Genomic DNA, 57,671 nt, shown 5'->3' with positions numbered 1-57,671 from the left:
CGAGGCGTCCTGGCCGACGTCCTGACCTGCGGGCGGCCCGGGGGCTGACGGCGCGGCGCGAGCCACGTCGTCGGGCCCCGGGCCCGCGCGTCGACCCGGGGGCGGGTCGCCCGGGCCGGACCCGGGCGGCCCGCCCTCGGGCGACCGCCCCTCGTCGTCCACCTCGTCGTCCCGGCCGCCGCCGGCCACCTCAGGAGCCTCACATGGACTGGTTGCTCGAACCCTCCGGGACGGGGGGCAAGCTCGCGGTGATGGTCGTCGCGATCCTGCTCTTCGTCGTCGTCATGGGTCTGATCCTCTTCCTCGTCGACCGGCCGAAGCGCGTGCCCGGCTGGGTCGTCGCGATCGCGTTCGCCGGGCCCGCGGTCGTCATGCTCGCGTTCGGCCTGCTGTACCCGGGGCTGCGCACGATCCGCGACTCGTTCTACAACCGCACGGGCTCCGCGTTCGTGGGGCTCGACAACTACGTCACCGCGTTCACGCGGGACGAGTTCCAGATCGTCCTGCGCAACACCGCGATCTGGGTCATCGTCGTCCCGCTCGTCTCGACGTTCCTCGGGCTGGTGTACGCGGTCGTCGTCGACCGGTCCCGCTTCGAGAAGCTCGCCAAGACCCTGATCTTCCTGCCCATGGCGATCTCCATGGTCGGCGCGGGCATCATCTGGAAGTTCATGTACGAGTACAAGCCGGCCAGCCAGCCGCAGATCGGCCTGTTCAACCAGGTCCTCGTGTGGCTCGGGCTGGAGCCGCAGCAGTTCCTGCTCAGCGCGCCGGCGAACACGTTCTTCCTCATCCTCGTGATGATCTGGATCCAGGCCGGGTTCGCCATGACGATCCTCGCCGCCGCGATCCGCGCCATCCCGGACGACATCGTCGAGGCGGCCCGGCTCGACGGCGTCGGCGGCATGCGGATGTTCCGCTACATCACGGTGCCGAGCATCCGCCCGGCCCTCGTCGTCGTCCTCACGACGATCGCCATCGGCACGCTCAAGGTCTTCGACATCGTCCGCACGATGACGGGCGGCCGGTTCGAGACGTCGGTCGTGGCGAACGAGTTCTACACGCAGGCGCTGCGCCAGGGCGAGCAGGGTCTGGGCGCCGCGCTCGCCGTCATCCTCTTCGTGCTCGTCATCCCGATCATCGTGTACAACGTGCGGCAGCTGAAGCAGGCGGAGGAGATCCGATGAGCACCCCACTGTCCGCCTCCGTGCCCGACGCCCCGCTCGTCGACGAGACCGTCGAGGAGGGCAGCGGCAAGGGCGTCGTCGCCGGCCTCGACGCGCGCGCCGACAAGGTGCGCCGCAAGGTCTCCTCGCGGCCGGCGTCGATCATCGCGATCGTGCTCGCCGTCCTGTGGACGATCCCGACGTTCGGGCTCCTCGTCACGTCGTTCCGGCCGCCGCGCGAGATCCGCCGGTCGGGGTGGTGGGAGGCGTTCGCGAACCCCGAGTTCACGGTCGACAACTACACGGACGCGCTGTTCGGCGGCTCGACGAGCTTCGCGACGTACTTCGTCAACTCCCTCGTCATCACGCTGCCCGCGGTGATCATCCCGATCACGCTCGCGTCGCTCGCCGCGTACGCGTTCGCGTGGGTGAACTTCAAGGGCCGCAACCTGCTGTTCGTCGCGGTCTTCGCGCTCCAGATCGTGCCCATCCAGGTCACGCTCGTCCCGCTGCTCACCCAGTACGTGGACTGGGGGATCGACGGCTCGTTCTGGCCCGTGTGGCTGTCGCACTCGATCTTCGCGCTGCCGCTCGCGATCTTCCTGCTGCACAACTTCATGAAGGACATCCCGCGCGAGCTCGTCGAGGCCGCCCGGGTCGACGGCGCGGGGCACGTGAAGATCTTCTTCCAGGTCCTCATGCCGCTCCTCGTCCCCGCCATCGCGGCGTTCGGCATCTTCCAGTTCCTCTGGGTGTGGAACGACCTGCTCGTCGCGCTGACGTTCGCGTCCGGCCAGGACACCGCACCCATCACGGTGCGGCTCGCCGAGCTGTCCGGCTCGCGCGGCGCGAGCTGGCACCTGCTCCCGGCGGGCGCCTTCATCTCCATGGTCGTGCCCGTGGTCGTGTTCCTGGCGCTCCAGCGGTACTTCGTGCGCGGCCTGCTCGCCGGCTCGGTCAAGGGCTGACGCCGGCCGCACCGAGCCCGAGGCGGCGGCTCGTCCCGCACGGCGGGCGGGCCGCCGTCGCACGTCCGGCGTGCGACGTCCCCGAGCGGGCGCGGTCGTAGAGTCGGTCGGTGCCCACCCGAACCGCCGCCCTCGACCGCGTCCCGGCACCGGCGCTGTTCGTCGTCTCGGGCCTCACGCAGTACCTGGGCGCGGCGATCGCCGTCGGGCTGTTCGCCGTCGCCGGGGCGGTCGAGGTGGGGTGGCTGCGCATCGCCGCGTCCGCGCTGCTCCTGCTCGCCTGGCGCCGCCCGTGGCGGCGACGGTGGACGCGGCACGACCTCGCGTGGGCCGCGGTCTTCGGGGTCGCGCTCGCGGCGATGAACCTCGCCTTCTACGTCGCGATCGACCACCTCCCGCTCGGCACCGCCGTCGCGATCGAGTTCCTCGGCCCGGTCGCGGTCGCGGCGGTCACCGGCAGCGGCTGGCGCGAGCGCGGCGCCATCGCGGTCGCGGCGGCCGGGGTCGTGCTGCTCGCCGGCGTGACGGTCGGGTCCGACCTCCCGCACGACGACGCCGTGCTCGGCCTCGCGGCGATCGCCGTCGCCGCCGCGTGCTGGGCCGCGTACATCGTGCTCGGTCGTCGGGTCGCCGTCGGGGGCTCGGGCGTCACGTCGCTCGCGCTCGGGATGACGGTGGGCGCGCTCGTGTTCGCGCCGTTCCTCGCGCCGGACGCCGTCCCGGTGCTCGGCGACTGGCGGGACGCCCTGGCCGTCGCGGGGATCGCGCTGTTCTCGTCCGTCGTGCCCTACGCGCTCGAGCAGGTGATCCTGCGCCGCGTCAGCGCGGCGACGTTCTCGGTGCTCCTCGCGCTGCTCCCGGCGACGGCGGCCGTGGTGGGCGCCGTCGTGCTCCGGCAGGTCCCGAGCCCCCTGGAGCTGGTCGGCCTCGTGCTCGTCTCCGGGGCGATCGCCATGACCGCCGCGCGCCCGGGCGCGCGCGGGCGCGGGGAGCCGGACGACGTGCTGCCGACCGACCCCCCGCCCGCCTGAGCGGGCCCGGACCTCAGAGGTACTGGCCGGGCGAGGGGCGGCCGTCGTGCTCGTCCGGGCGCGGCTGCTGCCCCGGCATCCCGCCGGGCGCACCGGGGCCCATGGGCGGCAGCGAGCCGGGCGGGAGGGCCCGGCGCATCTGCGAGAGCTGCGCCTGCGCGGCCATCTGCTGCGCGACGAGCGCCGTCTGGATGCCGTGGAACAGCCCCTCGAGCCAGCCCACGAGCTGCGCCTGCGCGACGCGGAGCTCCGCGTCCGTCGGGACGCTGTCGTCCGAGAACGGCAGCGTGATGCGGTGCAGCTCCTCGACGAGGTCCGGCGAGAGGCCCTCCTCGAGCTCCGTGAGGGACCGCTCGTGGATCTCCGCGAGCCGCGAGCGCGCCGCCTCGTCGAGCGGGGCGTCGCGCACCTCGTCGAGGAGCTTCTTGATCATGCCGCCGATGCGCATGACCTTGGCCGGCTCCTCGATGACGGTCGCCGGGTTGCGGTCGGGGTCGGTCGAGTCGTCGCTCTCGACGACGCTCACCCCCGTGCCGTCGGGCATGACCACGGTGGAACGGCCGGGCTCGTCGTCGCCCTGCGCGGTCGCCGCGGGGTCGGGAGCGGTGGGCTCGTCGGGACGGGGGTCGCGCGGTTCGTCAGCCATGGGTCCAGTCTTGCGCGTGCCACCCCCGCGCGCACCGACGGGCGCGACCCGCCGTCACGGGACGAGCAGCACCTTGCCGAACACCTCGCCCGAGTCGAGCAGCTCGTGCGCGCGCGCCGCCTCGTCGAGCGGCAGGCGCGCGTGCACGACCGGCCGCACCCGGCCGTCCTCCACCAGCGGCCAGACGTGCGTCAGCACCTCGTGCACGATGCGCGCCTTCTCCTGCGGCGGGCGGGCCCGCAGCGTCGTGCCGGCCACCGTGGCGCGGCGGGCGACGAGGAGGCCGAGGTCGAGCTCCGCGCGTCGTCCCTTCTGCATGCCGATGACGACGAGGCGCCCGCCCGTGGCGAGGACCTCGAGGTTGCGCGGCAGGTAGGCCGCGCCGACGACGTCGAGCACCACGTCCGCGCCGTGGCCGCCCGACGCGTCCCGCACCGCGGCGACGAAGTCCTCCTCGCGGTGGTCGACGGCGAGGCTCGCCCCGAGCGCGAGGCACCGGTCGGCGCGGTCGCGACCGCCCGCGGTCACCGCGACGTGCGCCCCCAGCGCCGCACCGAGCTGGACGCCCACCGTCCCGACGCCGCCCGATCCGCCGTGCACGAGCAGCCACTCGCCGGGCGCCAGGCGGCCCACGTCGACCACGTTGCTCCAGACGGTGCACACCGCCTCGGGGAGGGCGGCGGCGTCCACGAGGTCGACCCCGTCGGGGACGGGGAGCACCTGCGTCGCGCGCACCCGCACCTGCTCCGCGTACCCGCCGCCGTCGAGCAGCGCGACCACCCGGTCGCCGACCGACCAGCCCGACACCGCGTCCCCGACGCGGGCCACCGTGCCCGAGACCTCGAGGCCCGGCCAGTCGGGTGCGCCGGGCGGGGGAGGGTAGGATCCAGCGCGTTGTAGCAGGTCAGCACGGTTCACGCCAGCGGAAGCGACGTCGACCACGAGCTCGTCCGGCCCAGGGGTCTGGTCAGGGAGCGTGGAAACCGTTAGTTTCTCAGGGCCACCGGGGCCCGATATCGTGACGCCTCGCATCTCGCCGAGACTACGCGGAGGGCCCGGGAGGCGCCGGATCACCGACGGGGGCACCGCGTGACGAGGGCGATCGTTCGTGCTCCTCGCGGATTAGGTGTCCGGGGGAAGTGCACCGATAGTTAGTACGCACGACCGGGGAGCGAGCCCGGGAGGCGCCGCTGCCACGCGCGTCGACCATGCCGCCGAACGGGTGGACCAGGTGATGGAGGCAGGTTCGTATGCTCCGCAGGTTGAGCGTCCGCGGGAAGATCCTTGCGGCACTCGCGGTGCCCGTCCTCGTCCTCTTCGCCGCGGCGGCGATCATCTCGGCCCAGGCCATCGGGACCGCGCGCGACGCGAGCCAGACGAGCGCGCTCGTCGCGGCGCTCGCGGCGCAGGACGCGGCCGGGACGGAGATCGCGGCCGAGCGCACGTACTCGTTCCTCGACGCCAACAGCACGCGCGACACGGCCGAGGAGGCCGAGGCGCAGATGATGGCGCAGCGCGAGAAGACCGACCGCGCGCTCGACGCGCGCGACCGCGCGTACGAGCGGCTCAACACGTCGGCGCTCGACCCCCGCGTGCGCAAGGCCATGGCCGACACGATCGGTGACCGGTCCGAGCTCACCGGTGTCCGCCAGGCGATCGACCGGTCCGGTCTCGGCCAGCTGCAGCGCAACTCGTTGTACGGCGACCTCATCGACGCGGCGCTGGACGTGCCGCGCACGCTCGCGGACACCACTCCCGACCGCAGCCTCGCGCAGTACCTCGACACCTACGTGCTCCTCGACGAGCTGCTCGCCCAGCAGGCGCTCGAGCAGCCGCTGGCCGGAGCGGTGCTCCAGGCCGCGCAGGCGGGCCAGCAGAGCGACACCACCAACCAGCAGGCCGCCGTCCTCATCACCACCGGTAACACACTCGCCGGTCGGACACGCGCCGCGGTCCGCCAGCTGCCGGGGGAGTTCCGCCTCGAGACGCCGACCGCGACCTACAACCAGATCCGGGAGAACCTCATCGGGTCGCGCCCGGCAGCCACCCCGCCCAGCCAGGCCGCGCAGTGGCCGACCCTCTCGCAGGAGGACCGCGACCAGACCGCCCCCGTGCGCGACGCCGTGCGCACCGAGACCGCGGAGAAGGCCTCGGACCTCGCGGGGGCCGCCACGACCCGCGCCGTGATCACCATCCTCGTGACGCTCGCCGCGGTCGTCGCCTCGATCCTCGTGGCGGGCTTCATCGCGCGCGCGATCGTCAACCCGCTGCGGCGCCTCACCGACGCCGCCGAGGACGTCCGCGACCAGCTCCCGAAGCTCGTCGAGCAGGTCGCCGTCCCGGGCCAGGGCCCGGGCATCGACCTCGCGCCGATCACCGTCGAGTCCAGCGACGAGGTCGGCCAGCTCGCGACCGCGTTCAACGACGTGAACCAGACGACGATCAAGGTTGCCCGCGAGCAGGCCGCGCTGCGTGGCTCGATCGCCGAGATGTTCGTCAACGTGGCCCGCCGCGACCAGGTGCTCCTCAACCGCCAGCTCGCGTTCCTCGACGACCTCGAGCGCTCCGAGGAGGACGCGGGCACGCTGTCCAACCTCTTCCGCCTCGACCACCTCGCGACCCGGATGCGCCGCAACGCCGAGTCGCTGCTCGTGCTCGCCGGCATCGACTCGGGCCGTCGGGTGCGTCAGCCGATGCCGGCCTCCGACGTCATCCGCACCGCGTCCTCGGAGATCGAGCTGTACGACCGCGTGCGCCTCAACCTCGTCGTCGACCCGCTCATGCTGGGGCACAACGCGCTCAACGCGGCGCACCTGCTCGCCGAGCTCCTCGAGAACGCGACGATGTTCTCCGAGCCGCACACGCCCGTCGAGGTCACCACCGGCCGCGACGCGGACTTCGTGCACATCACCGTCCGGGACCACGGTCTGGGCATGACGGCCGAGGAGATCGCGGAGGCGAACCGCAAGGTCGCGACGCACGCGGCCTCGGACGTCGTCGGTGCCCAGCGCCTGGGCCTGTTCGTGGTCGGCCGCCTCTCGGAGCGGCTCGGCGCCAAGGTCCGCTTCAGCGCCGGCGGCGACGAGCAGGGCACCGAGGTCGTCGTGTCCTTCCCGGCGGTCCTCTTCGTGCCCGACTCGAACGTCCCGCTCCCGCAGCCGACGGACCCGCTGGAGACGAGCACCCAGGCCGCCGCGCAGCAGCTCACGAGCACGGGCGTGATGCCGGCGCTCCCCGCCGAACCCGCCGCCCCCGCACCCGTCCCGACGGCGTCCGTCGCGGCCGTGGAGCCCGAGGCGCCCGCCGCCGTGCCGGTCGACCTCGACGCGCTCACCGACGGGACCACGCAGACGGGCATGCCGCGCCGTCGCTCCCGCACGGTCGACCCGGCGGCGGCCGCGCCCAGCGCGTCGTTCGCGTCGGGCCCGCAGACGGGCGCGATCGTGCTCCCGCCGCTCGCGACCCCGGCCCTCCCGGACGAGCTGCCCGCCGCGGACGAGGCCTGGACCCCGCCCGCGGAGGTGGCTCCCGCCGCGTCCGCGCTCCCGAGCCGGTCCCGTGCCGCCGCGACCCCGGTCGAGCCCGTCTCGGCCGAGATCCCGGTGCTCGACGTCAGCACCCGCAGCGCGCTCTTCTCGAGCTTCCGCCCCGTGGGCGAGCGGCCGGTCACCGAGAACCCGGTTGAGCTGCCGGTCGCGCCGGACGTCACGGCGACCGACATCCCGCTGGTGAGCGACGTGCCGACCGCCGAGGCCGCCGTCCACCACGAGGTCGTCTGGACCCCGCCGGAGGTCGCGGAGCAGCCGGCCGCTCCGAGCACGGCCACGGGCACGGAGCAGGCCTGGGCGCCCGAGCAGGCCTGGACCCCGGAGCAGCCCGCCGAGCAGACGTGGACCCCGGAGCAGCCCGCCGAGCAGGCGTGGACCCCGGAGCAGCCCGCCGAGCAGGCCTGGGAGCCCGAGCCTGCGCAGGAGACCGCGTCCGCGGGCTGGGCGCCGTCGTCGTTCGCCGAGGAGCCGCTCGACGCGACCCGCGTCGTCCCGCCCGTGGCGGTGCAGCCCGAGCAGCCCGCGGCCGAGCGCGCGCCGCTCGCCGACCGGAGCCAGGCCGCGACCGAGGTCCGGCCCGTGGCGCCCTCCGCCCCGGAGCAGACGACGGACGTCCCTGTCGTGGCCGAGGGTCGTGCCGGGGACGGCGCAGAGGAGATCCCCGCCGAGCTCTCGTTCGAGGCGCTGCCGCGCTTCGAGGAGCTCATGGCCGACCTCCCGACGCGCCGATCGCTGCGCGAGAGCCAGGCGCGCAAGCGCGGTCTCTTCGGGCGTCGTCCGCGGACGACCGCCACGCCGCAGGCGACGCGACCCGCCGGCCCCTCGGCGGAGGCGCTCGCCTCGCGCCCGGCGGTCTCGACGCCGGCGCCGGCACCGGCGGCGGCCGCACCCGCGGCGTCGAACCCGGTGGCACCTGCGCCCGCGGCGCCCGCCCCGGTCCAGGGGGCCCCGGCCGCGCGGCAGGAGCCGGGCGCGCCGGCACGCACGTCCGCGTTCGCGCCGCGCGCCGACCTCCCTGCTGCGCCCACGCCGTCCTTCGCCCCCGAGGCGCCGGCGGCCCCGGTGCAGGAGACGCGGAGCCTCCCCCCGGTCCAGGACGACCCGTACCCCGCGGTCCGACCGTCCGCGCCCGAGCCGGCCCCCGCCGCCGCGTGGGACGCCGCTCCCGCCAGGGACGCGGCGTCGGGCTACGGTCCGCCGAGCCCGCTCGCCCGGCGCCCGGTCGCGGAGTCCCTCGAGCCGCTGGACGCGGGCTACGTGTCCGACTCCGTCGAGGCGCGGTCGGACTGGATGGCGTCGGCGGTGCTGTACGAGGAGATGTCCACCCTGCTGCAGGGCAGCACCGATTTCCAGGAAGCGACCTTGGCGGACCCGAACGACGGCATCTACCAGCCGCTCAAGGTCGACGCCGCGGCGTCGGGCCTCGCGCGACGCTCGCGCGGCGAGGAGCGCGACGGGTACGTCGACCGCTTCACGGCGCGGATCGACCGCGACCCGGAGCAGTTGCGGGCGCGCCTGTCGGCGTTCCAGTCGGCGACCGCCCGCGGGCGTGTCGAGGGGCAGGACGAGACGAGTTCGACGTGGAACCCCGAGGCCATGGATTATGTCCCTGATTCAGCGCCGCAGGCGCGGTGACGACATGCCGTCTGCGGCAACTGACGAGGAGGAACAGTGAACGCGCTCAGCACCGAGGCCACGAACTTCGGGTGGCTGCTCGACAACTTCGTGCGGACCGTACCGGGCAGCCGGCACACGCTCGTGGTGTCGGCGGACGGCCTGCTCATGGCGATGTCCGACCAGCTCGACCGGACGAGCGGTGACCAGCTCGCCGCGATCGTCTCGGGCATGTCGAGCCTGACCCGCGGTGCGGCCCGCCAGCTCAACGGCGGGAACGTCCGGCAGGCCATCATCGAGATGGACAACGGGTTCCTGTTCCTCATGAACGTGTCGAACGGCTCCGTCCTGGGCGTGGTGGCCGAGGCGAACTGCGACATCGGCCTCATCGGCTACGAGATGGCGCTCCTCGTCTCGCGCACGGAGGCGACCCTGACGCCGCAGCTCATCTCGGAGATGCGGGGTAGCCTTCCGGTCGACGGTGCGACCCGAACCCCGGTGGGATGAGGACTGATCGATGACGAACGTACCTTTCGGCAGCATGGGAGCCCACGACGGGTACGAGGCGGCGACCGTCCGCCCGTACGCGGTGACGGGTGGTCGCGTGCGGTCCGCCACGTCCGACCTCCCGCTCGAGGCGCTCGTCGAGGTCATGCCGGGTGCCGTGAACAGCTTCGGGCTGCCGCCCGAGAAGCGCTCGATCCTCCAGCACGCCGCGCACACGTACGTCTCGATCGCCGAGCTCTCCGCGCTCCTGCGCCTGCCGCTCGGCGTGACGAAGGTGCTCGTCGCGGACCTGCAGGAGGACAACTACATCACCGTCCACACGTCGACCCCGCTCAACGTCCACACGGGTCACGGCAGCAACCACTCGGGTCTGTCCCTGAGCGTCTTGGAGAGTGTTCTCAATGGCATTTCCACCCTCTGACGGCTCGGGGAGCGGGCCGCAGGCAGGGCAGCCGTCCGGGGCGAGCGGGGGTGCGCCCGGCGGTCAGCCGGCGCTGCGCCAGACGGCGTGGGCTCCGGTGAGCGCCCCCGTCGGCGTGCCGACCCAGGCGGCTCCGGCGACGCCCGGCCAGCCTGCGGCACCGCAGCAGCCGGCCGCGGCCCAGCCCGTCGCTCCGGCGGCGCCGCAGCCGGCGGCACCGCAGCCCGTTGCGCCGGTGGCACCGCAGCCCGCGACGGCTCCGGCCGCACCGCAGCCGGTCGCCCCTGCTCCGGCCGCCGCGCAGCCCGCCCCGGCTCCGGCCGCCGCGCAGCCCGCCCCGGCTCCGGCCGCCGCGCAGCCGTCCCCGGCCGCCGCGCAGCCTGCGTCGGCTCCCGTCGCGCAGGCCGCGGCCCAGCCACGCACCGCGCCGCAGCCCCTGGCCGCCGCGCAGCCCGTGGCTCCCGCTCAGCAGGCGCCTGCTCAGCAGGCTCCCGCTCAGCCGGTCGCCCCGGTGCAGCAGGCGGCCCCCGCGCGCCCGGTCGCGGCAGCGCCCGTGGCTCCGCCCGCCGCGGCGGCGCAGCCCGGGGGCGCGGCGGCGTCCCGGACCGCGCCGACGGTCGTGAAGATCGTCGTGGCGGGCGGTTTCGCCGTCGGCAAGACGACGTTCATCGGCTCGATCTCGGACGTGGAGCCCCTCAACACCGAGGCCGCGATGACGGAGCACTCGGTGGGCGTCGACGACGCGGGCGGCGTGTCCGACCGCAAGACGACGACGACCGTCGCGATGGACTTCGGCCGCGTCTCGCTGCCGGGCAACCTGTGGCTCTACCTGTTCGGCACGCCGGGCCAGGACCGCTTCCTCTTCATGTGGGACGACCTGGTCCGCGGCGCGATCGGCGCCGTCGTGCTCGTCGACACCGACCGCCTGGAGCAGTGCTTCCCGGCGATCGACTACTTCGAGTCGCGCAACATCCCGTTCGTCGTGGGCGTCAACTGCTTCGACGGCGTGGCCAAGCACAAGCTCGAGGACGTCCGCGAGGCGCTGCAGATCCCGCCGCACGTGCCGATGCTCTACACGGACGCGCGCTCGCGCGCGGCGACGAAGCAGACGCTCATCGCGCTCGTCCAGCTCGCGATGCGCCAGCTCCGCGGCGCGGCCTGACCGCTCCCGCACCCCGCGCCACCGCACGACGGCGGGCCGCCCTCCACGGGTCGGCCCGCCGTCGTCGTGCACGGGCGGGGCGTGCCACAATGGCTCGCCGGGAGGGCTGACAGAGCGGCCTAATGTGACGGTCTTGAAAACCGTTGTGCGGCGACGCACCGGGGGTTCGAATCCCTCGCCCTCCGCCAGTCGTGCCGTCAGGCCGGGTCGGGAGCCGTGCTCCGTCCCGGCCTGACGCGCGCCGGGCGCAGTGCTGCCGGGGCGTGCGCCGGGACCAGCGGGTGCCGCGGTGCCACCGGGTCCAGCACGGCGTACGCAGCGCCGAGCGGCGGGCGCCCGTCCTCGTCCCCCGCGTTGGGCCAGAGCGCACAGGCGCGTTCCGCGAGCGCCGTGATCGTGAGCGACGGGTTCACCCCGAGGTTCGCGCTCACCGCGGACCCGTCCATGACGTGCAGGCCGGGCTGACCGTGGACACGGTGGTACGGATCGATCACACCCGTCCGCGGCGAGGCGCCGATCGCGCACCCGCCGAGGATGTGGGCCGTCATCGGGACGTCGAAGGGCTCGCCGACGGTCCCTCCCGGCATGCCGCCCATGCGCCGGGCCATGCGGCGCGCGGCGTCGTTCCCGGCCGGGATCCAGGTCGGGTTGGGCGCGCCGTGCCCCTGGCGGGACGTGAGGACCTTGCGGCCGAGGAACCCGCGCCGCAGTGAGGTGGTGAGCGAGTTGTCGTGGCTCTGCATGACGAGCGCGATGATCGTCCGCGACGACCAGCCGCGCAGGTCGGCCATCGCCGGCAGGTCCCGACGCCGGCGCCACAGCTCCCGCATCCAGGTGCGCCACCTGCCCGGGCCACCGTCCGTGAGGACGGTCTGGAGCAGCCCCATGGCCCCCGACCCCTTCCCGTACCGCACGGGCTCGACGTGGGTCCGGGCGTCCGGGTAGAACGACGACGTGATCGCGACGCCGCGCGAGTAGTCGGGTGCGTCGGGCCGTCGCTGGTGGTCGCGACGCCGGACCGTGGCGCCGAGCAGGGCCTCGGAGTTGGTGCGCGTGAGGTGTCCCAGTCGCTCGGAGACCCCCGGCAGGCGTCCCGAGTCCCGCATGGCGTGGAGGAGTCTCTGCGTGCCCAGCGCCCCCGCGGAGAGCACGACGTGTCGTGCCGTGTAGCGCCGCCGTCCTGCCCAGGGGCGCCCCGAGCGATGGGCGAGGACCTCGTGCACGACGCCGCCCGCGCCGTCGGGCACGGGCCGCACCTCGGTGACGGTCGTGAGCGGCAGGACCTGGGCGCCGCCGCGCTCGGCGAGGTAGAGGTAGTTCTTCACGAGCGTGTTCTTCGCCCCGACCCGGCACCCCGTCATGCACGCGCCGCACTCGGTGCAGCCGCGCCGCTCGGGCCCGGCCCCGCCGAAGTAGGGGTCGGGGGCGGTGGCCCCCGGCTCCCGTGTCCCGCCTCGGCCGAAGAACACACCGACCGGAGCCTTCACGAAGGTGTCGCCCACCCCGGTCTCGCGGGCCACGTCCTCCAGGACGTCGTCCGCGGGGGTGCGCCCGGCGTAGGTGGTCACGCCGAGCATCCGGCGCGCCTGGTCGTACCAGGGCGCCAGCTCGGTCCGCCAGTCGGCGACGTCGGCCCAGGCGGGGTCCGTGAAGAAGTCGTCGAGCGGCTCGTACAGCGTGTTCGCGTACACGAGGCTGCCGCCGCCGACACCGGCGCCGGCGAGGACGAGCACGTCGCGGAGGCGGTGGATGCGCTGGATCCCGAAGCACCCGAGGGCGGGTGCCCACAGGAACGACCGGAGACGCCACGACGTGCGGGGGAGCTCCTCGTCGGTGAAGCGGCGGCCCGCCTCGAGGACGCCGACGCGATAGCCCTTCTCGGTGAGGCGCAGGGCGGCGACGCTGCCGCCGAACCCCGAGCCGACCACCAGCACGTCGAAGTCGGTCGGGACGCGCGGGCCACCGCGCCCGGGTACGTCGGCGGGGGCGGTGCGGGGGACGTCGGCGGCCATGGGCAGACGGTACGCCTCGACGGCACGGGGCTCTGGCCGGGAGGTCCGGGACCTTCGGCGAGTGCCGGTCGCGGGGCGGTACGGGATCATGGCGTCGTGACGCCTGAGCCCTCCCCGGCCGACGAAGCCGGTCTCGAGCCCGTCGACCTCATCCGCCGGTCGGGCACCGTGCTGCGGATCGGTCGGCTCGCGCTGTCCGCGGGCACCGGCAGCTACCGCGTGAAGTCGCACATGACGCGCGCGGCCCGGGCGTTGGGCCTGGACCGCATCGCGGCGCACGTGACGCTGACGGAGATCACCGCGACGTCGTACCGCGGGCCGATCTTCCGCACGGAGCTCACCGAGGTGCGCTCCATCGGGATCAACGCGGACCGGCTCGCGCAGCTCGAGCGCTTCTCGGCCACGCTGCCGGCGGGGGCCGACCTCGACGAGGTCGACGCGGAGCTCGACCGGATCGCGCGCCGACGGCCGCTCTACGGGGCGTTCCTCAACGCCCTGTGGGCGGGGATCGCGTGCGCCGCGTTCGCGTTCCTCAACCACGGCGGCCTCGTCGAGTGCGGCGCGGTGCTCGTCGCGGCGGCGCTGGGGCAGGGCGTCCGACGCGCGATGCTGCACCGCGGCATCAACCAGTTCGGCGTGACGATGCTCGCGGCCGCGGTCGCGAGCGTCGCATACCTGGGGCTCGTGCTGGGGCTCTCGGCGCTGGCCGGGGTCGAGGGCGGCCACGAGGCGGGGTACGTCTCGGCGGTGCTGTTCCTCGTGCCGGGGTTCGCGCTCGTGACGGGCGCGCTCGACCTCGCGAAGCTCGACTTCTCGGCGGGCGTCGCGCGCGTGACGTACGCGCTGATGATCCTCGCGTCGGCGGCGCTGGCGGTGTGGGGCGTCTCCGCCGCCGCGGGCCTCGCCCCGGACCCGGTGCCCGCACCGGTGCTCGCGGAGCCGCTGCTGTTCGGCCTGCGCGCGGTCGCGAGCTTCCTCGGGGTGCTCGGGTTCGCGCTGATGTTCAACAGCCCCTGGGCGATGGCGCTCGGGGCGGCCTCGATCGGCATGGTGGCGAACGTGGGGCGCCTGCTCCTCGTCGACGCCGACGTCGTCCCGCAGGCGGCCGCCGCGGCGGCGGCGCTGCTCGTGGGGCTCCTCGCGGCGACGGTCGCGCCCGCGCTGCGCGTCCCCCGCATCACGGTGTCCGTCCCGGCCGTGGTCATCATGGTCCCCGGCGTCACGGCGTACCGGGCGGTGTACGAGTTCAACACCGGGGCGACGGCGCAGGCCCTCGCCTACGCCGTGGAGGCGGGCCTGGTGATCGTCGCGCTCGCGATCGGGCTCGCCGTCGCGCGGATGCTCACCGACCGGGAGTGGACGTTCGAGCGGTAGGAGGGGACGCCGTCGGGCCGGCGGTTTGGTCTGGTGGCGACGCCCTTGTACCCTGGGCGACGCAGGCTCTCCGCTGAGTCCTGCGAGGAGACGTCGCATAGTCAGGTCTAGTGCGCCACCCTGCTAAGGTGGTAACGGGGCAACCCGTTCGAGGGTTCAAATCCCTCCGTCTCCGCTCAGGAAGGTCTCGGTGTGCACGCACCCGGGGCCTTTTCTGTTGCCCGGGATCGTGCGGCCTCCACCGCCCGACGCGCGGGCGGGGCGGCCGGGCTCGTGGCGAGCCCCAGCCGCCCCGGTGCCGTCACCGGCCCTGCGTGACGCCCCGACGTCGTCCCTGCGCCGTGGGCCGTGCCCTACGCCGTGCCGGTCGTCGCGAGCGCCGACCGCACGACGAACCGCGACGCGCCCGCCCCGGCGAGCACGAGCGCGGACGCCCCCAGGACGCACAGCAGGAACTGCAGGGCGACGCTCGCGTTCGTGAAGGCGTTGATGCCGAGGACGGGCACCATGAACAGCAGCACGGCCGCGGTCGCGACGCCCACGCTCACGACGAGCGGCACGAGCGTCTCGCGGAAGCGCGCCCGGTCGAGCGTCCGCAGGTCGGTGCCCGCGAGGACGAGCGTGCGGTACTCGCCGCGCTGGTCGATGACCCGGCCCGCCTGCATGACACCCGTCGAGACGGCGGCCAGGACGCCCGCGATGGCGAGGGTGAGGAAGCCGCCCGTCTTGATGTCGACGAGGAACTGGGCCTCCGCGGGGTCGGACGCGGTGCCCGGGTCGAAGAGCGCGAAGATGCTCGCGAGGCCCGCGATGAACGTCGCGAGCGCGACCCCGCCCACGGACCGCCACGCGGTCTTCGGGTTGTCCACGATCCGCCGTCCGGCGAGCAGCGTGGGCACGCGGCGCGCGGAGCCGGCGGTGATCCTGCCGACGACCCAGATGACGAACGGCCCGACGAGGTTGAGCGTCGCGAAGCCGATCAGCAGGATGACGACGACGACGGTGATCCCCACCGCGGCCGAGCCGAACGACAGGTTGGTCGCGACGATCATCGCGACGGCCGCGAGCCCGGTCGCGAGCAGGCGCACCGCCTTGAGGCCCGGGGGAGTGACGCGCGCGGCGACGCCGAGCGGCGTGATCGCGACGCGCCGGAGGCTGACGAGCGCCGACACGAGCGCGACCGCGACCACGAGGACGACGGCGCCCAGCAGGGCGGGCACGCCGACCCACAGCTCGGCGACGTCGAACGTGCGGCCCTGGAAGCGCAGCTGCGCGACGAGCGGCAGGAGGGCGCCGTAGCCGACCAGGCCGACGAGCGCGCCCGTGACGGCCTGGGCGGCGGCGTCGAGCACCGTGAGGGACGTGACCTGGCCGGTCGTCGCCCCTGCGAGCCGGAGCGCCGCGAGGCGCGCGTCGCGGCGCGCGACGGCGAGCCGCGCGGCCGCCCCGCCGAGCGTGACGAGCGGGATGAGCAGCAGGAGCGAGGCGATGCCGGCGAAGATCGGGTACTGCGTGTCGTAGGACGTCACGGCCGCGTCCACGCCCTCCTGCATGCCCTCGATCCCGCCCGCGCGGCCGAGGAACGCCCCGAACCCGCCCACGACGACGAGCAGGATCGCGGTGGTCGTGGCGAACGCGATGACGGCGAGCACGTTGGTCAGGCCCTGCGGGTCGCGCTCGTCGGCGCTGCGGCGGCGCAGGAGCCACCAGAGGTCGACGGTCCTCATCGGGCGCTCTCCTGACCGGGGACGGCCGGGGCGGCGACGTCGTGGCCGGGCGCGAAGAACTCGCCGGAGACGAGCCCGTCGCGCATCGTCACCGTGCGCGAGCAGTGCCGCGCGACCCCGGCGTCGTGCGTCACGACGACGAGCGCGGCACCCGAGTCGCGGGTCGCGCGGGTCAGGACGTCGAGCACCTCCGCGCCGGTCGACTGGTCGAGGGCGCCCGTCGGCTCGTCGGCGAAGACGACGCCCGGCGACCCGACGAGGGCGCGCGCGATCGCGACGCGCTGCGCCTGCCCGCCGGAGAGCTCGCCCGGCCGGCGCTGCTCCATCCCGGCGAGGCCGAGGTGGGCGAGCCAGCGGGCGGCGACCGCGGTGGCCTCCGCGCGGGCCGTGCCGGCGAGCATGAGCGGCAGCGCCGCGTTCTCGACGGCGGGCAGCTCGGGCAGGAGCTGGCCCGACTGGAAGACGAAGCCGAAGTCCTGGCGGCGCAGGATCGTGCGCCGCGCCTCCGAGAGCGTCGCGACGTCCTCGCCGCGCCACGACACCGAGCCGGACGTCGGCGTGATGATGCCCGCGAGGCAGTGCAGGAGCGTCGTCTTGCCGGACCCGGACGGGCCCATGATCGCGAGCGACTCCCCGGGGCGGACCGTGAGGCTCACCCCTGCGAGGGCGTGCGTCGCGGTCTGCGCGGAGCCGTAGACCTTGGTGAGCGCGCTCGCGACGAGTGGCGAGCCGCCGGGGACGGGAGTGGGGCCGGTGAACGTCATGCGTCGATCGTCCGCCGGGGAGCGGTGCCGCCGCGTCGGGCTGGGGACGGGACGTCGCCCGGCGCGGGTCCGACCGTGGGGGGACCGTGCGGCGCTGTCCGTGCGGCGACGGTCGGACGGCGTGGCGTCCGTCACGCCGCGGCCTCCGGGCCCGGACCCGGTTTGGGATCAGGGCGAGGACGCGGTAGTGTTCTCGACGGCCGGTGAGCGATCAACGGCCAGCACGACCAGCGCCCGTAGCTCAACGGATAGAGCATCTGACTACGGATCAGAAGGTTGGGGGTTCGAATCCCTCCGGGCGCACAGCGGAACGGCCTCACCCGACGGGTGGGGCCGTTCGTCGTTTCCCGCGCGTCGCGTGACGCCGCGGCCGGGCGACCTGCCCTCCCGGTTTCCGCACGGTCGTGCTACGTTCGCCGGGTGACCAAGGGCGACGACACGCGGCAGGCGATCCTGCACCGCGGCGTGGAGGCCGCGTACCGCGTCGGCCTCGCGGGCCTGACGATCGGTGAGCTCGCGCGTGCCACGGGCATGTCGAAGAGCGGGCTCTACGCGCACTTCCGCTCCAAGGAGTCGCTCCAGCTCGCGGTGCTCGACCAGGCGCGCGCGGAGTTCGTCGACACGGTCGTGGCGCCCGCGCTGCGCACACCTCGGGGCGAGCGCCGCCTGCGCGAGCTGTTCGAGCGCTGGCTCGTGTGCGACCTGCGGCAGCAGCCCGGCGGCTGCCTGTTCGTCAAGGCGGCGACCGAGCTCGCCGCCCAGGAAGGGCCGGTCCGCGACCAGCTCGTGCGCGACCACCAGGACCTGTACGACACCGTCGCGCAGGTCTACCGGACGTGCGTCGCGGAGAGCGGCTTCCGCGACGACGTAGACCCCCAGCAGTTCGCGTCGGAGCTGTACGGGGTGATGCTCGCGCTGCACCACGCGCACGTCTTCATGGCCGACCCGCTGGCCGAGGACCGGGCGCGTCGCGCGTTCGAGGCGCTCCTCGACGGGTCGCGCGCACCCGTGCCCGTCGCCTGAGCACCTGCCCCGCACCCGACCCATCCTGACGGAGAGGATCCTCGTGACCACCTCGCGAGCCGAGAAAAGCACGACCGTTCGCCTGGACCGACGGCGCGCCGCGCGTCGTCGGAAGGCCGCGGCTCGACTCGCGCTCGTGCGCGCCCGGTTCGCGGTGCTCCAGACGGTGTCGCCCCGGCGTGCCGCCCGGCTCGCCCTCGACCTGTGGTGCACCCCGCCCGACGGCGCAGGTCGTCGCCGCGACGACCGCGCCGTCGCCGGTGCGCTGAGCACCGTGACGACGTCGTCCGGCGCGCGGGTCGTCGTCGAGTCGTGGGACCCGCACGCCTCCGCGGACGACGCGGCCGACGGGACCGCAGGGCACGGGGCGGGGGCCGGCGTCGTCTACCTCGCGCACGGGTGGGGCGGGCGGCGCGGCCAGCTCGGAGCGTTCGTCGAGCCCTTGCGTGCCGCGGGCCACCGCGTCGTCGCGTTCGACGCGCCGAGCCACGGGGACTCCGGGCCTGGCCGCCTCGGTCCGCGGCGTAGCACGATGCCCGAGCTCGCGGACGCCCTCGCCGCGGTGGTGCGCGAGCACGGGGAGGCGACGGCCGTCGTCGGGCACTCGCTCGGCACGGCGACGACCGTGCTCGCGGTGCGCGACGGCCTGCCCGCGGGGCGCCTCGTGCTCGTCGCGGCGATCGCCGACGTCCTCGGCCAGCTCGACGGGTTCGCCGACCTGCTGGGCCTGTCGCGCCCGACGCGCGAGCTCCTCCAGAGCCGGCTCTCCGACCTGGCCGGGCGCCCGCTGCCCGAGCTCGACGTGCGCGAGACGCTGCGCACCCACCCGGTGCCGCCGGCGCTCGTCGTGCACGACCGCGCCGACAAGGAGGTCCCGTACCCCGTGGGTGCCGCGCTCGCGGCGGCCTGGCCCGAGGGCGAGCTGCTCACGACCGACGGGCTCGGGCACCACCGGCTGCTGCGCGACCCCGACGTCGTGCGGGCGGTCGTCGACTACGTGACGCCACCCGCCGCGCGGCCCGACCCGGAGCCCGTCGTCAGGCCGGCGGCCGGTAGCCGGTGACCTGCGTGAGCGCCCGTGCGCGGTTCGAGCGCGCGAGCATCACGCAGCCCGGGACGAACGCCCCGAGCAGGAGCGGCCCGACGACGAGCATCGCCGCCCACATCATCAGCGCGAGGTAGCCGGCGGCCGAGTTGTTCGACGGGTCGCTGTCCGCGTAGGCGAGCAGGCCGATGCTCAGCGCGCCCGCGACGACCATGAGGACGACCGGCACCCAGATGAGCACCCAGGCGGTGCGTCGGTACCTCGGTGTGAAGGCGGCCGCCGGCGGCGGGGGCGGCGGTGCATACCCCGGTGCCGGATACCCGAGCCCCGGGTGCCCCGCGTGCCCGGGCTGCGGCGGATACCCGGGACCCGGGTGCCCGGGGTGCGGCGGGTAGGCGGGGTGCGGCCCCGGTGGGGGGCCGCCGTACGCGGACCCGTGCCGCGGGTCGTGCGGGGGGTGGGGCGGCGGTGAGGTCACCCGTCCTGGATATCAGGCGTGCGGGCATCGTGCGCGGACCGTCCGGCGGCGCGCTCGCGTGTCGGAGGGGCCCGGTAGCGTCGGGCCATGCCGTCGGACAAGGTCGACCTCAAGGCGTCCCACCGCGAGCTCTACGCGCCGCCCCGCGGCCGGTTCGTCGAGGTGGACGTGCCGACCCTGGCCTATCTCGCCGTCGACGGCGAGGGCGACCCCAACACGGCGTCGGCCTACGCGCAGGCGGTCGAGGCGCTGTTCTCGCTGTCCTACGCCGTGAAGTTCGCGAGCAAGCGCGCGGGGCGGGACTACGTCGTCGGGCCGCTCGAGGGGCTGTGGACGGCCGACGACCCGGGCACGTTCGTGCGCCGCGAGAAGGGCGCGTGGCGGTGGACCCTCCTCGTCCTCCAGCCCGACTGGGTGGACGAGGACACGGTGGTCGCCGCCACGGAGACGCTCCGGGCGAAGAAGGAGCCGCCGGTCGCGCTCGACCTCGTGCGCCGCACGAGCCTCACGGAGGGGCGGTCGGTGCAGACGCTGCACGTCGGCCCGTACGACGACGAGGGCCCGGTGCTCGCCGAGCTGCACGACGTCTACCTGCCCGAGCACGGGCTCACGTTCGCCGGGCCGCACCACGAGATCTACCTGAGCGACGTCCGGCGCACCGACCCCGCGAAGTTGCGCACCGTGCTCCGCCAGCCGGTCCGCCCGGTCTGACGGGCGGGCCCGCGCGGCGCCGGCACGCCCGATCGGGCCGTCGCGTGCGGCCCGACCCCGCGCACCCGCGGCGCGACGTCAGGCGGCGACCCGCCGCCGCGCCCAGGCGAGGTCGGTCGCGTCGAGCACGTCGGTGAGGCGGCGGCCCGCGAGGCCGCGCGCCCAGGCGGGGGACGCGCCGTCGGGCACGGCCTCCTGGAGCACCCACTCGCGCACGCCGAGGCGGCGCAGGTGCGTGCCGAGCGCGAGGAGCTCGGTGCGCGAGTGGACGCTCGGGTCGACGGTCGTGCGCACCTCGTGGTCGACGCCCGAGCGCAGGATCACGGCCAGCGCCTCGAACGCGCGCCGACCCGACGGGATCGTGCCCGTCACGACGGGGTAGCGGGACGGCAGGTGCTTGATGTCGAGGCCGACCCAGTCGACGAACGGCAGCAGCCGAGCGAGCCGCGCCGGCCACGGGCCGGCCGTGTGGAGGCCGACGTCGAGGCCGAGGCCCCGCACGTCGTCGATCGCGCCGAGCAGCCCGGGGTGCAGGGTGGGCTCGCCGCCCGAGAACACGACGCCGTCGAGCAGGCGGCGGCGCGGCGCGAGGAACGCGACGACCTCGGACCAGGGGACCGTGTCCTGCGGCGGCGGGCCGCCGAGCGCGGCGACCGCGCACAGCCCCGGGTGGTGGCAGTAGCCGCAGCGCCACGGGCAGCCCTGGGTGAGGACGGTGGCGACCCGTCGGCCGGGCCAGTCCGTGACGGACAGCCGGTCCAGTCCGGCGACCACGAGGCCGGGGCGGGTCATCGGCGGCTCCTTCGGACCACGACGGCCCGGCGGTCCGGACCTCCTGACGGCGGTGCCGTCAGGACCTCGAACGTATCCTCGCGGGCCCCCGCGCCGGACCGGCCGAAGGTCCCGACCTGCCGGGCCCGATCCGGGCCCGGTCCAGGCCCGACGCAGCCCCACGCGGGACGCGCGCGCCGGACGCGACGGACCCGGGGCCGCGCGCCCCGGGCGGGCGCACGACCCCGGGTCCGGGGGACCGGGACGGTCAGCCGCAGGCGGGCTGGCCGTGCTCCGGAGTCGCGACGGTCTCGCGCTCGTCGGCGTCGTCGGACGGCGCGGCCGTCGCGGTCACGGGGCCGGTCGTGGCCCCGCGGACGGCGAACGACTGGTACGCGTTCTTGCCGGGTGCCACGGACGGGAAGCTCTTCGCGCCCCACGGGGTGGCGACGTCGACGTCGAGCGGGACGTCGTCGTCGTTCACGACGCGCACCGCCACGTACGCCTTGCCCGCGAGGCACCGCACCTCGGCCGTCGCGGTCACGGCGACGGCGGCCGGCGACGCCGGGTCCGCCGCGCCGGGCGCGAGCACCCGGAGGGCCGTGAGGCCCGGGTCGCCGTCCCGCCACGACGTGCTCAGCGCGACGTACCGGGCCGTGCGGTCCACGGCGAGCGTGCCGCGCGCGCCACCGGCACCGATCGTGCCGACGTCGGTGAAGGTCAGGCCGTCGTCGCTCACCGAGAGGACCGACTCCGGCGCGCCGCCGCGCTCCCACGCGGCGACGACGGTGCCGATCTCGCGCGGCGCGCCCAGGTCGGTGACCATGCGGCCGTCCGGCCCGGGGACCCACGCCGTCGCGGCGTCGCCGTCGACGGCGAGCGAGGGCGACGTCATGCCCGTGGGCAGCACGGACGCGGGGAACGTGAGCGTGCTGAGCGCGTGGTCCGCGACCGGGAACGGGGTCGAGTCCCGGAGGGTGACGCGCGTGCCCGACGGCGCCGCCCCGACCGTGCGCGTCGCGCCCGTCTCGGCGTGGCGCAGCTCGACCGGCGACCCGTCGCCGCTGACGCGGAACGAGCGGGCGTCGTCGACGGCGACCGTGACCCCGGTCGGGGTCTGCCCGGCGGGTGTGGCGACCGTCGCGCGCGGCGCGAGGACGACGGCGTCGCCCGCGGGGACCGTGACCGCGAGCGTCGAGGCGTCCGCCCCGACGGTCTGGGTGCCGGCGTAGACCGGGACGGCCCCGCCGTCGTGCGGGACGGTGAGGGTCGTCGCGACGTCGGCGCCCGTGAGGTTGAACGCGACGACGTACCCGTCGACCGCGCTCACGAGCACGCTCGCCGCGTCGGCCGCGGGCACGCGGGCCCCCGCCTGCGCGGCCGTCGCCGCGGCGTCGCCCGGGACCATCTCGACGAGCCGGGGTCCGGTCGCGCCGTCGGTGAGCCGCACGACGTGGCGCGTGTCCGTCGCGCGCGAGACGGTCACGGGGGCGTCCGAGCCGCGCACGACGAACCCGGCCTCGCCCTCGACGTTGAGCCAGTCGCCCTCGCTGCTCAGCACCTGGTCGCCCGTGTACCGGAACGACGCGGCGTCGTGCCACGTCTGCCCGTCGAGCGACGTCTGCACGCGGTACTCCTGGCCCGCGGCGACCTCCCAGCCGAGCTGGACCTGGCTCACCGCGGTGGGCACGCCGAGGTCGACCTGGACCCAGGAGTCGGGCCGCGTGCGGTCCGCGACCGCGACGGCCCAGCGGGTCGTGGCGGAGCCGTCGGTGACGGCGCTCGCAGGGTTGGACCCGTTGGCGCTCGACGCCGTGGCCGCCTTGCCCGCGGCGACGTCGGTCCCCGTGGGCGAGAACGCGCGCAGGTGGTAGAGCGAGTAGCCGTAGGCCGCGTCGCCGCGCACGCCCTGCATGCGGACGTAGCGCGTCGTGACGGGGCCGGGCTCGTCGGCGCCCGCGGGCGTGAGGTCGACGGTGTCGAGCCGCGCGACGTTCACGTCCGCCGGGGCCTTGCCGTAGGCGGTCGCGGTGGTCCAGGTCTCGCCGTCGGTCGACGTCTGGACGAGGTAGCGCGCGCCCGCGCTCGCCTCCCACGCGAACCGCACGCCGCCCACGGTGGTCTCCTCGCCGAGGTCGACCTGGATCCACGAGTCGGGGCGCGTGCGCTCGCCGACCGCGACGGCCCAGCGGGTCGACGGGTTGCCGTCGGTCACGCGCGCCGCGGTGCGGCCGCCCGCCGTGTCCTGGCTCGACGCGGTCGCGACCTTCCCGGCGGCGAGGTCGGTCGTCGACCGCTCGTCGCCGTAGGCGTGGAACGCGAACATCGAGTAGCCGTACTGCGGGTGGCCCTGCTGGCCGAGGAGCCGGACGTAGCGGGCCGTGACCGGCGCGAACGACAGGTCGTCGACGCGCGCGGCCTTCGCGTCCGCGGGGTCGGCCGGACGCGTCACCGGGAGCGTCGCGGTGGTCTCGCCCTCGGCGGTCGTGTAGGTGCGCGACCCGTCGAGGCCCGAGTAGCCGTTCATGTCGAGGTTGCGGACCGACAGGCTCGCGTCCTCCGTGCCGGCGCCGGTCGACGCGTAGACGGCGGCGCCCGTCGGGAGCGTGACCTGGCCCGCGTACCCGCCGCCCACCCGGAACACGGACGACGTGCCCTCGAAGCCGTCCCGCGGCCCGGTGTACGTCCGCACGTGCCGGTCGTCGACCGTCGCGCCCGTGGTCGGGTAGAGGAACGGGGTCGAGCCGGAGACGTGGAACAGCCACGAGTCGTGCGCCGGGACCCAGGGGAACTTGACGAAGCCCTTGCGGCTCGACGCCGCGGCCCACGCGTCCGCCGTCTGCTGGGCGGTCAGGCCGGGCCCGGCCCCGAAGTCGCGCACGCCGGAGAGACGCTCGAAGAACTCGTCCTGCGGCGTCGGCTCGACGGGACCCTCGGGCGACTCGGCGGCCTCGACGTGCAGGAGGTAGGAGATCGCGATCTCCGCGCGGGCCTCGGGCTCGTACTTGGGCTCGCCGGAGAACTTCGCGAGCCGGTAGACGGGCGCGTACGACTGGTAGTCCTCGAGCGCCGCGGCGAGGTTCGCCTCGGCGCGCGCGGCGTCGGGGTCGCGCAGGACCTGGCCGAGGAACGCCATGGGGATGGCGTCACGGCCGTAGAGGAACTCGCGGTCGGCGACCATGGGCATGAACGGCTCGCCCGCGTCGGACATGACGAGCTTGATGGACTCCCAGAGCTCGGCCGAGTTCGGCTGGTGCAGCAGGATCTCGGGGAGCGGCTCGTCGCGCAGGAGGAAGTGGATCGCGTTGCGGCCGCCCGAGCGCCAGATGTCGGACTGGTAGTGCGGCCCGAACGACCCGTGGTTCTCCACGAGGTACGTGTCGTGGATGGTCTGCATGGTGTTCGTCGACACGGGCTTGCCGGCGACGACGGCCGGGTTGTTCCGGTCGGCCGTCGGCTGGCCCGCGGCGTTGCGGCCCCAGTCGCCGAGCTGCTCGGCCCAGCGTGCGGCGTCGGCGTCGTCGGGGGCCCAGGCGAGGCCGGGCGCGAGGGCCTGCGTGTAGACGCCGACCTCCTCCTGCGCGGTGTCGCCCTCGTGCTTGCCCGTCGGCCAGTCGGCGGTCCACGACCCCGAGAGCGGGTCCTTGCCGAAGTCGAGGTCGGCGGTGTACTTCGACTGGCCCGTCGCGATGGTGGTGAGGTTGGCCTGCGTCGTCGCGTCGAGCTCGTCCCACAGCAGCGTCCCCGCCGCGAGGAAGTAGGACTGGAACGTCGAGTCCCAGAACAGCTTCTTGCCCCACGTGCCTGCGGGGTCGACGAAGCGGTTGGTCGCCGCGTAGTGCCGGATCGTCGCGAGCGTGCGGGCGCGCAGCGTCTCCTGCGGGACGCCCGCGAGCTCGGCGTCGTACTCGCCGTGGGTCAGGAGCACGGCGTTGCCCAGCACGACGGCGAAGTTGAAGTCCTTGAGCTGGTACACCCCCGCGGACTCGTCCCAGACGGTCTCGACCCAGCGGGTGTGGCGCAGCAGCGCGCCGTAGTAGTCGGCGGCGGTCGCGTCGGGGGCGCCGTACGCCGGAGGGGCGTCGACCGTGGTCGACGCCGGGGCCGCGGGCGGGGAGGCCGGCGCGCCCTGGGCGGTCGCGGGGGCCAGGAGGAGGGAGCCGGCCGTCGCGAGCGCGAGGGCGGCGGTCGTCGTGCGGCGCCGAGCGCGGCGCACGGCAGGGGGCGGGGCGGGCGATCGGGTCATGGTGCGTGTCTCTCGTCGTCGTCGTCGGGAGCGGGTCCGCCGGGGACGGCGGTGCGGCGCGGGTGGTTGCCGAGGGGCCAGGGGTGCGGAGCGCCGGTGCTCGTCATCCTGACAGCGCTGTCTGCCCGTGTCCAGGGGTTCCGGAGAACTGCTGCGGGTGATCCTCGACGGTGCGGGACGAGCGGAGGCCCGCCGGGGGACGTGGTGCGACCACGCTCCCCGACGGGCCTCCGGGCGGCTGACGACGGACGGTCGGGGCTCAGCCCTTGACCGAGCCCGACATCAGCCCCCCGACGAAGTACTTGCCCAGGACGATGTACACGAGCAGCGTCGGGAGCGACGCGAAGAGCGCGCCGGCCATGGAGACGCCGTAGTTCTGCAGCAGCGCGCCGTTCGCGAGGTTGTTCAGCGCGAGCGTCACGGGGCCGTTCTGGCTGGAGGAGAAGAACACCGCGAAGAGGAAGTCGTTCCACGCGGACGTGAACTGCCAGATGAGCACGACCACGAAGCTCGGGATCGAGATCGGCAGGATGATCGACCAGTAGGTGCGCAGCATCCCGGCGCCGTCGACGCGCGCGGCCTCGACGAGCTCGTGCGGCACGGTCATGTAGTAGTTGCGGAAGATGAGCGTCGTGATCGGGATGCCGTAGATGACGTGCAGCAGGATCAGGGACGGCACGCCGCTCGGGATGCCCAGGCCCAGCACGAGCTGGTTGAGCGGGATCATGACGGCCTGGTACGGGATGAACATCCCGAAGAGGATCAGCGTGAAGACGATGTTCGCGCCCTTGAACGACCAGCGGGAGAGCACGAACCCGTTGAGCGACCCGAGGAAGGCCGCGATGATCGCCGACGGCACGACCATCTGCACCGTGCGCCAGATGGCGGGGGACAGCGCGGTCCACGCCGTCTGCCAGTTCTCCGTCGTCCACGTCTGCGGGAGCGACCACGCGCGCGCGGGCGACGCGTCGCCCGCGCCCTTGAAGCTCGTCACGAAGAGCACGTAGACGGGGATGAGGACGATGACGAGGAACAGGACCAGCGCCGCGTACTTGAGCGTGCGGCCGACGGAGAAGCGCTCGCGCGGCGTGCGGCGCGCCGGCTGGCGCGGCGTGCCGACGACGTCGGGGGCGGGGACGGCCGGCGTCGAGGTGGTCGTCATCGCTTCTCCTGACGGTTGGTGCGGATCAGGTAGGGCACGATGACGACGGCCACGATGATCAGCAGGATCGAGCCGACGGCCGCCGCGTTGGCGTAGTCGAAGCTCGACTTGAAGACGTACATGTCGACGGCCGGAACCTTGGTCTGGTAGTTCGCGGGCTTCGAGATCGACATGATGAGGTCGAACGCCTTGAGCGACATGTGGCCGATGATGATGAGCGCCGAGAGCGCGATCGGCGAGAGCTGCGGGAACAGCACGTGGCGGTACAGCTTCCACTCGCTCGCGCCGTCCATGCGGGCGGCCTCGCGCAGCTCGTCGGGGATGCCGCGGAACCCGGCGAGGAACAGCGCCATGACGTACCCGGAGAGCTGCCAGATCGCGGGGATCGCGATCGCCGTGATGCCCCACGTGACGTTGTTCCACCAGTTGTTCTGCAGGAAGTCGAGCCCGACGATCTGGAACAGCCGGTTGAGGCCGCTCGCCTGCTCGCCCTGGTTCGAGTTGAGCAGCCAGCGCCACACGACACCGGACGCGACGAACGACACGGCCATGGGGAACAGGTAGACCGAGCGGAAGATCCCCTCGCCCTTGACGGGCTTGTCCAGCATCCACGCCCACAGGAAGCCCATGAGCATCGTGCCGGCGAGGAAGACCACCGTGTAGAGCACGAGGTTCTTCAGCGAGTGCTGGAACGCCTCGCTGCCGAGGAGGGCCGTGTAGTTCTCGAACCACACGACGACCGAGGGCTTCTGGCCCGTGGCCTGTGCCGCGGTGTGGTTGTCCGTGATCGACGTCCTGAAGTTCGCGCCGATCAGGCCGTAGACGAACACGCCGACGAGGATCAGCGAGGGGGCGAGCAGCAGCAGCGCTGGGCCGGCTCGTCGCAGTGACTTGAGCATGGTGGGTCTTCCCGGTCGTGGAGTGCGGAGGACGCGGCGCTCGGGAGCGCCGGCGTCCCCGGGGACGTGTTCCGCTCGCGGGGCTGCCGCGCGCCGTCGGGACGTGCCCGACGACGCGCGGCGGCTCCGTGGAGCGGTGTCAGCCCTGTGCGGTGGCCGCGGCGAGCTCGGACTGGTAGGTCGCGAGGTCGGACCCGCCGGACGTGAACTTGCTCGTCGCGTCGGAGATCGCGTTGAGCGTCGCGACCGGGGCGGCGGCGCCGTGCGCGAGCGAGGAGACGATCGTGTCGTTGCCGAACGACTCGATCGCCGTCTGCTGGTACTCCGAGAACTCGGCCGGGTCGGCGTCGGTGCGAGCCGGGATGGATCCCTTGGCCTTGTTGAACGCGACCTGGCCCTCGAGCGAGCCCACGGTCTCGAGCCACGCCTTGGCGCCGTCGGGGTGCGGGGCGCCCACCGGGAGGGTGAACGAGTCGGCGAGGAAGTCGAACACGCCGTCGGTACCCGGGACCGGGAACGCGGTGAAGTCGGTGCCGAGCGTCTTGCCCTGCTCCTCGAACGCCGCGACGGCCCAGTCGCCCATGACGTTGAACGCGGCGTTGCCGTCGATCACCATCTGGGTCGCCTCGGGCCAGTCGAGCCCGTCACGGTCGGTGTTGGTGTAGCTCATGAGCTTCTCGAAGTCCTCGAGGGCGGCCGTGACCTCGGCACCCTCCCAGTCGGTCGAGCCGTCCCACAGGCCGTTGTAGCCCTCGGCCCCGAGGTCCGCGAGGAGCACGGTCTCCAGGAGGTTGACCTGGGTCCAGGTCGTCGCGACCGACAGCGGCGTGACGCCCGCGGCCTGGAGCTTGTCGAGGTCCGCCATCCAGGCGTCGAGGTCCGCGTAGGTCGCGGCCGGGTCGACGCCGTTGGCCTCGAGGACCGTCGGGTTCGCCCAGACCACGTTCGCGCGGTGGATGTTCGACGGGATCGAGTAGATCGCGCCGTCGTCGGACTTGAGGCGGTCGACGAGGTCGGCCGGGAAGACGTCGGTGAGGCCGAACTCGTCGTAGAGCGAGGAGACGTCCTCGATCTGCGCGGCGTCGATGTAGTCCTGGAGCTCGGCACCGGCGTGCGCCTGGAACGTGTCCGGCGGGTCCTGGGCCTGGAGGCGGGACTGGAGGAGGTCCTTGGCGGCCGAGCCGGCACCGCCGGCCACCGCGCCGTTGATGAACTCCACGTCGGGGTGCTGCTCCTCGAACACGCCGACCAGCGCGTCGAGACCCGCCTTCTCGGAGCCGGCGGCCCACCAGGTGAAGACCTCGACCTCGTCGCCGCCCCCCGAAGCGCCCCCGTCACCGGTGCCCCCGTCACCGGAACCACCGCCGCTGCACGCGGCGAGTGCGAGACCCACGAGGGCGGCCGTCGCCACCGTCGCGCTCGTCCTGCGATCGATTCGCATCGTGATATCCCTACGCCTTCTTCGGTCGTGGGGGACCGGCGGGACGACCACGTCGCACCGGCCGGGCGCACCGGCGCGCCCTCGAACCCGAGGCCCATACAACGGCGACCGGCGCTTGATGTCAAGAAATGAACTCAAGCGACGCTGAATCGTGATGTACGCGTCAGAACATGGATCCAAGCCCCTTGGGCGCGTGGGCGGGATCATTCTGACAGCGCTGTCCGATCCCTGTCGAGCCGCCCGCCCCCACCTGGGCGGCGAGGCGCCTCACCTGGAGGGGTACGTCCCGGCGGTATCCTGGCCGACGTGCGCGCTGACCGGGTGACACCGGGCTCGCAGACTTCACTGCGTGAGGCCAACCGAGCCCGGATCGTGAGCGCCGTCCAGCAGCGTGGCTCCCTCACGCAGATCGAGCTGGCCGGCGTCACCGGGCTGTCCCCGGCCACCGTCTCCAACATCGTCAAGGAGCTCACCGGCGCGGGCGTCCTGCACACCTCGCCGTCCACGCGCAGCGGGCGCCGCGCCCTCCAGGTCACCCTCGCGCGCAACCTCGGGCTCGTCGCGGGGGTGCACTTCGGCACCCGCTCGATGCGCGTCGCGCTCGCGGACGCGTCCATGCGCGTGCTCGCCGACCAGCGCATGCCGCTCGCCCCGGACCACCGCGCGGACACCGGCCTGCAGCGCGCCGCGCTGCTCGTCGGGGAGATGGTCGCGTCGGTCGACGCGTCCCCCGAGGAGCTGCTCGCCGTCGGTGTCGGGGTGCCCGCCCCCGTGGACGTGCGCGCCGGGCGCATCGCGACGGTCGGCATGATGCGGGGCTGGGACGGCGTCGTCGTCCCCGAGCTGCTCGAGGCCGAGCTCGGCGCGCCCGTGACGGTCGACAACGACGCCAACCTCGGCGCCCTCGCGGAGACCCGGTTCGGGGCGGCCGTCGGGCACGACGCCGTCGCCTACCTGCGCGTGTCCCACGGCGTGGGCGGCGGGCTCGTCCTCGGCGGGCGCGTCGTGCACGGCCGCGCAGGCGTCGCGGGCGAGATCGGGCACGTGACGATCGACGAGAACGGCCCCGTGTGCCGGTGCGGCAACCGCGGGTGCCTCGAGATGTACGTCGGCGCGGGCGTGCTGCTGTCCATGCTCTCCGAGAGCCGCGGCCACCTCACGCTGCGCGACGTCATCGCGCGCGCCCAGGAGGGCGACCCCGGCTGCCGTCGCGTCCTGTTCGACGCCGGGCAGCACCTCGGCGTCGCGGCCGCGAACCTGTGCAACCTCGTCGACCCGGAGATCGTCGTCGTCGGTGGGCAGCTCGCCGAGGCGGGCGAGGCCCTGCTCGGCCCGCTCCGCACCGCGCTCGAGCAGCGCACGGTCCCCAGCACGGCGGGCCCGGTCGAGGTCGTCGCGTCCGAGCTGGGGTCGGCCGCCGAGGTGCGCGGCGCGCTCGCCGTCGCGCTCGACCTCGCGCGCGTGAGCGGCTCCCTGGGGGTGACCGCATGACGGGGGCCTTCGTCCCGGCCGGGGGCGCCCGCCGTCGCGCGCGGGGTGCGGTGACGACGGCCGTCACGGCGGTCGTGGTCGCCCTCCTGGCGCTCGCGGGCTGCGCGCCGCCGGAGGAGCCCGCCGGGCCGTCGGAGGGGACCATCGGGCTCCTGCTGCCCGAGGCCAAGACCGCCCGCTACGAGACGACCGACCGCCCGACCTTCGTCGGCGTGGTCGAGCGGCGCTGCCCGTCGTGCGAGGTGCTGTACGCGAACGCCGCCCAGGACGCCGCGAACCAGCAGCAGCAGGCCGAGTCGATGCTCGCGCGCGGCGCGGACGTCCTGGTGCTCGACGCGGTCGACGCCGTCGCGGCGGTGAGCGTCGTCGCCGAGGCCCAGCGCCTCGGCGTGCCCGTCATCGCCTACGATCGCTTCGTCGACGGCGCGAACTACTACGTCTCGTTCGACAACGAGCTCATCGGGTACCTCATGGGGGAGGCGCTCGTCGGCGCGGTCCTCGACCGTGCGGAGCAGGACCCGCCGGCGCAGGGCCGGCGGCCGGGCGTCCTGCTCGTCCAGGGCTCGCCGACCGACCCGAACGCCGCGGAGCTCGCCGCCGGCGCACACCGCGCGCTCGAGGGAGAGGACATCGACGTGCTCGCCGAGTACGACACGCCCGACTGGAGCCCCGACAAGGCGACCGAGTGGGTCGAGGGGCAGCTCACGCAGTACCCGGGTCGCGTCGACGGCGTCTTCGCGGCGAGCGACGGCATCGCGGGCGGCGCCATCGCCGCGATGAAGGCCGCCGGCCTCGACCCGGTGCCGCCCACCACGGGCCAGGACGGCGAGCTCGCGGCCGTCCAGCGCGTCGTCTCGGGCGACCAGTACATGACCGTCTACAAGGCCACGACGGAGCAGGCGCGCACGGCCGCCGAGCTCGCCGTGCGGGTGCTGCGCGGCGAGGACCCGCGCGCGACCGCGGTGATCGACGGCGTCCCGAGCCTCCTGCTCGCGCCGCGCGCGGTCGGCGTCGACGACGTCCGGCGCGTCCTCGTCGACGGCGGCGTCTACACGGTCGACGAGATCTGCACCCCGTCCTACGTCGACGCGTGCGTCGACGCGGGTCTCCTGGAGGCGGCACCGTGAGCGCCCCCGTCCTGACCCTGCGCGGGGTCTCCAAGAGCTTCGGCGGCGTCCGGGCGCTCGTCGACGTCGACGTCGAGGTGCGGGAGCACGAGGTCCTCGCCGTCGTGGGCGACAACGGTGCCGGCAAGTCGACGCTCGCGGGCGTCGTCGCGGGCGCGTTCCGCCCCGACGCGGGCGAGGTGCTGCTCGACGGCGCGCCCGTCGTGCTCGACTCGCCGGCGGCCGCGCGCCAGCACGGGATCGCGGCGGTGTTCCAGCAGCTCGCGCTCGTCGACGACCTCGACGTCGTCGAGAACGTGTTCCTCGGGCAGGAGGTCCTCCACGGGCCGTTCCTCGACGAGATCGCGATGGAGCGCGAGGCGTGGGGCCTGCTCGACCAGCTCGCCGCGACCGTCCCGTCCGTGCGGCAGCCGGTGCGCACGCTCTCGGGCGGCCAGCGGCAGGTCGTGGCGGTCGCGCGCGCCCTCCTCGGGTCGCCGCGCGTCCTCGTCCTCGACGAGCCGACGGCGGCGCTCGGCGTCCGGCAGACGGCCGAGGTCCTCAACCTCATCGAGAAGCTGCGCGAGCGCGGGCACGCCGTCGTCCTCATCAGCCACCAGGCGGGCGACCTCCAGGCCGTCGCCGACCGCATCCTCGTGCTGCGGCTCGGCCGCGTGCACGGCGAGTTCCCGGGCGACACGTCCTACGAGGACCTGCTCGCCGCGATGACCGGCGCCGTGCGCCCGGCGCGCCCGGGCGGACCGAGCGGGAGCACGGGCGGGACCGAGCGAGAGCGGCGCACGGGCGGCACCGGGGCGGTGCACCGATGAGCGTCCCCGGCCGCACCTCGGGCGCGGCGCTCGACCGGCCCCTGACGGGCGCGCTGTCCGGGTCCGTCGTGCAGCAGCTGCGCGGCGCGCACCTCGGCATGCTGCCGATCGTCGCCGCGCTCGTGCTCATCTGGGTCGTGCTCGGCGCGATCAACCCGGCGTTCCTCTCCGCGGAGAACCTCGTCAACCTCACGCTCCAGAGCGCCCCCACGGGGATCATCGCGCTCGGCGTCGTGCTCGTGCTGCTCGTCGGCCAGATCGACCTGTCGGTCGGCTCGGTGAGCGGGCTCGCCGCGGCGGTGCTCGCCGTCGGGACGGTCGGGCTGGGCTGGCCGGTCGGGATCGCGATCGTCGCGGCGCTGTCCGTCGGGGTCGTCGTCGGGCTCGGGTACGGGCTGCTGTCCACACGCCTCGGGCTCGCGTCGTTCGTCTTCACGCTCGCGGGGCTCCTGATCCTCGCGGGCGTGCAGCTGCGCGTCCTCGGTCCCAAGGGATCGATCAACCTGCCGTTCGAGTCGTGGCTCGTGCGCACGGTCCAGCAGGGCTTCCTCGCCCCCGCGGTCGCGTGGGGCCTCGTGGTCGTGGTCGTGGCGGGGTACGCCGCGCTGCGGGTGACCGACCACGTGCGCCGCGTCCGGGCGGAGCTCCCGAGCCCGGGCCTGGCCCGCGTCGCGGTCCGGACGACGGTCCTCGCGGCGGTGCTCGTCGCGACGGTCGCGTACCTCGGGACGGCGCGCGGGATCGGCTACACCGTGGTGCTCTTCGTGGCGCTCGTGGTCGTGGTCGACGTACTGCTGCGCCGCACGCGGTGGGGACGCTCCGTGCGCGCCGTCGGGGGCAACCGGCGCTCCGCGCTCCTCGCGGGCGTCGCGGTGCGCCGGACGGTCGTCTCGTGCTTCGTCGCGTGCTCGACGTTCGCGGCGCTGGGCGGCATCCTCGCCGCGGGGCGGCTCGCGGCGGCGAACCAGGGGACCGGCGCGGCGGACACCTACCTGACGGCGATCGCGGCCGCGGTCATCGGCGGCACGAGCCTGTTCGGCGGGCGCGGGAGCGCGTGGTCGGCGCTGCTCGGCGTGCTCGTGCTCCAGTCCATCGCGAACGGGCTCACGCTGCTCAACCTCGACACGGCCACGCGGTACATCGTGACCGGAGCGGTCCTGCTGCTCGCTATCGTCGTCGACATGCTGATTCGTGGTCGACGGGAGGTCTGAGATGGTGATGCAGGGGGAGAGCGCGGGGACGGTCCCGCCGGGCGAGGTCGGGGTCGTGGTGCCCGACACCCCGACGGAGGCGGCCGTGGCGCGTCCGCACGGCGGACGCGGAGGCCGGCGCCCGACGCTCGCCTCCGTCGCGGAGGTCGCCGGTGTGAGCCTCAAGACGGCGTCGCGCGTCCTCAACGACGAGCCGAACGTCGCGCCGCAGACGCGCGCCAAGGTCCAGGAGGCCGCGCAGCGTCTCGGCTTCCGGCGCAACGCCGTGGCCGCAGACCTCGCGCGCGGCGGCTCGTCGCGGCTCGTCGGCTTCGTCACCGGCGACCTCGCGAACCCGTTCTACTCCGCGCTGGCCAGCGGTATCGAGCGCGAGCTCCGCCACCACGGCCTCCAGCTCATCACCACGAGCTCGGACGAGGAGCCGGAGCGCGAGCGGTCGCTCACCGAGGCGCTCGTCGAGCGCCGCGTCGGCGCGCTCGTCGTCACCCCGACGTCGACGGACCACTCGGGCCTGCGCCGCGAGCTCGAGGACGGCCTGCCGGTCGTGTTCATCGACCGCCCCGCGCGCGGCGTCGAGGCGGACACGGTCGTCATCGACAACCGTGGGGGAGTGCGCGACGCCGTGACGCACCTCCTCGCGCACGGGCACCGCCGGATCGCGCTCGTGGGCGACGTGTCGCGCCTGTGGACGTTCCAGGAGCGTCGCGACGAGTTCGTCGCGACGCTGCGGGCCGCGGGCGTCGAGGACCCGGGCCGCTACGTGCGGGACGGCGCGCACGACGCCGACCTCGCACGCGTGTTCGTCGCGGAGCTCCTCGCCCTGCCCGAGCCGCCGACGGCGTTCGTCACGGCGAACAACAAGATCACGGTCGGCGCGCTCCACGCGCTGCGTGACCGCGAGTCGACGGGCGGGGCGGCGGACGTCGCGCTCGTCGGCTTCGACGACTTCGAGCTCGCGGACCTGCTGCACGTGACGGTCGTGGGCTACGACGTCGTGGAGATGGGCCGGCAGGCGGCGGCGCTCGCGGTGTCCCGCGCCGAGAACCCGGAGCTCGCCCCACGGCTCGTCGTGGTGCCGACGCGTCTCGTCGTCCGCGGCACGGGGGAGGTCTCCGGCCCCGCGGCCTAGGCGTGGCCGCGGTGCCCGTGCGCGTGTCGGTGCGAGCACGGTCGTGCTGACGGCGCGCGACGCCCTCGGTGGTCGAGCGGGTAGCGCGAAAGTCACACCGAGCGTGACTTTCGCGCCAGGGGGTCCTCTCGTCCGCGCCCTTCCGGCAGAGCCCTGACCGCGTTGACAAAGCCCGGAACCGACGCATAGGTTCAGGTCGCCCCTGACAACGCTTCCCCCCTGCGCGTTGTCGGGGGCACCCCTGCAGCCTGACAGCGCTGTCAGACGATCGAAGGAGATCGCGGCATGACCAGACCACTCCCGTCCGGACGCGCGGTCGCGCGGTCCGGCAGCGGCCGCGCCCGGCCTCTCGGCCTCGTGCTCGCCGCCGCTCTCGCCGTCCCGCTCGGAGTGCCTCTCGCGGCCCCCGCGGGAGCGCTCGCCGCCGCCCCCGCCGCGGCCGCGGAGCCTGGCGACTTCTCGTCGTCGTTCGAGTCCGGCGACCCGGCGGCGCTGCCCACCACGGTGGCCGAGCGCGACGGCGCGCCCTGGCAGGCGAACGTCGGCTCGTTCACGGCCGGCCTGCCCGGGAGCGTCCTCGGGCAGCTGAAGGGCGTCACGGCGAGCGCGCAGAACCTGCCCAACGAGGGCGCGGCGAACCTCGCCGACGGCAGCTCGGGCACCAAGTGGCTCGCGTTCGCGTCGACCGGCTGGGTCCGGTACGAGTTCGCCGAGCCCGTCTCGTTCGTCGCGTACACGATGACCTCCGGCGACGACGCCGCCGGTCGCGACCCGAAGACCTGGACGGTCGAGGGGTCGAACGACGGGTCCACGTGGGCCGTGCTCGACCGCCGGACGGACGAGGACTTCCCGAACCGCCAGCAGACGCGCACGTTCGAGCTCGAGGCGCCCACCGCGGCGTACACGTACCTGCGCCTCAACGTCACGGCGAACTCGGGCGACTCCATCGTCCAGCTCGCCGGGTGGGACCTCTCGGCCGACCTGAGCGCCGGCCCGTCCGCGGCCCCCATGACGACGAAGGTCGGCACCGGGCCGCGCGTCAGCTTCACCAACAAGGCGGGCGTCGGGTTCTCCGGCCTGCACTCGCTCCGGTACGACGGCTCGCACCTCGCCGACGGCGAGACCTACGCGACGAACGTGCTCTACGACGACGTGGACGTCGTCGTCGGCGAGGACACGCGCCTGAGCTACACGATCTTCCCCGAGCTGCTCGACGACCTGCAGTACCCGTCGACGTACGCGGCGGTGGACGTCCTGTTCACCGACGGGACCTACCTGTCCGACCTCGGCGCGCGCGACGCGCACGAGACGGTCGCGACCGCGCAGGCGCAGGGCGAGGGCAAGATCCTCTACGCCGACCAGTGGAACTCGGTGCGGGTCGACCTCGGCGACGTCGCCGCGGGCAAGACCGTGGACCAGGTGCTGCTCGGGTACGACAACCCGGGCGGTCACGCCGGGACGAAGTTCGCGGGCTGGCTCGACGACGTCGCGATCACGGCGGAGCCGGCCACGATCGACGGGTCGAGCCTCGCCAACTACGTGGACACGCGCCGCGGCACGCTCGCGTCGGGCAGCTTCTCGCGCGGGAACAACATCCCCGCGACGGCGACGCCCAACGGGTTCAACTTCTGGACGCCGTACACGAACGCCTCCTCGCAGAGCTGGCTGTACGAGTACCACAAGGCCAACAACGCCAACAACAAGCCCGTCCTCCAGGGCTTCGGGATCTCGCACGAGCCGAGCCCGTGGATGGGCGACCGCAACCAGCTGACGTTCCTCCCGTCGACGGCGTCGGGGACGCCCGACGCCACGCTCTTGACGCGCGGCCTCGAGTTCGACCACGCGGACGAGACGGCGCGGCCGGACTACTACGGGGTCACGTTCACCAACGGGTCCGCGATCGAGGCGACGCCCACCGACCACGGCGCGGTGCTCCGCTTCAGCTACCCCGGAGCCAAGGGCCACGTGCTCGTGGACAAGGTGGACGGCTCCTCCAAGCTCACGTACGACCAGGCCACGGGCACGATCTCCGGCTGGGTCGAGAACGGCTCGGGCCTGTCCGTGGGCCGCACGCGCATGTTCGTCGCCGGCACCTTCGACCGTAGTCCGACGGCGGTCGGGACGGCGGCGGGCAACCGTGCGGACGCGCGCTTCGCGACGTTCGACACGTCGTCCGACAAGACGGTCGAGCTGCGCGTCGCGACGTCGTTCATCAGCCTCAACCAGGCGCGCAAGAACCTCGACCTGGAGGTGACGGGCAAGACCTTCTCGGAGGTCAAGGCCGCCGCCGCGCAGGCGTGGAACGACCGGCTGGGCGTCATCGAGGTCGAGGGCGCGAGCGAGGACCAGCTCGTCACGCTGTACTCCAACCTCTACCGCCTCAACCTGTACCCGAACTCGCAGTTCGAGAACACCGGCACGGCGCAGGATCCGGTGTACAAGTACGCGAGCCCGGTCTCCGCGACCACGGGCTCTGCGACGGACACGCAGACCAACGCGAAGGTCGTCGACGGCAAGATCTACGTGAACAACGGGTTCTGGGACACGTACCGCACGGCCTGGCCGGCGTACTCGCTCCTCTACCCGGAGCTCGCGGCCGAGCTGGTCGACGGGTTCGTCCAGCAGTACCGCGACGGCGGCTGGATCGCGCGCTGGTCCTCGCCCGGCTACGCCGACCTCATGACGGGCACGTCGTCCGACGTGGCGTTCGCCGACGCGTACCTCAAGGGCTCGCTCCCGACGGGCACGGCGCTCGAGGCGTACGACGCCGCGCTGCGCAACGCGACCGTCGCGCCGCCGAGCAACGCCGTGGGCCGCAAGGGCCTGCAGACGTCGCCGTTCCTCGGGTTCACGCCGGAGTCCACGCACGAGTCCGTGTCGTGGGGTCTGGAGGGCCTGGTCAACGACTTCGGCATCGGCAACATGGCCGCCGCCCTCGCGGAGGACCCGGCGACGCCGGACGAGCGCCGCGACACGCTGCGGGAGGAGTCCGCGTACTTCCTCGAGCGGGCCACGCACTACGTCGAGCTGTTCGACCCCGAGGTCGACTTCTTCGTGCCGCGGCACGAGGACGGCTCGTGGGCCGTCGACCCGGAGACGTATAACCCGGAGGCCTGGGGCGGCGGGTACACCGAGACGAACGGCTGGAACTTCGCGTTCCACGCCCCGCAGGACGGCCAGGGCCTGGCCAACCTCTACGGCGGCAAGCAGGGCCTCGAGGACAAGCTCGACGAGTTCTTCTCCACGCCGGAGAAGGGCGCCGGCAACGGCGGCATCCACGAGCAGCGCGAGGCGCGCGACGTGCGCATGGGCCAGTGGGGCATGAGCAACCAGGTGTCGCACCACATCCCGTGGCTCTACGACGCCGCGGGCGCGCCGTCGAAGGCGCAGGAGAAGGTCCGCGAGGTCACCCGCCGCCTGTTCGTGGGCAGCGAGATCGGCCAGGGCTACCCGGGCGACGAGGACAACGGCGAGATGTCGTCGTGGTGGATCTTCGCCTCGCTCGGCTTCTACCCGCTCCAGGTCGGCTCGGACCAGTACGCGGTCGGTTCGCCGCTGTTCGACAAGGCGACCGTGCACCTGCCGGACGGCGACCTCGTCGTCAACGCCGAGAACAACTCGGTCGACAACGTCTACGTGCAGTCCCTCGCGGTGGACGGCGAGGCCCGCACCTCGACGTCGCTCTCGCAGGCCGACCTCTCGGGCGGTGCGACGCTGGACTTCGTCATGGGTCCGGAGCCGTCGGACTGGGGCACGGGCGAGGACGACGCGCCGCCGTCGCTCACCGAGGGCGACGAGCCCCCGACGCCGGTGCAGGACGCGACGACCGCGGGTCTCGGCACGACGACCGTCGCCGACGGCGACGCGACCACGAGCGCCGCGGCGCTCACGGACAACACGTCCGGGACGCGCACGACGTTCGCCACCACGACGCCGTCGATCACGTGGGCGGGCAACGGCATCCGCCCGACCGTCGGGTCGTACACGCTGACCTCCGGGGCGAGCGGGACGGCGTCGCCGTCCGCGTGGACCCTCGAGGGCTCCGACGACGGCGAGACGTGGACGACGCTCGACGAGCGGTCCGGCGAGCAGTTCCGCTGGGCCCTGCAGACGCGGCCGTTCACGGTCGCCGAGCCGACGGCGTTCGCGCGGTACCGGGTCACGGTCACCGCGACGTCGGGCTCCGGCGCGCTGTCGCTCGCCGAGGTCGAGCTCCTCGCCGACCCGAAGGACTCGGGGGCCGAGGAGCTCACCCTCTCGGCCGCGCCGGACCGTGACGGCGTCACGGGCCGCGAGGTCTCGGGCTCGTTCGCGACCCTCACCGGGGTCGAGGGCGACGTCGCGGCGCTCGACGTGCAGGTCGCGTTCGGCGACGGTTCCGAGCCGGTCGCCGGGACGCTGCGGGCGGGCGCGTTCGGCGGGTACGCGGTGGACGCCGCGCACACGTGGACCGCACCCGGCGTCTACCCCGTGACCGTCACGGTCTCGGGCGAGGGGATCGAGACCGTCTCGACCTCCTCGTACGTCAACGTCTCCCTCCTGCGCGAGGGCTCGCTGCTCGCCGCGTACGACAACGTCTGCATCGGCGACGCCGGGACGACGGTCGGCTCGTGCGACGGCCAGGGCGTGTTCTTCGACCGGGCGCAGCTCGCGGCCAAGGGCTTCGTCCAGGGCGAGCGCGCGACGGTGCCGGGCACGGACCTCGCGTTCGACGTCCCGGCGGTCCCCGCCGGTCAGCCGGACAACGCGACGGGCGACGGGCAGACCATCGAGCTCGACGTCCCCGCGGACGCGGAGCAGCTCTCGGTGATCGGCACGGGCACGGAGAAGAACCAGCAGGCCACCGGCACGCTGACCTTCGACGACGGCTCGACCCAGCCGATCGACCTGAGCTTCGGCGACTGGTCGGGCGCGGCCCGCAACCCCGTGTTCGGCAACATCCCCGTCGCGGTGACGGACAGCCGCCTCCGCGGCGGCAGCCCGCAGACCGGCACCCCCGCCGCGTTCTTCGCGACGGCGCCGATCACGCTGCCCGAGGGCAAGCGGCCCGTGAGCATCACGCTCCCGGACCAGCCGGGCGAGCTCTCGCGCGACGGCCGCATCCACGTGGTCGCGGTCGCGCACGACGGCACGTTCGCCGAGCACCCCGCGCTCGAGGTCACGGCCGCGGAGGGCGTGACGCTCGCCGTCGGGCAGGCCACGGACGTGGCGCTCGCCCAGGTGGCGGGCGGACGCGAGGGCGCCGACCTCCGGGCGGCGGTCACGTGGGGCGACGGCTCCGACGTCGCGGCCGGCACGGTGACCGACGGGTCGGTCTCCGGCTCGCACGCCTACACGGCGGCCGGGACGTACACGGCGTACGTCGTGGTCGACGACGGCTGGACCAGCCAGGTGGTCGAGGTCCCCGTGACCGTGACCGAGGCGGAGCCGGCGCTCGCCGTCGACGTCACGGTGAGCACCCGCTGCCTCGCCGGCAAGGCGTACGTCGCGGTCCGCGCCGAGAACGGCGAGGACGTGCCGCTCGCGATCCGGCTCGTCACGCCGTTCGGCACCAAGGAGGTCGCGGCCGTCGCGCCGGGCGCCAACGCCTACCAGTCGTTCGCGACGCGGGCCACGGCGGTCGAGGCGGGCACCGTCACCGTCGAGGCGACGCGCGGCACCGGCGACGAGGAGGTGACGGCGTCGATCCAGGCCGACTACGCCGCCGTGACCTGCGGCTGAACCCCTGAGCCCGCCCCGCCCCGCGTCCGACCGGGGTGAGGCAGGCATGCACCACCGGCGGTGCCCCGGGATGATCGTCCCGGGGCACCGCGCCGTACGGGCACCGCGCCCGGTGCGGCGCCACGCACCCAGCACGAGAAGGACCGAGAGATGACCGAGCACCCGACCGAGCAGCCCACGCCAGCGACCGACCTGCGGGGCTGGCGTCGCGAGCAGCTCGCCGACCTGCTGCGCTTCGGCGAGGCGTCGCTGCGCGCGGACGGCGCCGCGCAGTGGCTCGACGACGACGGGCGCCCCGACCTGTCGCAGCCGGTGCACACGTGGATCACGTCGCGCATGGCGCACGTCTACGCGTTCGCGTCGCTCCTCGGCGTACCGGGCGCGGGGGAGCGGGCCGACGCCGCGCTCCACGGGCTGCGGGCGGTGCTCGTCGACGCCGAGAACGGCGGCTGGGTCTCCTCGCGCGGCCCCGCGCGGCGCCCGGGCGACGGCCACGACCCGGCGGCGGGCGAGGCCGTCCCGGTGGACGGGACGAAGAGCGCCTACGCGCACGCGTTCGTGGTGCTCGCCGCGGCGTCGGGCACGATCGCGGGCCGCGAGGGCGCGCGCGAGCTGCTCGACGCGGCGCTCGCCGTGCTCGACGAGCGGTTCTGGGAGCCCGGGCCGCGGATGCACGCCGACGAGTGGTCGCGCGACTGGACCGTGCTCGACGAGTACCGCGGCGTCAACGCGAACATGCACTCCGTCGAGGCGCTCCTCGCCGCGCACGACGCGACGGGCGACCCCGAGTGGCTCGCGCGCGCGGCGTCGGTCGCGGACCGCGTCGTGGGGTGGGCGCGCGAGAACGACTGGCGCATCCCCGAGCACTTCGACGCCGGCTGGAACCCCCTGCCGGACTACAACGCGGACCGCCCCCGCGACCCCTTCAAGCCGTACGGATCGACGCCGGGCCACGGCCTGGAGTGGGCGCGCCTGCTGCTCCAGGTCGACGTCGCGGCCGGGACGCCCGGCGCGCGCACCGACGCCGCGGTCGCCCTCTTCGACCGGGCAGTCGTGGACGGCTGGGACGGCGAGCACGGCGGCGGCTTCGTGTACACGGTCGACTGGTCGGGCACGCCGGTCGAGCCCCGGCGCTACCACTGGGTCGCCGCGGAGGCCGTCGCGGCCGCCGACGTGCTGGGCCGCGTCACGGGCGACCCCCGGTTCGCCGAGGCCGCGGCGGGCTGGTGGGCGTGGATCGACGCGCACCTCGTCGACCACGAGCGCGGGTCGTGGCACCACGAGCTCGACACCGCCAACCGGCCCGACGGCGTCACGTGGGTCGGCAAGCCCGACGTCTACCACGCGGCCCAGGCCGTGATCCTGCCCGACCTGCCGCTCACCGGCTCCCTCGCCGCCTCGGCCAAGGCCGCGGGCAGCATCCTGGGCTGACGCCCGGGCCTCGGACCGCCGAGGCCGGGGTCGCGCGCCACGTCACCGTCGCCGTGGCGCGCGACCTCGGGCTCGGCGACGACACCCCCATCAAGAGTTGTCTTCTTGCTGGGGGTTCGGTGTTCGTCGGGAGCGTCCCGTGGCACGCCCGCACGCCCTTCGCCGCGCGTGACGTCGCCGCCGAGGGCGATCCGCGCCTGTCCCGGGTGTGGAAGGCAGACGATCTGCTCGCGGCATGGCCGTGACCAAGCGCGTCGGGCCTGTGGCCCACGACGACGAGAGCCCCGCACCGGACCGGTGCGGGGCTCTCGCAGGCTGAGCGGGTGACGGGAATCGAACCCGCGCTATCAGCTTGGGAAGCTGAAGTTCTACCATTGAACTACACCCGCGCGGCGCCGGTGGCGTCCGCCCCGGGCCCTCTGGGAGGATCCTCGGCGAACCAGCGCGCGACCCGATCATAGCGGACGACGCCGGTGATGCCAGAACCGCCCGCACCACGACCAGTCCCGCGCCGACGAGCGGCGCGCCGCCCGAGGAGCCGCCTTGTCCGAGAACCCGTACCAGCAGCAGCCCGACCCGTCGCAGGGGAGCACCGCCCCCGGTGACCCGGTCTACGGCGGCTCCGCCACGTCGTCGGGCCCGACGCCGGGTTCCGGCCAGCAGCCCGGGGCCGGTGACGCGTACGGCCAGCAGGCGTACGGGACGCCGGGTGCTCCGGGCTACGGACAGCCGACGCCCGAGCAGGGCTACGGCTCCGCCCCGCAGCAGGGCTACGCCCAGCAGCCGGGCTACGCGCAGCCGGGCGCCTACGGCCAGCCCGGCGCGTACGGTCAGCCCGGCTACGACCCGGCGTACGACCCCCAGGCGAAGTCGCGTCTCGCCGCGGGCCTGCTGGGCATCCTCGTCGGCAGCCTCGGGATCCACCGCTTCTACCTCGGGTACACCGGCATCGGGCTGACGATGCTGCTCGTGTCGGTGCTGTCCTTCGGGTTCGCGGCGCCGGTCATCGCGATCTGGGGCCTGGTCGAGGGCATCCTCTACCTGACCTCGAAGACGGGCTACTACTCCGTGGACTCGACGGGCCGCCCGCTGCGCGCCTGACCTCCCGTCCGCGGGCGGGGGCCGCGCCGCCTCGACGACGAGCCGGCGCGGCCCCGCGCCCGACGGCGCCCGGCACCCGCTGATCCAGGGCGCCGGTCCAGGGCGCCGGTCCAGGGCGCCGGTCCAGGGCGCCGATCCACGGTGCGGAGCCCGGTCCGGGCACGCTCCGGCGTCGGCTAGCGTGGGCCCGTGCTGCTCTCCGACCGCGACATCCGGGCCGAGCTCGACGCCGGCCGCGTCCAGCTCGAGCCGTACGACCCGGCGATGCTCCAGCCGTCGAGCATCGACGTGCGCCTCGACCGGTTCTTCCGGCTGTTCGACAACCACAAGTACCCGTTCATCGACCCGTCGCAGGACCAGCCCGACCTCACGCGGCTCGTCGAGGTCGACCCGGCCGAGCCGTTCGTGCTCCACCCCGGGGAGTTCGTGCTCGGGTCCACGTTCGAGACGGTCACGCTGCCCGACGACGTCGCGGCGCGCCTGGAGGGCAAGTCGAGCCTGGGCCGTCTGGGCCTCCTCACGCACTCCACGGCGGGGTTCATCGACCCGGGCTTCTCCGGGCACGTGACGCTCGAGCTGAGCAACGTGGCGACGCTACCGATCACGCTGTGGCCGGGCATGAAGATCGGCCAGCTGTGCTTCTTCCGGCTGTCCTCGCCCGCCGACAACCCGTACGGCTCCAGCGTCTACGGCTCCCGCTACCAGGGCCAGCGCGGCCCGACCGCCTCCCGCTCGTGGCAGAACTTCCACCGCACCGACGTCTGAGCGCGGCCCGCCGCGTCGGACGCCGCTCGACCCCGCAGGACCCGAGGACCGGAGGACCGCACCGCATGAGCCCGCTCCCGCCGCTCCCGCACCCGGCCGGCCCCGGCGCCGCGCAGTCCTACCAGGCGCGGCACGTGCTGGGGCTGCCCGCCGACGTCCTCGTGGACGAGGTCGAGACGCTCGCGCTCTCGCGGTTCGCGGGCGCGCGCTGGGACGTCGCGCCGGAGGGCACCGAGCCCCTCGTCCCGCCCGCGCGGACCGCGCGGCCGGGCGAGCCGGGCGTCCTGCGCACGTCGCGCCACACGACGCTCACCGGGCCGTACGCGGGCCCCGGCTCCGGCGTGCCGGGCACCGCGCTCGTGTTCGACGTCGTCTGCCCCCGCGAGCGCGGGGACGTCCCTTACCCGGGCGGCGGGGACCGGGACGGCGTCGGGCGCGCGTTCCCCGGCGGCCTGCCGGTCCGGGAGGAGGAGCGCGTGGTCGCGTTCCTCGTCGCGGCGGCGCGCCGCCTCGGCGGGTCGGTCCGGACCGACGTCGGCAACCCGGCGGGGGCGGGCGTCGTCCTCACGCCGGACCCGGGCGTCGCCGTCGACATGACGCTGTACTCGGACGTGTGGCTCGACCCGCACGCCGCGCTCGCGCTCGTCGGACGGCTCCACCCCCGCACGCGGCTCGCGACGGAGGGCAAGCCGTACGAGGGGCCGCCGAAGGGCATCGCGGAGCTGCCGCTCTACCCGGGCGAGAAGATGGACCCCGAGCTGCGGCGCGTGCTGCACGCCGCGGCGGACGACGTCGACATCAAGGCGCTGACCACCGGTGCGGTGCTCGACGGGTACGGCCTCCTCGTCGACCTGGGCATGGACGGGCTCGTCGCGGTCGAGGTCGGCGGCGAGGAGGCGCTGCCCCTCCTGCTGCGCGGGCTGCCGTGGACGGTGGGGGGCGCGGTGAGCTACCGCGTGCGCTGGGAGCCGCAGGACCTCGCGGAGTCCCAGCGGGAGCAGCCCTCGCTCGACCACCAGATCGCGCGCAAGCGCGCCGCGGAGGTGGTCACGCAGGTCACGCGCACGCTGCACCAGGCGGTCGGCGGGGAGATCGCGGACGAGGCGGAGTTCCTCGTGGACCCCGAGGATCTGTGACGGCCGACTGAGGAATCGGTCACGGACGGGGCTACGGGCGCCCCGCACGGCTGAGGAGTCGGTAAAATGGTTCTCGGCCCGGCCTCGTCGGCGCCGTGAACTGTCGTGCCCTGCGGCTTCCCCCCGCCCGGGCGCGGCGATGACAAGTCCAGCAAGAACTTCGCCCACCCGCCCCCGACCCGGACGGAGCGGCCCGTGCTCTACGTGCTCCTTGCCCATCTCGTGATGGCACTGGGCGCGCCTGCACTCGTCTCGTTCCTCGGCCGCCGGGCGTTCCTCGTCATGGCGCTCGCGCCGGCGTCCGCGGCGGCCTACGCGCTCGCCTGGACCGACCGCGTGATGTCGGGGGAGCACCCGACGCAGGTCATCGAGTGGGTGCCCGGGCTGGGGCTCGAGCTCGCCTTCCGCATGGACACGCTGTCGTGGCTCATGCTGCTGCTCGTCGGCGGCGTGGGCGCCCTCGTCCTCGTCTACTGCTCGGCCTACTTCTCGCCCACCGCGCAGGGCCTGCGGCGGTTCGGCGGCGTCCTCACCGCGTTCGCGGGGGCGATGGTCGGGCTCGTCACCGCGGACGACATGCTGCTCCTGTTCGTGTTCTGGGAGCTCACGACCGTCTTCTCGTACCTGCTGATCGGCCACTACGCCGACCGCAAGGCGAGCCGTCGTGCCGCCATGCAGGCGATCATCCTCACCACCGCGGGCGGCCTCGCCATGCTCGTGGGGGTCGTGATCCTCGGCGTCCAGGGCGGGACGTTCCGCATGTCCGAGATCATCGCGGACCCCCCGACGGGCGGCGCCGTGACCGCCGCGATCGTCTGCCTCCTCGTGGGCGCGGCGAGCAAGTCCGCGCTCATCCCGCTGCACTTCTGGCTGCCTGCCGCGATGGCGGCGCCCACGCCGGTGAGCGCCTACCTGCACGCGGCCGCGATGGTCAAGGCCGGTGTCTACCTCGTCGCGCGCTTCGCGCCCGCCTACTCGGACACGACGGTCTGGCGCACGCTCGTCGTCGTGCTCGGCGCGGGCACGCTGCTCGTGGGCGGCTACCGCGCGCTGCGGCAGTACGACCTCAAGCTCGTCCTCGCGTTCGGCACCGTGAGCCAGCTCGGCCTCATCATCCTGCTCGTGGGCCTCGGGACGCGTGGGGCCGCGCTCGCCGGGCTCGCGATGATCGGCGCGCACGCGATGTTCAAGGCCTCGCTGTTCCTCGTCGTCGGCGTGGTCGACGCCGCGGCCGGCACGCGCGACCTGCGCCGCCTCACGGGCGTGGGCAAGGCGCTGCCGTGGACCGCGGTCGCGGGCGGGCTGGCCACCGCGTCGATGATCGGCCTGCCGCCGTTCGCCGGGTACGTCGCGAAGGAGGCGGCGCTCGAGTCGCTCCTGCACGGCGAGGGGCCGGTGTGGGTCGACACGGTCGTGCTGTGGTCGGTCGTCGTCGGCTCGATGTTCACGGTCGCGTACGGCCTGCGCTTCTGGTGGGGCGCGTTCGCGTCCAAGCCGCACCTCGGCCGGTCGCCCGCGCGCGCCAACGCGCACGAGAAGGCGTGGGGCGTCGGCGCCGCGCGCCGCCCCGCCGTCGAGGCCGAGGAGCCGCCGATCGACCCGGCGCGCATCCACCGCCAGCCGTTCCTGCTCGTGGGCCCGGCCGTCGTGCTCGCGGTCCTCGGCCTCGCGACGGCGCTCGTGCCGCACTTCGGCGAGGACCTCCTCGCCCCGTACGCGGACACGTACCCCGTCGGCGAGCCCGGGCACCTCGTCCTGTGGGCCGGCTTCACGCCCGCGCTCGCCCTGACGGTCCTCGTGCTCGCGGTCGGCGTCGTGCTGTTCTGGCAGCGGTCGCGCGTCGAGCGGTTCCAGGCGTCGCTGTGGACGGGGCCCGAGGCCGACGTCACGTACCGCAAGGTCATGCGCAAGCTCGACGACCTGGCCGCCGACGTCACGGCCGTCACGCAGCGTGGTTCGCTCCCGTTCTACCTCGGCGCGATCCTCGTGGTCCTCGTGCTCGGCCCGGGCGTCGTCATGGTCGCGCAGACCGCGTGGCCCGAGCAGCTCCGGGCCTGGGACCGTCCCGCGCAGCTCGTCGCCGTCGCCGCGATCTGCATCGCCTCGGTGCTCGCCGCGCGCTCGCGCCGCCGGCTCAAGGCCGTGATCCTCGTCGGGATCGCGGGGTACGGCAACGCCGTCCTCTTCCTCCTGCACGGCGCGCCCGACCTCGCGCTCACGCAGGTCCTCGTCGAGACGATCACGCTCGTCGTCATGGTGCTCGTGCTGCGGCGCCTGCCCGCGTACTTCTCGAACCGGCCGCTCGCGGCGAGCCGGTGGGTCCGCCTGGGCATCGGCCTCGCGGTGGCCGTCGTCATGATGGGCTTCGCGCTCGTCGCGCCGCTCGCGCGCGTCGCGACGCCCATCTCGGTGGACTTCCCGGCCGAGGCCTACGAGTTCGGGCACGGCAAGAACATCGTCAACGTGACCCTCGTGGACATCCGCGCGTGGGACACGATGGGCGAGATCTCCGTCCTCCTGGCCGCCGCGACGGGCGTCGCGTCGCTCGTGTTCCTGCGCTCGCGCAGCGGCGAGATCCTGCGCGCGTCGGGGGCCCGGCCCGCGACCACGGCCACCGGCTCCGGCGTCTGGAGCGACACCGACGACCCGGGTGCCGCGCTGCGCCGCCGCGGGGTCACGGAGAAGGACCAGCCGCGCATGCTCGTGTGGCTGAGCGCCGGCCGCACACTCGCGCCGCAACGGCGCTCGGTGATCTTCGAGGTCGTCACGCGCGTGCTGTTCCACGCCATGATCGTCTTCGCGCTCTTCCTGCTGTTCTCCGGCCACAACGCGCCGGGCGGCGGGTTCGCGGCGGGGCTCGTCGTGGGCATCGCGCTCATCGTGCGCTACCTCGCGGGCGGGCGGTACGAGCTCGGCGAGGCCGCGCCCGTCCACCCGGGTCTGCTCCTCGGGACGGGCCTGTTCCTGTCCGCGGGCGTGGGTCTCGTCGCGTTCCTGCTCACCGGCAACGTGCTCGGCAGCGAGGCCTACGACCTCGCGCTCCCGCTCGTCGGGGAGATCCACCTCGTGACGTCGCTGTTCTTCGACGTCGGCGTGTTCCTCGTCGTCGTGGGCCTCGTCCTCGACATCCTGCGCACGCTCGGCGCCGAGATCGACCGGCACGCGGAACGCGCCGCCGCGGGCCGCGAGCCCGGCGAGGACACGGGGCCGTTCGAGGCCATGGAGCCCGACTCGATCGGAGGTGGCCGCCGGTGAACGTCATCGACATGACGCCCAGCGTCGTCCTCGTCCTCGCGATCGGCGTGCTGTTCGCCGCGGGCGTCTACCTGCTCCTCGAGCGGAGCCTCACGCGCGTCCTGCTCGGGTTCATCCTCATGGGGAACGGCGCCAACCTGCTCTTCCTCGTCGCCGGCGGGCGCGCCGGGGGCGCGCCGCTCATCGGCACGACGCCCGAGGAGGACATGAGCGACCCGCTCGTCCAGGCGATGGTCCTCACGGCCATCGTCATCACGCTCGGCATCACGGCGTTCGTGCTCGCGATGGCCTACCGCTCGTGGCAGCTCCACGGCCACGACGAGGTGCAGGACGACCTCGAGGACCGCCGCGTCGCGCGGCACGCCGCGCGCAACGCGCCTGCGTTCGAGGACGCGGACACGGAGGAGAGCGGCGCCACCCTGGACGACGAGGCCGCCCAGGTCCGCGACGAGACCGACGGCGACGGCGACGGCGTCACGGACGGCGAGGAACCGCCGTCGGGCCCGGCCGGGCAGGACGCCGGGGACGCCACGGACGGCCGCACCGGCGGCTCCGACGCCCGGGACGACGACGCACGACCTGACGACCGACGGACCGACGGGAAGGAGCCGCGATGAGCCTCACCGCCGCGGCCCTCGTCCCGCTCCCCGTCGTCCTGCCGCTCGTCGCGGCCGGTCTCGCGCTCGCGCTCTGGCGCCACCCGCGCGCCCAGCGCATCATCACCGTGGCCGCGCTCGCGCTCGTCCTCGCGGCGTCGGTCGGCCTCCTGGTCGCGGCCGACTCGGGGCCGATCGTCGTCGACGTCGGCGGCTGGGCGGCGCCGGTCGGGATCGACCTCGTCGCGGACCGGCTCTCGTCGCTCATGCTCGTGGTGTCGAGCTTCGTCATGCTGTGCGTCCTGCTGTACTCGCTCGCGCAGGGCGTGGCGGACGGCGACGAGGAGGCGCCGGTCGCCATCTACCACCCGACGTTCATGGTGCTCGCGGCGGGCGTGTTCAACGCGTTCCTCTCGGGCGACCTGTTCAACCTCTACGTCGGGTTCGAGATCTTCCTCGCCGCGAGCTACGTGCTCCTCACGCTCGGCGGCACGGGCGAGCGCATCCGCGCCGGGTCGATCTACGTGGTCGTGGCGCTGCTCTCCTCGATCGTCTTCCTCGTCGCGATCGCGCTCACCTACGCCGCGACCGGCACGGTCAACCTCGCCCAGCTCTCGGAGCGGTACGCGGAGATCGACCCGGGCACGGCGCTCGCGATCCAGCTCCTGCTGCTGCTCGCGTTCGGCATCAAGGCGGCGATCTTCCCCCTGTCCGCCTGGCTGCCCGACTCGTACCCGACGGCGCCCGCCCCCGTCACCGCGGTCTTCGCGGGCCTGCTCACCAAGGTGGGCGTCTACGCGATCATCCGCACGCAGACGCTGCTCTTCCCCGAGGACAGCGTCGTCGACGACGTCCTCATGTGGCTCGCGCTGCTGACCATGGTCGTCGGCATCCTCGGCGCCGTCGCGCAGAACGACATCAAGCGACTGCTGTCGTTCACGCTCGTGAGCCACATCGGCTACATGATCTTCGGCATCGCGCTCGCGTCCGAGCCGGGCATGGCGGCCGCGATCTTCTACGTGGTGCACCACATCACGGTGCAGACGACGCTGTTCCTCGTCGTCGGCCTCGTGGAACGCCGCGGCGGGTCGACGTCGCTCGACCGCCTCGGCGGGCTCGCCAAGCTCGCGCCCGGGCTGGCCATCCTGTTCTTCATCCCGGCGATGAACCTCGCGGGCATCCCGCCGCTGTCGGGCTTCCTCGGCAAGGTCGGCCTCCTCGAGGAGGGCGTCGCGCAGGGCACGCCGCTCACGTGGGCGCTCGTCGTGGGGTCCGTCGTGACGTCGCTGCTCACGCTGTACGCGATCGTCAAGGCGTGGAACAAGGCCTTCTGGCAGACGGCGCCCGTCGAGATCCCCGCGGACGCGCGCCTGCCGCGCGGCATGGTCGGCCCGGCGACGGCGCTCGTCGCGTTCGGCCTCGCGCTCACCATGGTCGCGGGTCCGCTCTACTCGTACACCGAGCGCGCCGCCGCGACGCTGCTCGACGGCCACACGTACGTCGACGCCGTGTTCCCCGGCGACTCCGACCGGGGCCAGGGCGAGTCGAACGAGGTCGCGACGGGCGAGAGCGACGGCACGGAACCCGCCGGCACGGAACCGGCCGGCACGGAACCCGCCGGCACGGGCGGAGGTGCGGACGGATGAGCCTGCACCGCCGCCGCCGCGCGCTCGCCTCCGGCTGGTTCGCCCGCGTCACCACGCAGTGGCGCACCATCCTGTGGCTGACGATCGTCTGGGTCATGCTGTGGGGCGACCTGTCCGTGGGCAACGTGCTCGCGGGCGTCATCATCGGGTTCGCAGTCATCACGTTCTTCCCGCTGCCGTCGATCGCGGCGCGCGGGAAGTTCCGGCCGTGGCCGTTCCTCGTGCTCGTGGGGCGCTTCGTCTCCGACCTCGTCGTCGCGTCGTTCCAGGTGAGCCTCCTCGCGCTGAACCCGCGGCACACGCCGCGCGGCGCCGTCGTGGGCGTGCGGCTGCGGAACCCGTCCGACATCTACCTGACCATCACGGCCGAGCTGTCGTCGCTCGTGCCCGGCTCGATCGTCGTCGAGGCGCACCGCCTCACCGGGATGCTCTACCTGCACGTGCTCGACGTCGAGACCGCGGGCGGCGTGGAGAAGATCCGCGAGGACACGCTCGCGCTCGAGGCGCGCGTGCTGCACGCGTTCGCGTCGAACGACGAGCTGCGGGCCGCCGGCCTGTACGACGTCCCGTCCGCGCGAGAGGTGGCCGAGGCATGAGCGACACCGTCTACCTCGTGATCGTCGTGGTGAGCGCCGTGCTGCTCGCCGCGGGGGCCACCTTCGCCGTCGCGCGCGCCGAGCGCGGCCCGTCGATGCTCGACCGCACGATCGCGCTCGACGTCTTCACGACGACGCTCGTCGGGGCGATCGCGCTCGAGGCCGCGTTCTCCCGGCGCACGGACACCATCCCGATCCTCGTCGTGCTCTCGCTCGTCGGGTTCGTGGGCTCGGTGACGATCGCGCGGTTCGCGTCGGTCGAGCCCGAGGACGAGGGCCGCATCCGCACGGCCGAGGAGATCGCCGCCGAGGACGCCGCCCGCCGCGAGGCCGAGGAGTCCGACCGGGACTCGGCGGTCGACGCCGAGCACCACGGCGGCGCGCCCGAGGGGGAGGTGCGCTGATGGACCCGAACACCGGCCTGTGGGACACGATCGCCGACGTCGTGTCCGCGGTCTTCCTCCTGTGCGGCGCGTTCCTCGCTTTCGCCGCGGGCGTGGGCGTCGTGCGGTTCCCCGACCTGCTGGCGCGCATGCACGCGGCGACCAAGCCCCAGGTGCTCGGGCTGATCCTCGTGCTCGCCGGCCTGAGCCTGCGGCTGCGCTCGTGGGGCGCCGTCGCGACGCTGTTCCTCGTCGTCGTGTTCCAGCTCCTCACGTCGCCCGTCGCGGCGCACATGGTCGGCCGTGCGGGCTACCGCACGGGCAAGGTGCGCACGGACCTGCTCGTCGTCGACGAGCTCACGCGCGACCAGGAGGCGGCGGAGCGCGAGGACACGGGCGAGCACGACGACGCGGACCGGCACGGCGAGCCGGGCGCCACCGGCGGCGTCGAGCTCGCCGACACGGGCGACCCCGGGCCCGACGACGCGGGTCGCCCCGCCGACGCGGAGGGCCCGGCGCGCTGACGCCGCCGCGCGCACGGGCCGGCCCGTGCGCCGGCCCGTGCGCGCTCGGCCTGCGCGCCACCGGCCTCCGCGCGCGGGTCGTGCACGCGGCTGGTAGACCGGCAGCATGCCCGACGCCCCCACGCCCGCCCCGCCGCAGCCGGAGTCGCGCAACCCGCGCGTCGCGCGCCCGGAGGGCGGCGGCGACAGCACCGTCACGGTGATCGTCGCGTTCCTCGCGAACGCGCTCATCGCGGGCGCGAAGACGGTCGCCGCGACGGTGACCGGCTCGGCGTCGATGCTCGCGGAGGCCGTCCACTCGTGGGCGGACACGGGCAACGAGGTCTTCCTCCTCGTCGCCGACCGGCGCTCGCGCCGCCCGGCGGACACCGAGCACCCCCTCGGGTTCGGCCGCGAGGCGTACGTGTGGTCGATGTTCGCGGCGATCGGGCTGTTCGCCGTCGGGGCGGGGGTGTCGATCACGCACGGCATCCAGGAGCTGGTGCACCCGCAGCCGGCGGACGACTTCGTCGTCGCCTACGCGGTCCTCGCCCTGGCGTTCGTGCTCGAGGGGGTGTCGTTCCTGCGCGCCCGGCGGCAGGCGCGTGCCGAGGCGCAGGCCGCGGACCGCGACACCCTGCACCACGTGCTCGTCACGTCGGACCCGACGCTGCGCGCGGTGTTCGCGGAGGACGCCGCCGCGCTGATCGGCCTCGTGGTCGCGTTCGGGGGCGTCCTGGCCCACCAGCTCACCGGGTCGCCCGTGCCCGACGCCGTCGGGTCGATCGTCGTCGGCCTCGTCCTCGCGGTGGTGTCCGTCGTGCTCATCGACCGCAACCGGCGGTTCCTCGTGGGGGAGGCGGCGATGCCGGCGACGCGCGCCGCGGTGCTCGCGGGCATCCGCGACCTGCCGGAGGTCGAGCGCGTCACGTACCTGCGGCTCGAGTACGTCGGGCCGCGCGCGCTGTACCTCGTGGCGAGCGTGGACCTGCGCGGCGACGAGTCCGAGACGTCCGTCGCCCGCCGGCTCGACGAGCTCGAGCGCCGGGTGACGTCCGTGCCGCTCATCGCAGGCGCGGTGTTCACGGTCTCCGCGCCGGAGGAGCCGTCGATCGTCTGACCCGGCGGCCGACCCCCGCCGTCGAACGGGCGCAGAACGGACGAAGCGGTACACATCCGTGGTCCTGATGGGTAGGGTCGAGCGATGGCCTCGCAGCGCACGCCCCGGCATCGTTCGGCGGGGGCGGCGCCCGCGCCGTCTCCCGAGCCCGCGTCCTCCGCCGCGCCCGCACGACCGCGCGGCGGTCCGTTCGCCCGGCACCTGCGGAGCGGTCCGCGCGTCGCGGTGACGACGGGCGTCGCCGCCGCCCTGCTGCTCGGCCCTCCGCTGGGCCTCACGGCCGCGACGGTGACGGGCGAGATCCGGCCCGAGAACGTGGGCCCGCTCGGCCCCGTCGTCGCGGCGCTCCCGTGGCAGGGGAGCGCGCCGCAGGAGTGGCTCGCGGGGCGCGACCCGCGCGACGACCGCGCGTCGCGCACCCTGGCCGACGCGCGCGACGACCTCCCCGCGGACGCCCCGACGGCGCCCGGTGCGCCCGGGGCCGACGACGCGCCGCCCGCGGAGACCGCGCCCGCGCCCGCGGCGACCGAGGAGCCTCCCGCCGACCCGGTGCCGACGCCCACCCCGGAGGACGTGCCGCCCGCCGAGGGCCCGGCGGACCCGGCCGGCCCGGACGGCGCGACCGCGTCGGACCCGACGCCCGGCACCGGAACGGCCGACGGCGTCGCGCCGGCTGCCGGGACCGCCTCGGCCGCCGGGGTGGCGGCGCCCGGCGGAGCCGGTCCGGGGACGATCACGGCGGAGGGCGCGGCGGTCGTCGAGCTGACGAACGCGGAGCGGGCCGCCGCCGGGTGTGAGCCGCTCGCCGTCGACGAGCGCCTCACCGCCGCGGCGCAGCTCCACAGCGAGGACATGGACGCGCAGGGGTACATGGACCACACGAGCCTCGACGGCCGCTCGCCGTGGGACCGGGCGCACGCGCAGGGGTACCCGAACCCGGGTGCCGAGAACGTGGCGAAGGGCTACCGGACCGCCCAGGACGTCGTGCGCGGGTGGATGGACTCGCCGGGCCACCGCGCGAACATCCTCGACTGCGGCCTGCGGGAGATCGGCGTCGGGCACGCGAACGGGGCCTGGACGCAGGTCTTCGGCTGGGGCTGAGCCCCGGCCCCTCTCGGCGGCGGGCGCACCGCCCGTCCCGCGTCTCGCGGGAGCGGGGCCACGCGCGGTGAATATCGCAGGTCCGCTATCTTATCGCCGGAAAGTGGAACGCTACTGCTCGACGAGGAGTTCAGAATGGCCCCCACCGGACCCGCCGCACCGACCCCGTCCACCACCGCCCCCGCTGCGGAGGGGCCGCGGCGCGCCGCGTCCCGGCGGCTCCGCGAAGGGCTTTGCGAGCGCCTCGCCGCCTGGTCCGTGCCGGCCCTGCGGGTCGCTCTCGGCCTCGTCTTCCTCGTCTTCGGGGTGCTCAAGTTCTTCCCGGGCGCGAGCCCGGCGGAGCAGATCGTGCGCCGCACGGTCGAGGCGCTGACCTTCGGCCTCGTCGACGGCACCGCCGCCGTGGTCCTCACGGCGGTCGTCGAGACGGCGGTCGGGCTCGCGCTCCTCACCGGTCGCGCGCTGCGGGCCGGGCTCGTCGTGCTCGCCGTCACGCTGGCCGGCGTCCTCTCCCCGGTCGCGCTCTTCCCGGGCGACCTGTTCGGCGACGGCATGACCCTCATGGGTCAGTACGTGCTCAAGGACGTCGTGCTCGTCGCCGCCGCCGGGGTGGTGGCGGCGGCGACGCTCGGGGCCCGGTTCACGCTCGCGGCGGCGGAGCCGGCGCGCGCTCCGGCGGCGTGATGCCGGGGCGGGCCGTCCGCGGCGGGCTCAGCGCGCCGGTGCCGTGACGGTCGCCCGGGCCTCGCGGTCGAGGAGGCTGCGCTTGACGTCCAGTCCGTAGCGGAAGCCGCCGAGGCTGCCGTCCGTGCGCAGCACGCGGTGGCAGGGCACGAACAGGGCCGCCGCGTTCATCGCGCAGGCGCCCGCGGCGGCGCGCACGGCGGCGGGCCGCCCCGACAGCTCGGCGTACCGGGTGTAGGTCACCGGGTCGCCGGGCTCGACCGTGCGCAGCACGTCCCACGCGTGCGCGCGGTAGGGGCCCGAGGCCTGCCGCACCGGCACGGCGTCGATCGCGCGCACGTCGCCCGCGTAGTAGGCCCGGACGGCGGCGACGGCGGTCGCGACGGCGGGGTCGTCGTCGGGCACGGGGGAGACCGTCGCGGGGCGCAGGCCGGGGTGCACGAGCGCGACGAGGTCCGCGGGGTCGTCGGTCCAGCCGGACGCGAGGACCGCGCCGCCGGCGTCGACGACGACCGTGAACGGGCCGTCGGGCGTGGTGAGCGTCGTGGTGACGGCCGGGCTCGTGCCTGCCGTCGTAGTGGTGGTGGGGGCGGGTGCGGTCGTCACGGGGTCTCCTTCGCAGGGGTCGGGGTGGGCGCGGAGGCGCGCCAGAGGTGCATCGCGGCGTACGAGCGCCACGGCGCCCAGCGCTCGGCGCGGGCGGCGAGCGCGCGGCGGTCGTCGGGCAGGCCGAGCGCGGCGGCACCGGCGCGGAGCGCGAGGTCGCCGTCGAGCAGGACGTCGGGGTCGTGCAGCACGCGCATCGCCACGTACCCGGAGGTCCACGGCCCGACGCCGGGCATCGCCTCGAGCGCGGCGCGCTGGGCCGCGGGGTCGTCGGCCGGGGACAGGGCGAGCGACCCGTCGGCGAGGGCGTGCGCGACGCCGAGCACCGCGGCCGTGCGCCGGGCGGGGCCGCGCAGGTGGTCCGCGCCCTCGGCGGCGAGCTGCGCGGGGGTCGGGAACAGGCGCGTCGGGCCGAACCGCGACGCGAAGGCCGTCCCGAGCGCGACGGCGAGCCGCGACAGGTGCGTCCGCGCGGCCGCGACCGAGATCTGCTGCCCGACGAGCGCGCGCACGAGGATCTCGGCGGGGTCCACCGCCCCCGGGACGCGGATACCCGGCACCGCGCGCACCGAGGCGGCGAGCGCGGGGTCCGCCGCGAGGGCCGCGTCCACGGCGGCCGGGTCGGCGTCGAGGTCGAACAGCCGCCGGACTCGCGCGATCGCGGCCGGGAGGTCGGCCACGGACGTCAGCTCGAGCTCCACGTGGAAGCGCGGTGCGCGCCGTCGGATCCCAGGCGGCGGCCCGTAGGTGGCCCGGAACGCGCCCGGCCCGTGCGGCAGCGCGAGCGTCCGCGCGTAGGAGAGCAGCGGGCCGTCGAGGTCGACGACCTCGACGCCGTCGACGGCGCGCGCCGCGAGGAACGCGAACACGCCGCGCGCGTCGAACGGCTCGCGCAGGGGAAGGGTGAGGTCGAGCGCGGCGGTGGCGCCGCCGTCGTCCGCGGCGGACCCGGCGGGAGCGGCGGCGGGCGGGCGGCGCGGGTCGCCGGGAGACGTCGCCCGGTCGGGCCGGGCGCGACGCCGCAGCTCGCCCGGCGTCGTGTCGAAGACCTCGTTGATCGTGTCGTTGAACTGCCGCACGCTCCCGAAACCGGCGGCGAACGCGACGTCGGCGAGCCGCAGGTCCGTCCCCGTGAGCAGCGCCCGCGCCGTCTGGGCGCGCAGCGCGCGGGCGAGCGCGACCGGGCCGGCGCCGAGCTCCGCGACGAGCACGCGGTGCACGTGCCGGGCCGAGTACCCGAGGCGGGCGGCGAGGCCGTCGACGCCCTCGCGGTCCACGACGCCGTCTGCGACGAGCCGCATGGCCCGGGCCGAGAGGTCGTGCCCGAGGTCCCAGCTCGGCGTGCCCGGCACCGCCTCCGGGAGGCAGCGCTTGCACGCGCGGTACCCAGCCTCGTGGGCGGCGGCCGAGGTGAGGTAGAAGGTGACGTTCTCGGGCTTCGGGGTGCGCGCCGGGCACGACGGCCGGCAGTAGATGCCGGTGCTGCTCACGGCGGTGATGAACTGCCCGTCGAAGCGGCGGTCGCGCGACGCGATGGCGCGGTAGCGCTCGGCGAACACGGGGTCCGTGGTTGCCGGGGGCGTCGCGAGGGTCGTCGTCATGAGTCGATCCTCACCCGCCGGACCACGCCCTGGCTAGCGGGATTCGGACACGACGGTGGGGCGGCGTCAGACCCGCGCGTCGAGCCAGTCGAGGACCTCGCGCAGGTACGTCGACCGGGCGGGCTCGGGGGAGAGCGCGAGGTCGTGCGCGCCACCCTCGACCGTGACGACCGTGACGTCGTTGCCCAGCCGCTCGGCGCGCGACGTGATGTGCCCGACGTCGAGCACGCTGTCCGTCGTGAGCAGGGCGTCGTGCCAGCCCGACGCCGGGCCGCTGCGCGCGGACGCGAGCACGAGCACCGGGCAGTCGACGTGCAGCCCGCGCGCGACGCGGGCGTGGCCCCGGCGCACCGCCCGCAGGAACCCGGCGCGCACCGGGAACCCCTCGATCGGCTTCCACGCGAGGTCGAAGTCCCACTCGCCGCCCGTGCTCGCGTGCAGCGCCTCCGCCCAGTGCGGGTCGAGCGCGCCCACGACGAGCCGCGGCGCGACCCGCCCGACGACGTCGACCACCCACGTCACCGGGCCGCGGAACAGCCACGGCTTGTTGAGGTCGAACCACGGGCTGTTGAGCACGAGCGCCGCGAGCCGGCCGGGCCGCGCGTCGGCCCACAGGCTCGCGAGGAGACCGCCGGTCGAGTGGCCGAGCACCACGAGCCGGTCGTGCCCCTCGGCGCGCACCGCGCGCGCCGCCGCGTCGAGGTCCTGCGCGTAGACGGCGAGGTCGGTGACGAAGTTCGGGTCGTCGTCGGGCCGGGACGGCGCGCCCGAGCCGCGGCCGATCGAGCGCCCGTAGCCGCGCAGGTCGACGGCGTAGAACCGGTACCCGCGCGCCTCGACCGCCTCCGCGACGTGCGTCTGGAAGAAGTAGTCGATGAACCCGTGCACGTAGAGGACCGCGGGCCGGTCGCCCGCGGGGGCCGCGGCGTCGCGCCGCACCAGG

The 57,671-nt window shown here is 74.6% G+C and carries 46 protein-coding genes and 4 tRNA genes (2 of these 50 running past the window's edge); 35 read left to right on the top strand and 15 right to left on the bottom strand.

The features are described 5' to 3' along the window. From B8281_RS01515 to B8281_RS01500, 4 genes are all read left to right on the top strand, one after another. Nucleotides 1-25, top strand: the 3' portion of a protein-coding gene (locus B8281_RS01515; protein ID WP_085386685.1) for an ABC transporter substrate-binding protein. 1,382 nt of this gene lie to the left of the window's left edge; only the last 25 of its 1,407 coding nucleotides appear in the window; its start codon lies off the left edge, out of view; the stop codon is at nt 23-25. A 178-nt stretch (nt 26-203) separates the two neighbouring features. Continuing rightward, nucleotides 204-1,187 carry a carbohydrate ABC transporter permease gene (locus tag B8281_RS01510; protein ID WP_034652574.1) on the top strand — a complete coding sequence of 328 codons (984 nt, stop codon included), beginning with the start codon at nt 204-206 and terminating at the stop codon, nt 1,185-1,187. After that, complete coding sequence (locus tag B8281_RS01505) at nt 1,184-2,134, top strand: carbohydrate ABC transporter permease (protein WP_021483010.1); 951 nt, start codon at nt 1,184-1,186, stop codon at nt 2,132-2,134. The genes B8281_RS01510 and B8281_RS01505 overlap by 4 nt, the downstream gene beginning before the upstream one ends. Before the next feature lie 110 nt (nt 2,135-2,244). Next, entirely contained in the window at nt 2,245-3,165 is a 921-nt protein-coding gene (locus B8281_RS01500) for a DMT family transporter (protein ID WP_085386684.1), read from the top strand. Nucleotides 3,166-3,178: 13 nt separating this feature from the next. On the opposite strand, the gene B8281_RS01495 is transcribed toward B8281_RS01500, so the two are convergent. Both B8281_RS01495 and B8281_RS01490 read right to left on the bottom strand, forming a co-directional pair. Further along, a complete protein-coding gene (locus tag B8281_RS01495) occupies nt 3,179-3,811 on the bottom strand; it encodes a bacterial proteasome activator family protein (protein ID WP_043655284.1) in 633 nt (210 codons plus the stop codon). Nucleotides 3,812-3,865: 54 nt separating this feature from the next. Next, nucleotides 3,866-4,843 carry an NAD(P)H-quinone oxidoreductase gene (locus B8281_RS01490; RefSeq protein ID WP_085386683.1) on the bottom strand — a complete coding sequence of 326 codons (978 nt, stop codon included), beginning with the start codon at nt 4,841-4,843 and terminating at the stop codon, nt 3,866-3,868. A gap of 230 nt (nt 4,844-5,073) precedes the next feature. Here B8281_RS01490 and B8281_RS01485 point away from each other — a divergent pair, with 230 nt between their 5' ends. From B8281_RS01485 to B8281_RS01465, 5 genes are all read left to right on the top strand, one after another. Continuing rightward, nucleotides 5,074-8,994, top strand: a complete 3,921-nt coding sequence (locus B8281_RS01485) for a sensor histidine kinase (RefSeq protein WP_198163110.1) — start codon at nt 5,074-5,076, stop codon at nt 8,992-8,994. A 36-nt stretch (nt 8,995-9,030) separates the two neighbouring features. Further along, nucleotides 9,031-9,480 (top strand): roadblock/LC7 domain-containing protein, encoded by a 450-nt coding sequence (locus tag B8281_RS01480; protein WP_021483502.1) that lies wholly within the window; start codon nt 9,031-9,033, stop codon nt 9,478-9,480. A 10-nt stretch (nt 9,481-9,490) separates the two neighbouring features. Further along, nucleotides 9,491-9,901 carry a DUF742 domain-containing protein gene (locus tag B8281_RS01475; protein WP_021483501.1) on the top strand — a complete coding sequence of 137 codons (411 nt, stop codon included), beginning with the start codon at nt 9,491-9,493 and terminating at the stop codon, nt 9,899-9,901. 553 nt (nt 9,902-10,454) lie between these two features. After that, complete coding sequence (locus B8281_RS01470; protein WP_043657559.1) at nt 10,455-11,063, top strand: ATP/GTP-binding protein; 609 nt, start codon at nt 10,455-10,457, stop codon at nt 11,061-11,063. A 100-nt stretch (nt 11,064-11,163) separates the two neighbouring features. Next, a tRNA-Ser gene (locus B8281_RS01465) sits at nt 11,164-11,251 on the top strand. Nucleotides 11,252-11,260: 9 nt separating this feature from the next. Here B8281_RS01465 and B8281_RS01460 read toward each other — a convergent pair. Next, nucleotides 11,261-13,075, bottom strand: a complete 1,815-nt coding sequence (locus tag B8281_RS01460) for a GMC oxidoreductase (RefSeq protein WP_085386681.1) — start codon at nt 13,073-13,075, stop codon at nt 11,261-11,263. A 96-nt stretch (nt 13,076-13,171) separates the two neighbouring features. Here B8281_RS01460 and B8281_RS01455 point away from each other — a divergent pair, with 96 nt between their 5' ends. Both B8281_RS01455 and B8281_RS01450 read left to right on the top strand, forming a co-directional pair. Then, nucleotides 13,172-14,449, top strand: a complete 1,278-nt coding sequence (locus B8281_RS01455; RefSeq protein ID WP_085386680.1) for a threonine/serine exporter ThrE family protein — start codon at nt 13,172-13,174, stop codon at nt 14,447-14,449. 86 nt (nt 14,450-14,535) lie between these two features. Then, nucleotides 14,536-14,624: transfer RNA gene (locus B8281_RS01450), tRNA-Ser, on the top strand. 178 nt (nt 14,625-14,802) lie between these two features. Here the strand turns inward: B8281_RS01450 and B8281_RS01445 are convergent. Together B8281_RS01445 and B8281_RS01440 are read right to left on the bottom strand one after the other, a co-directional pair. Beyond that, on the bottom strand, nt 14,803-16,176 hold the full coding sequence (locus B8281_RS01445; RefSeq protein ID WP_085386679.1) for a hypothetical protein: 1,374 nt from the start codon (nt 16,174-16,176) through the stop codon (nt 14,803-14,805). After that, entirely contained in the window at nt 16,173-16,940 is a 768-nt protein-coding gene (locus tag B8281_RS01440) for an ABC transporter ATP-binding protein (protein WP_085386678.1), read from the bottom strand. Before B8281_RS01440 ends, B8281_RS01445 begins: the two co-directional genes overlap by 4 nt. 230 nt (nt 16,941-17,170) lie before the next feature. Here B8281_RS01440 and B8281_RS01435 point away from each other — a divergent pair. The 3 genes from B8281_RS01435 to B8281_RS01425 all read left to right on the top strand — a co-directional run bounded on the left by B8281_RS01435 (nt 17,171) and on the right by B8281_RS01425 (nt 19,026). Further along, nucleotides 17,171-17,243: transfer RNA gene (locus B8281_RS01435), tRNA-Arg, on the top strand. Nucleotides 17,244-17,360: 117 nt separating this feature from the next. Next, a complete protein-coding gene (locus tag B8281_RS01430; RefSeq protein ID WP_085386677.1) occupies nt 17,361-17,963 on the top strand; it encodes a TetR/AcrR family transcriptional regulator in 603 nt (200 codons plus the stop codon). A gap of 43 nt (nt 17,964-18,006) precedes the next feature. Beyond that, nucleotides 18,007-19,026, top strand: a complete 1,020-nt coding sequence (locus tag B8281_RS01425) for an alpha/beta fold hydrolase (RefSeq protein ID WP_198163109.1) — start codon at nt 18,007-18,009, stop codon at nt 19,024-19,026. Here the strand turns inward: B8281_RS01425 and B8281_RS19040 are convergent. Next, on the bottom strand, nt 19,001-19,249 hold the full coding sequence (locus tag B8281_RS19040) for a hypothetical protein (RefSeq protein ID WP_051028388.1): 249 nt from the start codon (nt 19,247-19,249) through the stop codon (nt 19,001-19,003). The genes B8281_RS01425 and B8281_RS19040 overlap by 26 nt on opposite strands. A 324-nt stretch (nt 19,250-19,573) precedes the next feature. Between B8281_RS19040 and B8281_RS01415 the strand changes: the two genes are divergently transcribed. Continuing rightward, the gene (locus B8281_RS01415; RefSeq protein ID WP_085386674.1) at nt 19,574-20,197 is read left to right on the top strand and encodes a GyrI-like domain-containing protein; all 624 of its coding nucleotides are present in this window, start codon (nt 19,574-19,576) and stop codon (nt 20,195-20,197) included. A 78-nt stretch (nt 20,198-20,275) separates the two neighbouring features. Here B8281_RS01415 and B8281_RS01410 read toward each other — a convergent pair whose 3' ends face one another. The 5 genes from B8281_RS01410 to B8281_RS01390 all read right to left on the bottom strand — a co-directional run bounded on the left by B8281_RS01410 (nt 20,276) and on the right by B8281_RS01390 (nt 28,716). Beyond that, nucleotides 20,276-20,989, bottom strand: coding sequence for an anaerobic ribonucleoside-triphosphate reductase activating protein (locus B8281_RS01410; RefSeq protein WP_043657556.1), 714 nt, complete (start codon nt 20,987-20,989; stop codon nt 20,276-20,278). Between the two features lie 247 nt (nt 20,990-21,236). Continuing rightward, complete coding sequence (locus tag B8281_RS01405) at nt 21,237-25,214, bottom strand: discoidin domain-containing protein (protein ID WP_085386673.1); 3,978 nt, start codon at nt 25,212-25,214, stop codon at nt 21,237-21,239. Nucleotides 25,215-25,473: 259 nt separating this feature from the next. Then, nucleotides 25,474-26,376, bottom strand: coding sequence for a carbohydrate ABC transporter permease (locus B8281_RS01400; protein WP_021482932.1), 903 nt, complete (start codon nt 26,374-26,376; stop codon nt 25,474-25,476). Continuing rightward, entirely contained in the window at nt 26,373-27,275 is a 903-nt protein-coding gene (locus B8281_RS01395) for a carbohydrate ABC transporter permease (protein ID WP_021482933.1), read from the bottom strand. Before B8281_RS01395 ends, B8281_RS01400 begins: the two co-directional genes overlap by 4 nt. Nucleotides 27,276-27,414: 139 nt before the next feature. Beyond that, nucleotides 27,415-28,716, bottom strand: coding sequence for an ABC transporter substrate-binding protein (locus B8281_RS01390; protein WP_085386672.1), 1,302 nt, complete (start codon nt 28,714-28,716; stop codon nt 27,415-27,417). Between the two features lie 372 nt (nt 28,717-29,088). Here B8281_RS01390 and B8281_RS01385 point away from each other — a divergent pair, with 372 nt between their 5' ends. The 8 genes from B8281_RS01385 (at nt 29,089) to B8281_RS01350 (ending at nt 41,880) form a co-directional block, all read left to right on the top strand. Beyond that, a complete protein-coding gene (locus B8281_RS01385) occupies nt 29,089-30,207 on the top strand; it encodes an ROK family transcriptional regulator (protein WP_085386671.1) in 1,119 nt (372 codons plus the stop codon). Further along, nucleotides 30,204-31,334: a substrate-binding domain-containing protein gene (locus tag B8281_RS01380; protein WP_085386670.1), complete on the top strand. Its 1,131-nt coding sequence runs from the start codon at nt 30,204-30,206 to the stop codon at nt 31,332-31,334. Before B8281_RS01385 ends, B8281_RS01380 begins: the two co-directional genes overlap by 4 nt. Then, nucleotides 31,331-32,143, top strand: a complete 813-nt coding sequence (locus tag B8281_RS01375) for an ATP-binding cassette domain-containing protein (protein WP_085386669.1) — start codon at nt 31,331-31,333, stop codon at nt 32,141-32,143. Before B8281_RS01380 ends, B8281_RS01375 begins: the two co-directional genes overlap by 4 nt. After that, nucleotides 32,140-33,354 carry a sugar ABC transporter permease gene (locus B8281_RS01370; protein ID WP_085386668.1) on the top strand — a complete coding sequence of 405 codons (1,215 nt, stop codon included), beginning with the start codon at nt 32,140-32,142 and terminating at the stop codon, nt 33,352-33,354. Before B8281_RS01375 ends, B8281_RS01370 begins: the two co-directional genes overlap by 4 nt. Before the next feature lies 1 nt (nt 33,355). Then, on the top strand, nt 33,356-34,483 hold the full coding sequence (locus B8281_RS01365; protein ID WP_198163108.1) for a LacI family DNA-binding transcriptional regulator: 1,128 nt from the start codon (nt 33,356-33,358) through the stop codon (nt 34,481-34,483). Between the two features lie 285 nt (nt 34,484-34,768). Further along, nucleotides 34,769-40,204, top strand: coding sequence for a GH92 family glycosyl hydrolase (locus B8281_RS01360; RefSeq protein ID WP_085386667.1), 5,436 nt, complete (start codon nt 34,769-34,771; stop codon nt 40,202-40,204). A gap of 150 nt (nt 40,205-40,354) precedes the next feature. Beyond that, the gene (locus B8281_RS01355) at nt 40,355-41,635 is read left to right on the top strand and encodes an AGE family epimerase/isomerase (RefSeq protein ID WP_085386666.1); all 1,281 of its coding nucleotides are present in this window, start codon (nt 40,355-40,357) and stop codon (nt 41,633-41,635) included. A 53-nt stretch (nt 41,636-41,688) separates the two neighbouring features. Further along, nucleotides 41,689-41,880, top strand: coding sequence for a hypothetical protein (locus tag B8281_RS01350; protein WP_085386665.1), 192 nt, complete (start codon nt 41,689-41,691; stop codon nt 41,878-41,880). Nucleotides 41,881-41,953: 73 nt separating this feature from the next. On the opposite strand, the gene B8281_RS01345 is transcribed toward B8281_RS01350, so the two are convergent. Then, nucleotides 41,954-42,024: transfer RNA gene (locus B8281_RS01345), tRNA-Gly, on the bottom strand. 154 nt (nt 42,025-42,178) lie between these two features. Here B8281_RS01345 and B8281_RS01340 point away from each other — a divergent pair. From B8281_RS01340 to B8281_RS01285, 12 genes are all read left to right on the top strand, one after another. Next, entirely contained in the window at nt 42,179-42,736 is a 558-nt protein-coding gene (locus B8281_RS01340; protein ID WP_085386664.1) for a TM2 domain-containing protein, read from the top strand. 189 nt (nt 42,737-42,925) lie between these two features. Continuing rightward, nucleotides 42,926-43,501, top strand: a complete 576-nt coding sequence (dcd, locus tag B8281_RS01335) for a dCTP deaminase (RefSeq protein WP_034652708.1) — start codon at nt 42,926-42,928, stop codon at nt 43,499-43,501. A 65-nt stretch (nt 43,502-43,566) separates the two neighbouring features. Then, nucleotides 43,567-44,637, top strand: coding sequence for a hypothetical protein (locus B8281_RS01330; protein ID WP_085386663.1), 1,071 nt, complete (start codon nt 43,567-43,569; stop codon nt 44,635-44,637). A 225-nt stretch (nt 44,638-44,862) separates the two neighbouring features. Beyond that, nucleotides 44,863-47,892 carry a Na+/H+ antiporter subunit A gene (locus tag B8281_RS01325; RefSeq protein ID WP_232322638.1) on the top strand — a complete coding sequence of 1,010 codons (3,030 nt, stop codon included), beginning with the start codon at nt 44,863-44,865 and terminating at the stop codon, nt 47,890-47,892. Beyond that, complete coding sequence (locus B8281_RS01320) at nt 47,889-48,509, top strand: Na(+)/H(+) antiporter subunit C (protein ID WP_128082744.1); 621 nt, start codon at nt 47,889-47,891, stop codon at nt 48,507-48,509. The genes B8281_RS01325 and B8281_RS01320 overlap by 4 nt, the downstream gene beginning before the upstream one ends. Continuing rightward, nucleotides 48,506-50,134 carry a Na+/H+ antiporter subunit D gene (locus tag B8281_RS01315; RefSeq protein WP_085386661.1) on the top strand — a complete coding sequence of 543 codons (1,629 nt, stop codon included), beginning with the start codon at nt 48,506-48,508 and terminating at the stop codon, nt 50,132-50,134. The genes B8281_RS01320 and B8281_RS01315 overlap by 4 nt, the downstream gene beginning before the upstream one ends. Beyond that, a complete protein-coding gene (locus B8281_RS01310) occupies nt 50,131-50,730 on the top strand; it encodes a Na+/H+ antiporter subunit E (protein ID WP_074805261.1) in 600 nt (199 codons plus the stop codon). Before B8281_RS01315 ends, B8281_RS01310 begins: the two co-directional genes overlap by 4 nt. Next, nucleotides 50,727-51,134 (top strand): monovalent cation/H+ antiporter complex subunit F, encoded by a 408-nt coding sequence (locus tag B8281_RS01305; RefSeq protein WP_043653007.1) that lies wholly within the window; start codon nt 50,727-50,729, stop codon nt 51,132-51,134. Before B8281_RS01310 ends, B8281_RS01305 begins: the two co-directional genes overlap by 4 nt. Next, nucleotides 51,134-51,637, top strand: a complete 504-nt coding sequence (gene mnhG / locus B8281_RS01300) for a monovalent cation/H(+) antiporter subunit G (RefSeq protein ID WP_081599866.1) — start codon at nt 51,134-51,136, stop codon at nt 51,635-51,637. Before B8281_RS01305 ends, mnhG begins: the two co-directional genes overlap by 1 nt. 106 nt (nt 51,638-51,743) lie before the next feature. Next, the gene (locus B8281_RS01295; RefSeq protein WP_085386660.1) at nt 51,744-52,736 is read left to right on the top strand and encodes a cation diffusion facilitator family transporter; all 993 of its coding nucleotides are present in this window, start codon (nt 51,744-51,746) and stop codon (nt 52,734-52,736) included. 225 nt (nt 52,737-52,961) lie between these two features. Next, nucleotides 52,962-53,837: a CAP domain-containing protein gene (locus B8281_RS19035; protein WP_198163107.1), complete on the top strand. Its 876-nt coding sequence runs from the start codon at nt 52,962-52,964 to the stop codon at nt 53,835-53,837. 258 nt (nt 53,838-54,095) lie between these two features. After that, a complete protein-coding gene (locus B8281_RS01285; protein ID WP_232322637.1) occupies nt 54,096-54,521 on the top strand; it encodes a DoxX family membrane protein in 426 nt (141 codons plus the stop codon). A gap of 27 nt (nt 54,522-54,548) precedes the next feature. Here B8281_RS01285 and B8281_RS01280 read toward each other — a convergent pair whose 3' ends face one another. The 3 genes from B8281_RS01280 to B8281_RS01270 form a co-directional block, all read right to left on the bottom strand. Continuing rightward, a complete protein-coding gene (locus B8281_RS01280; protein WP_085386658.1) occupies nt 54,549-55,127 on the bottom strand; it encodes a methylated-DNA--[protein]-cysteine S-methyltransferase in 579 nt (192 codons plus the stop codon). Next, entirely contained in the window at nt 55,124-56,728 is a 1,605-nt protein-coding gene (locus tag B8281_RS01275) for an AlkA N-terminal domain-containing protein (RefSeq protein ID WP_085386657.1), read from the bottom strand. The genes B8281_RS01280 and B8281_RS01275 overlap by 4 nt, the downstream gene beginning before the upstream one ends. A 66-nt stretch (nt 56,729-56,794) precedes the next feature. Further along, nucleotides 56,795-57,671: the 3' portion of an alpha/beta hydrolase gene (locus B8281_RS01270; protein WP_085386656.1), read on the bottom strand. The gene runs 101 nt beyond the window's last position; only the last 877 of its 978 coding nucleotides appear in the window; the start codon falls outside the window, past its right edge — the gene reads right to left on this strand; its stop codon occupies nt 56,795-56,797.

Origin of the sequence: Cellulosimicrobium sp. TH-20 (genome assembly GCF_002105775.1) — a bacterium.
In the GTDB taxonomy this organism is placed as follows: Bacteria; Actinomycetota; Actinomycetes; order Actinomycetales; family Cellulomonadaceae; genus Cellulosimicrobium; species Cellulosimicrobium funkei.
Note: the sequence above shows the minus strand (reverse complement) of the source record. Positions and strands in the feature narration are given on the sequence as shown.

Coding starts and splice junctions, on each gene's coding strand:
- B8281_RS01510 (WP_034652574.1), top strand. CDS start 204: ATGGACTGGTTGCTCGAACCCTCCGGGACGGGGGGCAAGCTCGCGGTG.
- B8281_RS01505 (WP_021483010.1), top strand. CDS start 1,184: ATGAGCACCCCACTGTCCGCCTCCGTGCCCGACGCCCCGCTCGTCGAC.
- B8281_RS01495 (WP_043655284.1), bottom strand. CDS start 3,811: ATGGCTGACGAACCGCGCGACCCCCGTCCCGACGAGCCCACCGCTCCC.
- B8281_RS01490 (WP_085386683.1), bottom strand. CDS start 4,843: ATGCGAGGCGTCACGATATCGGGCCCCGGTGGCCCTGAGAAACTAACG.
- B8281_RS01475 (WP_021483501.1), top strand. CDS start 9,491: ATGACGAACGTACCTTTCGGCAGCATGGGAGCCCACGACGGGTACGAG.
- B8281_RS01460 (WP_085386681.1), bottom strand. CDS start 13,075: ATGGCCGCCGACGTCCCCCGCACCGCCCCCGCCGACGTACCCGGGCGC.
- B8281_RS01445 (WP_085386679.1), bottom strand. CDS start 16,176: ATGAGGACCGTCGACCTCTGGTGGCTCCTGCGCCGCCGCAGCGCCGAC.
- B8281_RS01440 (WP_085386678.1), bottom strand. CDS start 16,940: ATGACGTTCACCGGCCCCACTCCCGTCCCCGGCGGCTCGCCACTCGTC.
- B8281_RS01415 (WP_085386674.1), top strand. CDS start 19,574: ATGCCGTCGGACAAGGTCGACCTCAAGGCGTCCCACCGCGAGCTCTAC.
- B8281_RS01410 (WP_043657556.1), bottom strand. CDS start 20,989: ATGACCCGCCCCGGCCTCGTGGTCGCCGGACTGGACCGGCTGTCCGTC.
- B8281_RS01405 (WP_085386673.1), bottom strand. CDS start 25,214: ATGACCCGATCGCCCGCCCCGCCCCCTGCCGTGCGCCGCGCTCGGCGC.
- B8281_RS01400 (WP_021482932.1), bottom strand. CDS start 26,376: ATGACGACCACCTCGACGCCGGCCGTCCCCGCCCCCGACGTCGTCGGC.
- B8281_RS01395 (WP_021482933.1), bottom strand. CDS start 27,275: ATGCTCAAGTCACTGCGACGAGCCGGCCCAGCGCTGCTGCTGCTCGCC.
- B8281_RS01390 (WP_085386672.1), bottom strand. CDS start 28,716: ATGCGAATCGATCGCAGGACGAGCGCGACGGTGGCGACGGCCGCCCTC.
- B8281_RS01380 (WP_085386670.1), top strand. CDS start 30,204: ATGACGGGGGCCTTCGTCCCGGCCGGGGGCGCCCGCCGTCGCGCGCGG.
- B8281_RS01370 (WP_085386668.1), top strand. CDS start 32,140: ATGAGCGTCCCCGGCCGCACCTCGGGCGCGGCGCTCGACCGGCCCCTG.
- B8281_RS01365 (WP_198163108.1), top strand. CDS start 33,356: ATGGTGATGCAGGGGGAGAGCGCGGGGACGGTCCCGCCGGGCGAGGTC.
- B8281_RS01360 (WP_085386667.1), top strand. CDS start 34,769: ATGACCAGACCACTCCCGTCCGGACGCGCGGTCGCGCGGTCCGGCAGC.
- B8281_RS01355 (WP_085386666.1), top strand. CDS start 40,355: ATGACCGAGCACCCGACCGAGCAGCCCACGCCAGCGACCGACCTGCGG.
- B8281_RS01330 (WP_085386663.1), top strand. CDS start 43,567: ATGAGCCCGCTCCCGCCGCTCCCGCACCCGGCCGGCCCCGGCGCCGCG.
- B8281_RS01325 (WP_232322638.1), top strand. CDS start 44,863: ATGGCACTGGGCGCGCCTGCACTCGTCTCGTTCCTCGGCCGCCGGGCG.
- B8281_RS01315 (WP_085386661.1), top strand. CDS start 48,506: ATGAGCCTCACCGCCGCGGCCCTCGTCCCGCTCCCCGTCGTCCTGCCG.
- B8281_RS01310 (WP_074805261.1), top strand. CDS start 50,131: ATGAGCCTGCACCGCCGCCGCCGCGCGCTCGCCTCCGGCTGGTTCGCC.
- B8281_RS01305 (WP_043653007.1), top strand. CDS start 50,727: ATGAGCGACACCGTCTACCTCGTGATCGTCGTGGTGAGCGCCGTGCTG.
- mnhG (WP_081599866.1), top strand. CDS start 51,134: ATGGACCCGAACACCGGCCTGTGGGACACGATCGCCGACGTCGTGTCC.
- B8281_RS01295 (WP_085386660.1), top strand. CDS start 51,744: ATGCCCGACGCCCCCACGCCCGCCCCGCCGCAGCCGGAGTCGCGCAAC.
- B8281_RS01275 (WP_085386657.1), bottom strand. CDS start 56,728: ATGACGACGACCCTCGCGACGCCCCCGGCAACCACGGACCCCGTGTTC.